The 57,671-nt window shown below is 40.7% G+C and carries 53 protein-coding genes (1 of these 53 running past the window's edge); 46 read left to right on the top strand and 7 right to left on the bottom strand.

Annotated features, from left to right (window positions below; translation table 11 throughout):
- The 3 genes from BAZO_RS19240 to BAZO_RS19230 form a co-directional block, all read left to right on the top strand.
- Positions 1-1,167: the 3' portion of an HD domain-containing protein gene (locus tag BAZO_RS19240; RefSeq protein ID WP_003333137.1), read on the top strand. It extends 126 nt beyond the left edge of the window; only the last 1,167 of its 1,293 coding nucleotides appear in the window; the start codon falls outside the window, past its left edge; the stop codon is at positions 1,165-1,167.
- Between the two features lie 11 nt (positions 1,168-1,178).
- A complete protein-coding gene (locus tag BAZO_RS19235; protein WP_003333136.1) occupies positions 1,179-1,700 on the top strand; it encodes a YwgA family protein in 522 nt (173 codons plus the stop codon).
- 135 nt (positions 1,701-1,835) lie between these two features.
- The gene (locus BAZO_RS19230) at positions 1,836-2,369 is read left to right on the top strand and encodes an undecaprenyl-diphosphatase (protein WP_003333134.1); all 534 of its coding nucleotides are present in this window, start codon (positions 1,836-1,838) and stop codon (positions 2,367-2,369) included.
- Positions 2,370-2,407: 38 nt separating this feature from the next.
- Here the strand turns inward: BAZO_RS19230 and BAZO_RS19225 are convergent, their stop codons facing one another.
- On the bottom strand, positions 2,408-2,701 hold the full coding sequence (locus tag BAZO_RS19225) for a hypothetical protein (RefSeq protein WP_003333133.1): 294 nt from the start codon (positions 2,699-2,701) through the stop codon (positions 2,408-2,410).
- Between the two features lie 126 nt (positions 2,702-2,827).
- Complete coding sequence (locus BAZO_RS19220) at positions 2,828-3,010, bottom strand: 2-hydroxymuconate tautomerase (protein WP_003333132.1); 183 nt, start codon at positions 3,008-3,010, stop codon at positions 2,828-2,830.
- A gap of 199 nt (positions 3,011-3,209) precedes the next feature.
- Here BAZO_RS19220 and BAZO_RS19215 point away from each other — a divergent pair, with 199 nt between their 5' ends.
- Positions 3,210-3,722 (top strand): YwhD family protein, encoded by a 513-nt coding sequence (locus tag BAZO_RS19215; protein ID WP_003333131.1) that lies wholly within the window; start codon positions 3,210-3,212, stop codon positions 3,720-3,722.
- 377 nt (positions 3,723-4,099) lie between these two features.
- Here the strand turns inward: BAZO_RS19215 and BAZO_RS19210 are convergent, their stop codons facing one another.
- Positions 4,100-6,178 (bottom strand): transglycosylase domain-containing protein, encoded by a 2,079-nt coding sequence (locus tag BAZO_RS19210; RefSeq protein WP_003333130.1) that lies wholly within the window; start codon positions 6,176-6,178, stop codon positions 4,100-4,102.
- A gap of 311 nt (positions 6,179-6,489) precedes the next feature.
- Here BAZO_RS19210 and speE point away from each other — a divergent pair, with 311 nt between their 5' ends.
- Together speE and speB are read left to right on the top strand one after the other, a co-directional pair.
- A complete protein-coding gene (speE, locus tag BAZO_RS19205; RefSeq protein WP_003333129.1) occupies positions 6,490-7,317 on the top strand; it encodes a spermidine synthase in 828 nt (275 codons plus the stop codon).
- A gap of 86 nt (positions 7,318-7,403) precedes the next feature.
- Complete coding sequence (speB, locus tag BAZO_RS19200) at positions 7,404-8,282, top strand: agmatinase (protein WP_003333128.1); 879 nt, start codon at positions 7,404-7,406, stop codon at positions 8,280-8,282.
- Positions 8,283-8,397: 115 nt separating this feature from the next.
- Here the strand turns inward: speB and BAZO_RS19195 are convergent, their stop codons facing one another.
- Positions 8,398-8,919, bottom strand: a complete 522-nt coding sequence (locus BAZO_RS19195) for a DoxX family protein (RefSeq protein WP_003333127.1) — start codon at positions 8,917-8,919, stop codon at positions 8,398-8,400.
- 265 nt (positions 8,920-9,184) lie between these two features.
- Positions 9,185-10,867, bottom strand: coding sequence for an ABC1 kinase family protein (locus BAZO_RS19190; RefSeq protein WP_326153918.1), 1,683 nt, complete (start codon positions 10,865-10,867; stop codon positions 9,185-9,187).
- A 188-nt stretch (positions 10,868-11,055) separates the two neighbouring features.
- On the opposite strand from BAZO_RS19190, the gene BAZO_RS19185 reads away from it, so the two are divergent.
- From BAZO_RS19185 to BAZO_RS19150, 8 genes are all read left to right on the top strand, one after another.
- On the top strand, positions 11,056-11,754 hold the full coding sequence (locus BAZO_RS19185) for a GNAT family N-acetyltransferase (RefSeq protein ID WP_003333124.1): 699 nt from the start codon (positions 11,056-11,058) through the stop codon (positions 11,752-11,754).
- 262 nt (positions 11,755-12,016) lie between these two features.
- Positions 12,017-12,403 carry a GntR family transcriptional regulator gene (locus BAZO_RS19180; RefSeq protein WP_003333123.1) on the top strand — a complete coding sequence of 129 codons (387 nt, stop codon included), beginning with the start codon at positions 12,017-12,019 and terminating at the stop codon, positions 12,401-12,403.
- Positions 12,400-13,302: an ABC transporter ATP-binding protein gene (locus BAZO_RS19175; protein ID WP_003333122.1), complete on the top strand. Its 903-nt coding sequence runs from the start codon at positions 12,400-12,402 to the stop codon at positions 13,300-13,302. Before BAZO_RS19180 ends, BAZO_RS19175 begins: the two co-directional genes overlap by 4 nt.
- Positions 13,277-15,301 (top strand): DUF6449 domain-containing protein, encoded by a 2,025-nt coding sequence (locus BAZO_RS19170; RefSeq protein ID WP_003333121.1) that lies wholly within the window; start codon positions 13,277-13,279, stop codon positions 15,299-15,301. The genes BAZO_RS19175 and BAZO_RS19170 overlap by 26 nt, the downstream gene beginning before the upstream one ends.
- A gap of 164 nt (positions 15,302-15,465) precedes the next feature.
- Positions 15,466-15,891 carry a universal stress protein gene (locus BAZO_RS19165; protein ID WP_003333120.1) on the top strand — a complete coding sequence of 142 codons (426 nt, stop codon included), beginning with the start codon at positions 15,466-15,468 and terminating at the stop codon, positions 15,889-15,891.
- Positions 15,892-16,083: 192 nt separating this feature from the next.
- On the top strand, positions 16,084-16,530 hold the full coding sequence (locus BAZO_RS19160; RefSeq protein ID WP_003333119.1) for a YwiB family protein: 447 nt from the start codon (positions 16,084-16,086) through the stop codon (positions 16,528-16,530).
- An 87-nt stretch (positions 16,531-16,617) separates the two neighbouring features.
- A complete protein-coding gene (gene argS / locus BAZO_RS19155) occupies positions 16,618-18,288 on the top strand; it encodes an arginine--tRNA ligase (RefSeq protein WP_003333118.1) in 1,671 nt (556 codons plus the stop codon).
- Positions 18,289-18,395: 107 nt separating this feature from the next.
- Positions 18,396-18,761: a DUF488 domain-containing protein gene (locus tag BAZO_RS19150; protein WP_003333117.1), complete on the top strand. Its 366-nt coding sequence runs from the start codon at positions 18,396-18,398 to the stop codon at positions 18,759-18,761.
- A 131-nt stretch (positions 18,762-18,892) separates the two neighbouring features.
- Here the strand turns inward: BAZO_RS19150 and cls are convergent, their stop codons facing one another.
- Positions 18,893-20,089, bottom strand: coding sequence for a cardiolipin synthase (gene cls / locus BAZO_RS19145; protein WP_003333116.1), 1,197 nt, complete (start codon positions 20,087-20,089; stop codon positions 18,893-18,895).
- A gap of 315 nt (positions 20,090-20,404) precedes the next feature.
- Here cls and BAZO_RS19140 point away from each other — a divergent pair, with 315 nt between their 5' ends.
- The 29 genes from BAZO_RS19140 (at position 20,405) to BAZO_RS18995 (ending at position 53,409) form a co-directional block, all read left to right on the top strand.
- Positions 20,405-22,510: a (Fe-S)-binding protein gene (locus BAZO_RS19140; protein WP_003333114.1), complete on the top strand. Its 2,106-nt coding sequence runs from the start codon at positions 20,405-20,407 to the stop codon at positions 22,508-22,510.
- 150 nt (positions 22,511-22,660) lie between these two features.
- Positions 22,661-23,851 (top strand): acetyl-CoA C-acetyltransferase, encoded by a 1,191-nt coding sequence (locus BAZO_RS19135; protein ID WP_003333113.1) that lies wholly within the window; start codon positions 22,661-22,663, stop codon positions 23,849-23,851.
- Positions 23,852-23,895: 44 nt separating this feature from the next.
- Positions 23,896-24,747, top strand: a complete 852-nt coding sequence (locus BAZO_RS19130) for a 3-hydroxybutyryl-CoA dehydrogenase (RefSeq protein WP_003333112.1) — start codon at positions 23,896-23,898, stop codon at positions 24,745-24,747.
- Between the two features lie 197 nt (positions 24,748-24,944).
- Positions 24,945-26,087 carry an acyl-CoA dehydrogenase gene (locus BAZO_RS19125; protein ID WP_003333111.1) on the top strand — a complete coding sequence of 381 codons (1,143 nt, stop codon included), beginning with the start codon at positions 24,945-24,947 and terminating at the stop codon, positions 26,085-26,087.
- 193 nt (positions 26,088-26,280) lie between these two features.
- Positions 26,281-27,423 carry an acyl-CoA dehydrogenase gene (locus BAZO_RS19120; RefSeq protein ID WP_003333110.1) on the top strand — a complete coding sequence of 381 codons (1,143 nt, stop codon included), beginning with the start codon at positions 26,281-26,283 and terminating at the stop codon, positions 27,421-27,423.
- Between the two features lie 303 nt (positions 27,424-27,726).
- Entirely contained in the window at positions 27,727-28,356 is a 630-nt protein-coding gene (locus BAZO_RS19115) for a TetR/AcrR family transcriptional regulator (protein WP_003333109.1), read from the top strand.
- 67 nt (positions 28,357-28,423) lie between these two features.
- Positions 28,424-31,690, top strand: a complete 3,267-nt coding sequence (icmF, locus tag BAZO_RS19110; RefSeq protein ID WP_003333108.1) for a fused isobutyryl-CoA mutase/GTPase IcmF — start codon at positions 28,424-28,426, stop codon at positions 31,688-31,690.
- Positions 31,691-31,918: 228 nt separating this feature from the next.
- Complete coding sequence (rpoE, locus tag BAZO_RS19105) at positions 31,919-32,548, top strand: DNA-directed RNA polymerase subunit delta (protein ID WP_003333107.1); 630 nt, start codon at positions 31,919-31,921, stop codon at positions 32,546-32,548.
- 321 nt (positions 32,549-32,869) lie between these two features.
- Positions 32,870-34,471 carry a CTP synthase gene (locus tag BAZO_RS19100; RefSeq protein ID WP_003333106.1) on the top strand — a complete coding sequence of 534 codons (1,602 nt, stop codon included), beginning with the start codon at positions 32,870-32,872 and terminating at the stop codon, positions 34,469-34,471.
- A gap of 245 nt (positions 34,472-34,716) precedes the next feature.
- Positions 34,717-35,085: a response regulator gene (locus BAZO_RS19095; RefSeq protein ID WP_003333105.1), complete on the top strand. Its 369-nt coding sequence runs from the start codon at positions 34,717-34,719 to the stop codon at positions 35,083-35,085.
- 328 nt (positions 35,086-35,413) lie between these two features.
- On the top strand, positions 35,414-36,277 hold the full coding sequence (fba, locus tag BAZO_RS19090; protein WP_003333103.1) for a class II fructose-1,6-bisphosphate aldolase: 864 nt from the start codon (positions 35,414-35,416) through the stop codon (positions 36,275-36,277).
- Between the two features lie 225 nt (positions 36,278-36,502).
- Positions 36,503-37,147 (top strand): fructose-6-phosphate aldolase, encoded by a 645-nt coding sequence (gene fsa, locus BAZO_RS19085; RefSeq protein WP_003333102.1) that lies wholly within the window; start codon positions 36,503-36,505, stop codon positions 37,145-37,147.
- A 123-nt stretch (positions 37,148-37,270) separates the two neighbouring features.
- Positions 37,271-38,557, top strand: coding sequence for a UDP-N-acetylglucosamine 1-carboxyvinyltransferase (locus BAZO_RS19080; RefSeq protein WP_003333101.1), 1,287 nt, complete (start codon positions 37,271-37,273; stop codon positions 38,555-38,557).
- Between the two features lie 248 nt (positions 38,558-38,805).
- On the top strand, positions 38,806-39,774 hold the full coding sequence (glpX, locus tag BAZO_RS19075) for a class II fructose-bisphosphatase (RefSeq protein WP_003333100.1): 969 nt from the start codon (positions 38,806-38,808) through the stop codon (positions 39,772-39,774).
- Positions 39,775-40,060: 286 nt separating this feature from the next.
- Positions 40,061-41,329: a transcription termination factor Rho gene (gene rho, locus BAZO_RS19070; protein WP_003333099.1), complete on the top strand. Its 1,269-nt coding sequence runs from the start codon at positions 40,061-40,063 to the stop codon at positions 41,327-41,329.
- Between the two features lie 184 nt (positions 41,330-41,513).
- Positions 41,514-41,714, top strand: a complete 201-nt coding sequence (gene rpmE / locus BAZO_RS19065; protein ID WP_003333098.1) for a 50S ribosomal protein L31 — start codon at positions 41,514-41,516, stop codon at positions 41,712-41,714.
- Positions 41,715-41,938: 224 nt separating this feature from the next.
- Positions 41,939-42,553 (top strand): thymidine kinase, encoded by a 615-nt coding sequence (locus tag BAZO_RS19060; RefSeq protein ID WP_039957790.1) that lies wholly within the window; start codon positions 41,939-41,941, stop codon positions 42,551-42,553.
- Between the two features lie 167 nt (positions 42,554-42,720).
- Positions 42,721-43,179: a hypothetical protein gene (locus tag BAZO_RS19055; protein WP_003333096.1), complete on the top strand. Its 459-nt coding sequence runs from the start codon at positions 42,721-42,723 to the stop codon at positions 43,177-43,179.
- Between the two features lie 212 nt (positions 43,180-43,391).
- A complete protein-coding gene (prfA, locus tag BAZO_RS19050; RefSeq protein WP_003333095.1) occupies positions 43,392-44,459 on the top strand; it encodes a peptide chain release factor 1 in 1,068 nt (355 codons plus the stop codon).
- Positions 44,459-45,340, top strand: a complete 882-nt coding sequence (gene prmC / locus BAZO_RS19045; protein ID WP_003333094.1) for a peptide chain release factor N(5)-glutamine methyltransferase — start codon at positions 44,459-44,461, stop codon at positions 45,338-45,340. Before prfA ends, prmC begins: the two co-directional genes overlap by 1 nt.
- A 224-nt stretch (positions 45,341-45,564) precedes the next feature.
- Positions 45,565-46,179 carry a stage II sporulation protein R gene (spoIIR, locus tag BAZO_RS19035; RefSeq protein WP_003333091.1) on the top strand — a complete coding sequence of 205 codons (615 nt, stop codon included), beginning with the start codon at positions 45,565-45,567 and terminating at the stop codon, positions 46,177-46,179.
- Between the two features lie 211 nt (positions 46,180-46,390).
- Entirely contained in the window at positions 46,391-46,849 is a 459-nt protein-coding gene (locus BAZO_RS19030; protein ID WP_003333090.1) for a GNAT family N-acetyltransferase, read from the top strand.
- 174 nt (positions 46,850-47,023) lie between these two features.
- Complete coding sequence (locus BAZO_RS19025; RefSeq protein ID WP_003333089.1) at positions 47,024-48,073, top strand: L-threonylcarbamoyladenylate synthase; 1,050 nt, start codon at positions 47,024-47,026, stop codon at positions 48,071-48,073.
- A 117-nt stretch (positions 48,074-48,190) separates the two neighbouring features.
- On the top strand, positions 48,191-48,751 hold the full coding sequence (locus BAZO_RS19020; RefSeq protein ID WP_003333088.1) for a manganese efflux pump MntP: 561 nt from the start codon (positions 48,191-48,193) through the stop codon (positions 48,749-48,751).
- A gap of 222 nt (positions 48,752-48,973) precedes the next feature.
- On the top strand, positions 48,974-49,432 hold the full coding sequence (locus BAZO_RS19015; protein WP_003333087.1) for a low molecular weight protein arginine phosphatase: 459 nt from the start codon (positions 48,974-48,976) through the stop codon (positions 49,430-49,432).
- Positions 49,433-49,527: 95 nt separating this feature from the next.
- Complete coding sequence (locus BAZO_RS19010; protein ID WP_003333086.1) at positions 49,528-50,826, top strand: methyl-accepting chemotaxis protein; 1,299 nt, start codon at positions 49,528-49,530, stop codon at positions 50,824-50,826.
- A gap of 1 nt (position 50,827) precedes the next feature.
- Positions 50,828-51,268 carry a ribose 5-phosphate isomerase B gene (gene rpiB / locus BAZO_RS19005; RefSeq protein ID WP_003333085.1) on the top strand — a complete coding sequence of 147 codons (441 nt, stop codon included), beginning with the start codon at positions 50,828-50,830 and terminating at the stop codon, positions 51,266-51,268.
- Between the two features lie 217 nt (positions 51,269-51,485).
- Complete coding sequence (locus BAZO_RS19000) at positions 51,486-52,064, top strand: TIGR01440 family protein (protein ID WP_003333084.1); 579 nt, start codon at positions 51,486-51,488, stop codon at positions 52,062-52,064.
- Positions 52,065-52,167: 103 nt separating this feature from the next.
- Positions 52,168-53,409: a serine hydroxymethyltransferase gene (locus tag BAZO_RS18995; RefSeq protein WP_003333083.1), complete on the top strand. Its 1,242-nt coding sequence runs from the start codon at positions 52,168-52,170 to the stop codon at positions 53,407-53,409.
- Between the two features lie 116 nt (positions 53,410-53,525).
- Here BAZO_RS18995 and BAZO_RS18990 read toward each other — a convergent pair whose 3' ends face one another.
- Complete coding sequence (locus tag BAZO_RS18990; protein WP_003333082.1) at positions 53,526-53,945, bottom strand: hypothetical protein; 420 nt, start codon at positions 53,943-53,945, stop codon at positions 53,526-53,528.
- Between the two features lie 153 nt (positions 53,946-54,098).
- Between BAZO_RS18990 and BAZO_RS18985 the strand changes: the two genes are divergently transcribed.
- The 3 genes from BAZO_RS18985 (at position 54,099) to wecB (ending at position 57,655) form a co-directional block, all read left to right on the top strand.
- Positions 54,099-55,304: a YbfB/YjiJ family MFS transporter gene (locus BAZO_RS18985; protein ID WP_003333081.1), complete on the top strand. Its 1,206-nt coding sequence runs from the start codon at positions 54,099-54,101 to the stop codon at positions 55,302-55,304.
- Positions 55,305-55,776: 472 nt separating this feature from the next.
- Complete coding sequence (gene upp / locus BAZO_RS18980; protein ID WP_003333080.1) at positions 55,777-56,406, top strand: uracil phosphoribosyltransferase; 630 nt, start codon at positions 55,777-55,779, stop codon at positions 56,404-56,406.
- A gap of 106 nt (positions 56,407-56,512) precedes the next feature.
- Positions 56,513-57,655, top strand: a complete 1,143-nt coding sequence (wecB, locus tag BAZO_RS18975) for a non-hydrolyzing UDP-N-acetylglucosamine 2-epimerase (RefSeq protein WP_003333079.1) — start codon at positions 56,513-56,515, stop codon at positions 57,653-57,655.
- Positions 57,656-57,671 lie beyond the last annotated feature (16 nt).

The following is a 57,671-nucleotide window of genomic DNA, read 5'->3' as shown; positions in this document are numbered from 1 at the left end:
AGAGTGCGCCAGCTTGGGACGACGTTTTTTACGTTTCATGGGGCTGAGCATAGCCGCTTCAACCATTCACTTGGTGTCTATGAAATTATAAGGAGAATCATTGATATTTTCCAAGGGCGCGAGCATTGGGATAATTCCGAACGGCTGTTATGTCTATCTGCCGGCTTATTGCATGATGTTGGACACGGTCCATTTTCACATTCGTTCGAAAAAGTGTTTCAGCTGGATCATGAAAAATGGACAAGAGCAATTATTACTGGTGACACGGAGATCAATAAAGTATTAAAAAGAGTCAGCGATGATTTTCCGAAAAAGGTTGCAGAGGTGATTGCCAAAACATATGAAAACAAGCTTGTTGTCAGCCTGATTTCAAGCCAAATTGATGCCGACCGTATGGATTATTTGCAGCGTGATGCTTTTTACACAGGGGTAAGCTACGGCCATTTCGATATGGAGCGAATTCTGCGTGTGATGCGTCCGACTGAGGACCAGGTCGTCATTAAAAAGAGCGGGATGCATGCTGTCGAAGACTATATTATGAGCCGCTACCAAATGTATTGGCAGGTCTATTTTCATCCTGTGACGCGGAGTGCGGAGGTTATTTTAACGAAAATTCTTCATCGTGCCAAAAAATTGTACCAGGAAGGCTATAGATTCTCAATGGAACCGACGCATTTTTATTCACTATTTAATGGGAATGTAAGTCTGAAAGATTACTTGGCATTGGATGAGTCGGTCATGCTGTTCTTTTTCCAAAATTGGATGCATGAAAATGACGCGATATTAAAGGATCTATGCACCCGTTTTATGAATCGTAATCTTTTTAAGTATATAGAGTTTAATCCAAACTCCGGCTACATGAAGTTGATGGAATTAATGAAGCTTTTTAATGAGGTTGGAATCGATACGAATTATTATTTAGAGGTTGATTCTTCTTCAGATTTACCATACGATTTTTACCGGCCGGGAGAAGAAGGGGAGCGAATCCCCATCTATTTATTAATGCCGAACGGTGAGCTGCGTGAACTTTCGCGTGAATCAGAGATCGTTGAATCGATTTCCGGCAAAAAACGAACAGACCACAAACTTTATTATCCCGTGGATTTTGTCGACAATCTTCCTGAGGGTGACGTAAAGAAAAGAATAAAAGAAATATTGCAAGGATAGGAGAGGGCCTGATGTTACAGGATCATGCGAAATTAATGAAGGTATTTTCATATGCGGGGGAAATCGTTGGTAGAAAAAAACTCCAAAAGATGGTTTACATCGCAAAAAAACTCCAATTTCCTTTTCATGAAAAATATAACTTTCACTTTTTCGGCCCCTATTCAGAGGAATTGACATTACGGGTCGAAGAGCTTGAAAACAACGGCTTTTTAAGCGAGCAAAAAGAAAAAAAGGGCGGCTACGTCCAATATCGCTATACATTATCTGAAGAAGGCGAGCAGTTCTTAAGCCACTTCGAAGTAGACATGCCACACCTAGAATCATGTGTGAAAAATATGAATGAACAGAGTTCCCGCTTCCTAGAGCTCGTCTCAACTGTACTTTACTTTGATGACCTTCCGAAAGATCAAGTAAAAGAAAAAGTATTCACCTTAAAAGCGAAACAACGCTACACAGACGAAGAAGTCGAGCAGGCCTATCAATATATCGACAGTCTGCGTGAACAAACAATAACAATGGCTAGGTCAGTATAGACCTAGCCATTGTTCGCTTCCAACAACATCAACGGTAATATTTGATTTAAAAAAACAGTCTGTTTCCGGATTTTTACATATATCTTGTTAAGGTGGGTAATTTAATACTTATCTACAAAATAAGGAGAGTATTATATGGACTACAAATTGTTTAAATCAATTAATCAACTTTCTGGTCGTTGTACTCCTATCGATTTTCTAATGATATTTTTATCGAAAAAAGTTCGTTATGTATTTGCATTTGTTATGATTTTTATGTGGTTTAGAAAGACTTCTGATAAAAAAGCAGTGTATTGTGCAGGGATTTCTTCAGGAATTACTTTGTTAATTAACAAAGTAATTAAATTGTTTTATTATAGACCACGTCCATTTATAAAACATCGTGTAGGCATTCTCATTCCTTCAAAAGTGGATTCCTCATTTCCGAGTAAACATACCCTTTTGGTATTTGCTATATCTACTTCTATTTTCCTTCAAGAACGTCTTCTTGGATCCATTATGTGGATTTTATCTTTGTTAACTGGTTTCTCCCGTATTTGGGTAGGTCATCATTATCTAACTGATATTATTAGTAGTGCATTAATTGGTAGCATTACCAGTGTTATGGTTAATAAAGCTTTTAGCTTTTGTAAATTATTTTCGATAAATTTTCAAAAATATATAAAATAACGCCCACTATTATGCGGGCGTTATTTTATTAATGAGATTTATTTATTTTTGTTAATATTTTGCTGAGGAATTAATTCCTCTGAAAATTCCGTTAAGTCAGCCATATTTGGCATCGGTCCTGCTGTACGTGATTGAACCCTATTCATTACATTCTGAATAGGTTGTAGGATATTAGTGTTTCGAGTATTTCGTAAACCATAAACGGCTGTACTAACCCCCAGCCCTAACAAGGAAGCCCAAATTATCCCTCTATTGTTTCTTCTATTACCAAACATATTTAAAATATTTAGTCCTCTCTTTGTCCTGAAGAGCGCAGATAACCAATTATTCAATTTGAAGCCACTTCCTTTATAGAGATTGAGAAGCAATTTTATTGCTTTCCATACTCTAATATGTGCTTTCTGTGATTGTTAATACTGTAATGATTTGGTTACTTTGTCTAAACTGGATAATGTTTTTTATTCGTTAGCCATTTTTCCGCCAACACTTAGGTTTGTTTTTGGCATGTCCTCGATCATAACGTGAACTCGGTCAGCAGGTGCTCCTGTTGTTTCAACAACGGCTGCTGTTATTTTTTCTGCTAAGGCCTTCTTTTGCGTGTCAGTACGTCCTTCTAACATTTTAACTGTTACATATGGCATAATATTCTCTCCTTTATCCTAGTTGTAGATTCTCTTTTAAGATTCGTTATAAAAACAAAAAAATCCTTCATTTTTCAACAAGTCGCCAAAGGTGAAGTTTCTGTGTTAGGATGCTAAAATAGGGATATTATGTTAATGATAATATTTTAACCAAAAAGTTAGTTTGTTATTTTCTAAAAGATAAGGGGTGCTTTCATAAATGAATAATAAAAGCCAAGGTACTGGTTTTAATATTATAAAGAATGATTCCACAGATGGGCATGGCGGCTATGGAGTAGGGGCTATTAGCCTGAATAATGTTTCGCCCGTTATGATTGATACTGAAACACGGGAAGCCTTTATCGATATGGGGGCCTTGCATGCAAGAAGCAAGATTGAAAAAGGAATAAAGATGCTGACGAACCGGGACGAGGTTCCAAACGGCAAAACCTATTGGGTTGTTTGGGTGACCGTTCACCGTAAGCAGGAAGGGCCATACTATCATGGCCTTGGGGCTTGTGAGCTCTTCATTGATAGTGAGGCAAGACGCGGCTATAAATCAATGCCGGAGCACGTGAACAACATGGATCGTTCACTAAAGGGAAGGGTCATTGTGAATAATATGGATGAGCAATCCAGACTGGTTTTAGGAGAATTTTTGAAAAACTTTAATCAAGAAATGTGGGACAATTCCGCAGAAGAGTTAAAAAACGCCTTGCTGCCTGAAAAATAACTGTTAAGGGGCAATCAAAGTCTCCTAACCTCAAAATTATTAATTATTATTTCAAAAAATTACAATAAAGTTACCGGAATTTTTGGACTATTTCTGAACATTCTGTGAACATCTTGAGGTTTTTCCTAAAAGAAAGTAAACTAATAATTAGTCTAATTTCACACATAGACTAGGACAGAAAGAAACCAAGGCGCCCATTTTTGGGGAACCTTGGTTTCTTTTCTTTTCTGTCCAGCTCCAGCACCCAGCAACTAGTAAACTTCACCCACCTCCCTACGATAAGTCAACATCGGCTCACAAAGTTCGCCGTGTTTCCTTTATCTCAGTCGATGTGCTCCAGTTTATACGTTGCTAAACGGGTGCTTCCGCTTTTCTCTCTACCACCACTTAAATATCCTCTCAAACCAGCCTTTGTCCGGCTGTTCTTCTAAACCTTCTTTTTCTTCGTGTTTTTCTTCACCATTCGGTAAGTGCACTGAACAATACTCTGTCGGCTCTGTGCCTTCAACGAAGTAGGTTAAGCGAGCATTTTTGCAATCACTTGTAGCTAATAAGCCGTTCGCCGGGTCGACATAAGCGGGAACGACACCTTTTGGTGGTTTAAACCCTACAAATGGTTTATCCTGCAAAGCTTCCTCCATATATTTCGCCCAAATTCTTTTTGCGTAGGCTCGTTCAGCAACAATATCGATTGTTTCATCCCGGTCATAGCCAATCCAAACCCCAGTTACGAGCTGTGGGGTAAAGCCGATCATCCAGCTATCTGTTTTTGTTGTACCAGATTTGCCGGCATATAGACGCGTCAGCCCATTGGCGATTGATTGACCAGTCACGGATGTATAGGAATTTAATTTTTTATCAAACATTCCGGTCATTAAATGGGCTGTGACAAAAGCAAGGGCCGGATCCAAAACTTGTTCTTTTTCCCGTTTGCTCCGATAAATGACTTCGCCTTTATGGTTGACGACCTTTTCGATAAAAATAGGTGTGACTGAAATTCCGCCGTTAGCAATCATCCCGTAAGCTTTCACCATATCCATCATTTTGACAGAGGATGTACCAAGTGCTAGGGAAGGGACCGCGGTTAGGTCACTTGTAATGCCGAGCTGCTTAGCCGTTTCTACGAGCTTATTGACGCCTAAAAACATATGGGTCTTCACAGCGTAAATATTGTCAGATAAGGCTAGAGCTTGGGCCATCGTTATAAAATCATTGGCATAGTAATTATTATAATTGTCAGGGCGGTAAACGGCCCGGCCCTCGTCATACGGAAAATTCATCGGTTCGCTACGCATTTTCGTCGAAGGTGTAAAGCCATTTTCTAAGGCTGCGTAAAAAAGAAACGGCTTAAACGTCGAACCTGGCATCCGTTCAGCCTGAGTTACCCTATTAAAAGGACTTTTTATATAGTCACGACCGCCAACCAATGCCCGCACTTTTCCGGTCTTCGGCTCCATCGACATCAGGGCAACTTGAATTTCCGACTTCGGATTGATGATATTGGCAATATTGGTTTCAGCGATTTCTTGCGCCGTCGGGTCCAATGTTGTATAGATGCGGAGGCCGCCTAATTCTATTGTCCGCTCATCTAGCTTTACGACATCCTTTAAAGCAAGCTTAACAGCATCTTGGAAGTAGGGAGCTATTTGCTTATGGGTAATGTCATGATCCGTATTGAATTGTAGTGGTGTTTCGAACGCTTTGTTTACCTCGGCTTCTGTGATCAAATTGTTATTTTCCATCGACTGTAAAACTATTTTTTGTCTAGTTTTTGCTTTTTGTTCATCATTAAAAGGTGAATAATAGCTTGGTGCTTTCGGAATCCCCGCCAGCATCGCGGCCTCCTCTAATGTTAGGTCTTTTGCATGTTTGTTAAAATAATAGTTAGCGGCCGCTTCAATTCCATAGGCACCGTGTCCATAGTAAATCGTATTTAAGTAGCCCTCCAAAATTTCATCCTTATTATAGTTCGTTTCAAGCCGAACCGTATAAAGAGCCTCATCAAATTTCCGCTTCCACGTTTTATCATGCTCTAAGAATAGGTTACGGGCATACTGCTGTGAAATCGTGCTTGCTCCTTGAACTTTGGCCATCGCTTTAATATCGGCAATGATCGCCCCGACAATCCGCTTCACATCGAAACCATAATGATTATAAAACTTCCGATCCTCAATCGAAATCGTCGCCTCAATAACCTCTTGCGAAATTTCACTCAAAGGCATCCAATAACGGTTCTCTCCGTTATGAATGCTTTCGCCAATAATCGTTTTCCCATCCTGCGCGTAAAAAATCGTCGTTTGCGGGACTGCCAGAGGCGGCGGCCCCTTCGCCTTCCCATAAGTTATTAAGCCGGCAATGAAAATAATAAATAAGATTAATAGGATCATTCCAATTACTAAAATAGCACGCAGCCATCTTCGCGTTTTATCAAGGTTTTCCTGAGTAATAAGCTCCAATAAAATCCCCCCTTTTTTGTGGAGAGCCATGGGGTCGGGATCTGTGTCCCAATTCGGGCCACAGATCCCGACCCTCTGTCCCAATTTCTACGAGATTTTATTAACTAGTATTGGAGGTTTTTATAGAAAATAAACATAACAAGGAACGGTTAGAAAAAATTTCTTGCATTTTTGCAGTAATAATCTATACTTTTATCTTGGACTTTCGGATTTTTCCAGATCTTCATGATTTTTACCGAGGACATAGGGAACATTAAAAGGTAGATTATGTTAGGCATTATTGAACTTTTTAAGAAAGGAATGAAGAAACGATGGAATTGTGGTTTACTGAAAAACAGACCGAAAGCTTTGGAATTACGGCAAAAATTAAACAGACTTTACATACAGAACAAACTGAATTTCAAAAATTAGATATGGTGGAAACAGAGGAATTTGGCAATATGTTGATTTTAGATGGAATGGTTATGACGACGAAGAAGGACGAGTTTGTCTACCATGAAATGGTTGCCCATGTTCCGTTATTTACGCACCCGAATCCGGAAAACGTGTTAGTAGTTGGTGGGGGCGATGGCGGTGTTATTCGTGAGGTTTTAAAACACCCGAGTGTGAAGAAGGCGACGTTGGTTGAAATTGACGGCAAAGTGATTGAGTACTCGAAGAAGTTTCTTCCGGAGATCGCCGGTGAGCTTGAAAATCCTCGTGTGGAAGTCATTGTTGGCGATGGTTTCATGCATATTGCCAAGGCAGAAAATGTGTATGACGTCATTATGGTCGATTCAACGGAACCGGTTGGACCTGCGGTTAATCTTTTTACAAAAGGCTTTTATGCAGGTATTGCAAAAGCATTGAAAGAGGATGGCATCTTTGTTGCCCAAACTGACAACCCGTGGTTCAAAGCCGATTTAATCCGTGACGTGCAACGCGATGTCAAAGAAATTTTTCCGATCGTAAAGCTTTATATAGCCAATGTCCCAACCTATCCAAGCGGGCTATGGACGTTTACGGTCGGTTCGAAAAAGCACGACCCGTTAGCGGTGGAAGAAAGTCGTTTCCATGATATTGAAACAAAATACTATACAAAAGAACTTCATAAAGCGGCATTTGTGCTGCCGCGCTTTGTAGAAGATTTAACAAAATGAACGGAACTGGGACACAGTTCCTGGCCCTGTGTCCCAGGGACGCGGAACCCGACCCTCTGTCCCACAATTTGAGGAGGAAAAATTAGATGAGATTTGATGAAGCCTATCAAGGTAATGTTTTTATAAAAAGTCACCAGAACTTTGAAGAGAGTGAAGCCGTATTATATGGCATGCCAATGGATTGGACCGTAAGCTTTCGCCCAGGTTCTCGCTTCGGCCCGGCACGTATTCGTGAGGTTTCCGTTGGGTTGGAGGAATATAGCGCGTATTTGGACCGCGAGCTTGAAGAAGTGAAATATTATGATGCTGGTGATATTCCGCTTCCTTTTGGAAATGCTCAACGGAGCCTTGATATGATTGAAGATTTTGTTGGCCAAATTTTAGCAGCAGACAAATTCCCGCTTGGAATGGGTGGCGAGCACTTAGTTACTTGGCCGGTTATTAGAGCAATGTACAAAAAGTATCCGGACCTTGCGATCATTCATATGGATGCTCATACGGATCTTCGTGAAAATTATGAAGGGGAGCCGCTTTCCCATTCAACGCCAATCCGTAAGGCAGCTGAACTAATCGGACCGCAAAACGTTTTCTCTTTCGGTATTCGTTCTGGTATGAAGGAAGAATTCCAATGGGCAAAAGAAGTAGGAATGTATATTGCAAAATTTGAGGTGCTAGAGCCACTCAAAGAAATTTTGCCAAAACTAGCAGGACGCCCGGTTTATGTCACAATTGATATTGATGTACTAGACCCAGCACATGCACCTGGTACAGGAACAGTTGACGCCGGCGGAATCACGTCCCGTGAACTTCTCGCCTCCATTCACGAAATTGCTAAGTCTGACATAAAAGTTGTCGGTGCTGACTTAGTGGAAGTTGCGCCAATCTATGACCCGTCAGAGCAAACTGCAAATACAGCAAGTAAGCTGTTACGCGAAATGATTTTAGGCTGGGTTCAAAAAAAATAATCCAAAATTAGAAGGACACGACTTTCTTATACTGATATCCGACAAAAGTTATTCTTTCTTATCAGTACAAAAAAAGCAAACCATCGAGTCCTAAAATGGTTTGCTTTTTTCATTATTAAGCTGAATGAGGGGCTGTATGTTTTTCTGCTTTGTGACCTTCTTTGTTAAACATTTTGCGTAAGAAAGGTAATACAAAGCGGTCTAAACCAAATTTACCAGCATTATAGCCAGCTGCGGCGATGATTACGCCCATTAAAATATCAGTAGGGTTGTGAGAAACTGTTCCAGCTAATAGGAATGAGAAGTTCATCAACATTCCGAAGAAGGCAGCGGCAGTTGTTAAGCATCCAAGCATAAGACCTAAACCAACTAATGTTTCGCCCCAAGGAACTAGAACGTTAAATAATCCAATGTTGGGTAATGCTACACCTTCTAAGAATGAATTATACCAACCATAAACGACTTCACCGTGAGTTGCAACCGGATTCGCAATTGCTCCTTTTAAGAAACCACTTGCATCAAAGCCTCCAGTTAATTTGCCAAGACCTGCTGTAAAGAAAGCGTAGCCCCAATATAAACGAATAATTGTTAAAATACCAGCGGATATATTACTTTCTCTTAACCATTTGTTAATCATGATGATTACTTCCTTTCAGAATATAAAATGATGATTTCTATGTGTTAAGATTACCACCGTTAATAATATTGCAACAGTACCTTGTGAATCTATTCACAAAGTGTTAATAAAGTTATGGCGGAATATTGAAATCTATGTATAAACACTAGTAACTTTCGTAAAGAAAGAGGAAGCAATCTTGCAAGTTTAAAAAATAAGCAGGAAATCCAACAATGTGAATTTCCTGCCTACTATTATTTTTATAAAAATAAAGACCCTTAGACCTTTACAGCCGCCCCGATTTATAAATTGAAAAAACAATAAACAAAAACATCAGGGTGGCAACAACCGAACCGATTTCAATCACTGGTATTTGCCATAAAAGATTGGCTTGGTCAGCAATTGCTGATCCAATAATGAGGCCGACCATTAAAATGCTAAAGGCTAAAAGAATAATACTAAAAGCAAGCCGGTTGCTTATCTTATCTAGCCTTTGTAAAAAAAGCTGAAGCTCTGGGACGCTGATTTTAAAATGTAAATCTCCGTTTTGAATCGTTTTAGAAAGATCTTTTAAATTTTTGGGAACTTGTGATAAAAATTGAGCATTTTCGACCCATTGTTTCCATGACTTTTTTAAAATAGTAGTTGGTTCGTAGCGGTGGAGAAACAGCTTTTCACCAAATGGCTCGGCTGCTTTCATGATGCTGAACTCCGGGTCAAGATTTTCGATAATCGCCTCAAGTACAATTAGTGTTTTCGCCAAAACTGTTAGATCTGAAGGGATTTGGATCCGGTGATGATAAATAACGGTCAACAAATCATTGATTGCTTCGCTGAGCTGAAGTTTGCTAAAAGAAACATCGTAATATTTCATCACTAGTTGATCAATTTCATTATAAAAGGAAGTCATATCTGTTTCTTTCGAAAGCATGCCCATTGATGAAATAGCCTTAATAAGCCCGTCTGTGTTGCCGCGCTGCAAATGGATGATCATCGATGCAAAGTGAAATTTTGTATCATCATTCAGTCGACCCACCATCCCAAAATCTAAATAGGCAATCCGATTTTCAGGCAATACGTAAATGTTGCCTGGATGCGGGTCCCCATGAAAAAAGCCTTCGATAAAAATTTGTTGAAGCATCGATTGTGTAATTCGATCAGCAATCAGCCTGCGATCATAGCCTTCAGCCTCCAGCTTTGCGATGTTGCTAACCTTGATGCCCTGCACAAAATCCATCGTTAATACTTTCTTTGTTGTATACTTCCAATGAACATGGGGAATCTCAATTTCAGGCTGATAAGAAAACTGCTTGGCAATTCGTTCACAATTTCTGCCTTCAATATAATAATCAAGCTCAGCCCGCAATGTTTTCGCAAATGTGTTGATCATTTTGCGAATTTCATAGGTTTTGGCCCAGGCTATTTTTGACTCCATCCCCCTTGCTAAATCATCAAGGATTTCCAAATCGGTTTCGACAATCGGTACGATATCTGGACGTTGAATTTTTACAGCAACTTGTTCTCCTGTGTTGAGATGGGCACTATGAACTTGACCGATTGACGCCGTCGCAAGCGGTGTCTCACTAAAATCTTGAAAAAGATTTTCTAACGTATCCCCCAGTTCTCCCTCGATAATTTCCCGGACCTGCTCAAAAGGGAACGATACAACGTTATCTTGAAGCTGCTCGAGCTCTCGAGTGATTTCCTCAGGAATGAGATCGCGGCGGGTGCTGGCAATTTGTCCAAGCTTAATAAAAGTTGGTCCTAGTCCTTGAAGAATATTACGAAGCTTCATGCCAACCGTTTGCTTATTCATAAGTTTTTCCGATTCCTGCTGTTTTTTTGATGAAATTTGATTAGACAGGCCAAGCCGATATACAAAGTAACTAAAGCCGTTACGCAAAAAAGCATTTACAATTTCTTGATATCGCCCGGCATGTTTGATCTTTTTTCCAAGCAATATAGGCACCTCCTAGTGATGCAATTCTTCTTTTATCATACAACATTTGGCAATTCAGGTTGGGTTGAATTTTGTAGATTTGTGAACAGATTTTGGGGAGGTGGGCGGAAATGGGGACCTGGATCACTTTTGTTTCTTTTTAAAATAAGATTATGTAAAATTGAATTGTGAATTATTTAGAGAAAAGGTGTTGTGCTGTGACAGCAGAAATTAACTGGACTGAAATTACGAATGATAATCAAATGAATTTAGAAAGTGTTTTAAAACTATACGATCAATCCTTTCCGATTGATGTAAGGGAATCACATGATGTTTTTCGAAAAGGGCTAAAATATGCAACTAGCAGCTTTCCGAATAGCTTTCGCTTTTTAGTAGGTATGGAGGGAGATACGGTTGCTTCTTTTGCAACAGGGCATTATTTAGCTGATGTAAATACTGGTTTCATCGTCTATATCGTAACAAATCCGCTTGTTCGGGGGAATGGATTGGGGTCCACAACATTATTAAAAATGGAAGAACTGTTGAAAAAGGATGCAATATCAGCGGGGCATAGCGCACTGCGCTTTTCAATTTTGGAAACGGAAATGGAAGAACTTGTTCATACAGAGGCTGAAAAAGAAGATTGTATTAAAAGGGAACGCTTCTATGAAAAAAATAATTATAGAAGCCACGAAAGTATAAATTACCTTCAACCACCATTACACGGTGATACAAATGGTATACCATTAAATCTATTGTTCAAAAGCTTTCAAGGAAGTCAAACGATAACGCAGATCGAAATAAGCGATATTATTCAAGCTATGTATCGGGAAAAATATTATGAGGTGAATCGAATCGATAAAGCGATTTTGAGCAAATGCCTGAACAAAATGGGGATAGACCATACATCTTTTTAAAAATAAATACAAAGCACGTTCAAACACTTGGGGAGATTACTTCAAGTGTTTTTTTTCATAGATACCTTTCCAGTGGTGCCTGTCCCCACGCATCAGTTGCTACGCCAGTAGTGCATTCAGCAGTGCCTGTCTCCGCATCGAACCCCGCACCGCACTTCACCCCATCAATTTTCCTATTGACATAACTGTATTATGATATATAATACGGTTAGAACACATAATACGACTAACACAACAAGATGAGAGGAGGCCTAAAGCTAATATGTTCCAATTAGATATGCGCAGTCGGGTACCCATCTATGAACAGCTCGTTGAAAAGTTGAAAGATTTAATTATTAATGAAGTGCTGAAAGCGGATGAACAATTGCCGTCCGTTCGCCAGCTGGCCAAGGACTTAACGATTAATCCAAATACAATTCAAAAAGCTTACCGAGAATTAGAACATCAAGGCTATATTTACTCAGTGCCAGGGAAAGGCAGTTTTGTCACACCGCCGTCAGAGATCAACAAGGGGGAAAAGGTGAAGAAGATGAAACAAGAATTAATGAAGTTAATTTCAGAGGCGATTTTTCTAGGAGTCAAAAAAGAAGAAATCGTCACGCTCATTGAAGAGGCTGAGCAGTCCGTCAAAGGGGGCGAGAAACAATGATCAACATAAAAAATATCCGCAAATCCTTTGAAGACATGGAGGCAGTCAAAAATGTGAGCTTACATATAAACAAAGGTTCCATCTACGGTTTGCTAGGGTCAAATGGTGCGGGTAAAACTACTCTTTTAAAAATATTAGCAGGTATTTACCGTCAGGACAGTGGCGAAGTTCAAATTGACAATCAATCGGTGTTTGAAAATGTCCAAATTAAACAGAAAATCATCTTTTTACCAGACACGCTGTTCTTTTTCTCACAATATACGATCAAACAAATGGCTGACTATTATAGAAGTCTATTTCCGTCATGGAATGAGGAACGGTACCAAAGGCTGGGTGAGGTTTTTCCAATTGATCAAAATAAAAAAGTTCACCGCCTCTCAAAAGGGATGCAGCGTCAAGTTGCTTTTTGGCTAACACTTTCCACAATGCCGGAAGTGCTGATTTTAGATGAACCGCTTGATGGCTTGGATGCAGTTATGCGTCAAAAGGTGAAAAATCTGCTTGTCCAGGATGTGGCGGAACGTGAAATGACCGTTCTCATTTCTTCACACAACCTCCGGGAAGTGGAAGATATTTGCGATCATGTCGGCATTTTGCATCATGGCGAAATTATGATTGAAAGGGATCTAGATGATCTAAAATCAGATATTCATAAAATTCAAGTGGCCTTTAAAGCGGGCGAAACACCGGCCGGGTTTTTACAAGACCTCGATGTTCTTTATCAGGAATCACGTGGAAGTGTCCTCCTTTGTATTGTTAGAGGAAAGGAAGAGGACGTCAAAGATAAGGTGCAATCGTTCCATCCGGTTCTGTTTGACATATTGCCACTAACACTTGAGGAAATCTTTATTTACGAAATGGGGGATGTCGGCTATGCAATCGAAAGTATCATGGTTTAAACGCGGGATTGTTACGCAGGATTTACGAAATGTCGGTTGGATCGGCATCATCTACCAAATTGCATTGCTATTTACTGTGCCATTACAAATCTTTATGATGCACCAGGCGGGGCATTTACCATACAACTATGATAACGGTCATTATCTTTTTTCAATTTTAGATGGCCTTCAAGTATTGTTAATGTTCTCAGTCCCAGTGATTCTATCCATTATTTTATTCCGTTATTTGCAGGTGAAGGTGCCGGCCGATTTCATTCACAGCCTTCCGATTAAAAGAACGACACTGTTTCACCATCATGCGCTCATTGGAATTTTTCTATTAGTTGTACCTGTCGTTATTACAGCTATTTTTATAGCGATCGCCCATGGGACGCTTGGTTTAGAAGGTTATTTTTCAGCTTTGGATATTACAAAATGGGCAGGTCTGACAATCGTCATGAATGTGTTCGTGTTTGCACTGACAACGTTAATTGGCGCTGTTACGGGGATTTCAGCGGTATCGATTGTGCTGGCTTATATTTTTCTAGTATTTCCAGCTGGGATTATGATTTTACTCTATCATAATTTAAAATATTTTATCTACGGATTTGCTTATGATTATTATTTTGATCAAAACATAGAATTTCTAACTCCGATTGCTCAAATGATTGAAATTGGACATCGAAGCATGACAGCCAAAGCAGTCTTGATTTACATTGCTCTATCGGTGATTTTCTACCTATTAGGGATTTTTGCTTATAAAAAAAGACAAATTGAAGGCGCGACGCAAGCCATTGCTTTCCGCTATTTAAAGCCAATTTTTAAATATGGAGTTACGTTTTGCTTCATGCTGCTCAGCGGGATGTATTTTGGTGAAACACAGCAAGGTGAAATGGGCTGGATATTATTTGGATATATTTTTGGATCCGTTTTTGGCTATATCGTTGCCGAAATGGTGTTGCAAAAAACGTGGCGGATTTTCCGGAAAATGAAAGGCTATCTAGTTTATGCAGTTGCAGTTGCAGTGCTTGGACTCCTTTTGAGTTTAGACATGACTGGGTATGAAAAAAAGCTGCCGGATGCAGCTGAAATTGAGCGCGCTTATTTCGGATATAATGCTCATTGGTTAAAAAATGAGTACCCAGAAACGCCCGAATACGCGATGCCGGTGACTGAATACTCAGAGGTAATTCAGGTAAATGCCTTAAATGAATCGAATCGTTACTTTTTTAAGGATCCGGAAAATATCAATTCGATTATGAAGCTTCATCAGCAGTTGATCGAAGATGGGGACCAAGTAACGAGTCGAAAATCTTATCAAAATATTGTGGTTGCCTATGAGTTGAAAAATGGCTCAAAATTAGTCCGCCAGTATGAAATTCCAGAAGCTGGCTACGACGAACAGTTGAAGCCAATTTATGAATCACAGGAATATAGATACTCAAATAATGAATTATTAAAATTAAAAGAAGAGATACAGGTAGATAAGATTTCGCTTAATACAAATTATCTTAGTTATAAAAAGTTTAATACGGTCGATCCGAAGCAAATTGAGGAAATCATCAATGCCCTTAAATCAGATATGCTCCAGGAACCGTATGAAGACATCGTAACAGAGCGCGAAACATGGGGAGAAATTGAATTACTATTAGAAAATAACCAACGTTTGTATGTTCCGTGGAAAAAGTCCTATCATCAATTTGACAATTGGTTAAAGGAAAATAATTTACTCGAGCAGGCAAGAGTCGTGCCGGAGGACTTAATGTTTGTGGCTGTAATCAAAGCTGAGAACGCAGAGGAAGCCCTATCAAGGCCCGGCGTATCTTTGGAAACCTTGTTTAAAAACAATGAGAAACCTTTAATCATCGAAGACCCAAGTCAGCTGGAAGAGTGCTTGTATGAAGCATCATGGCGTTGGGACAAGGAATATTTAATCGCCATCTATTATAAAAATAGCAAAGAGCCATCCTACCACGGCTTGGAAAATGTTCCATCCTTTGTTGCCGAGCATTTTAAATAGGGTTTGTTCGACCAGCATAGTTACTGTCGCTATGCTGGTTTTTCTATTTAGGGTGCCTGTCCCCATACTGGGGCTTATGATGCAGGAGAAACTATTGCCATTGTCGAATTATGAATAATTAGGAATACAAAATTGAATTTTGATTAAGTTGGAGGTAAGACCCTATGGAAAACACAATATTAGTCCCTGTTGATGGTTCAGACCATTCAAGAAGAGCATTGAAATTCGCTGTTCATATCGCAAAAGGCCTTCAAGCAAAAATAATCGTGTTAAATGTCCAATTAAGCCTTAATACACGCAATGTTAAAAGGTTCATAAGCCAAGAGGAATTACATGAATACCAAGAAGGCGAAGCACAAGAAGCGATTGATAAAGTGCTAGATATTGTGCAAGACCAAGGTTTAGAGGTCGTGACTAAATCGAGAATCGGATTACCTGATTTAGAAATTTGCAAAGAAGCAGAAGAAGAACAAGTAACGATGATCGTCATGGGTACAAGAGGCTTAGGTGCATTTAAGAGAAATATACTAGGCAGCGTCAGCTACAGTGTGCTCCATGAAGCACCTGTGCCGGTAACGGTGGTGCCTTAAATAAAGAAAATATAGTAAAAGAAATTGTAGGGATCTCTAATTAGTAGGGATTCCTTTTTTTATATATAAACAAAGCCACAGGGTCTGACCCTGCGACCCACAAGATATTCACCAACTCACGTCTTCCTCTTGCGAACATTGGATACAATTAATATAATAGAAAGGTTAAAGAGACTAAGAGGACGTGTCTTCATGGCAGAAAATGAATCAGCAAAAATACCAATTCGATTAAAGCTTGTTACAGAAATTCGCGATGGTGCAGGCCGTAAAGAATTGCTAACGATTGAGGAAGAAGGTACTTTATATTCGAAAGAGGATGCAACTTTCCTTGCCTATAAGGAAATGATGGAGAATGTGGGGCAGATTTCGAATGTGATAAAAGTCAAAGGTGATGAAGTTTTGATCATGCGCTCCGGTGGGGTTTCCATGCGCCAGACTTATAAAAAGGGTGCTACAACATTCGGGTCCTACCAAAGCCCATATGGAATGATGGAAATGGTTGCAAAAACTGAAAATATTGATTTTACAAATCGTATCGACTCTCGTAAAGCAAAGTTAATACTCTCTTATCAGTTGCAAATGCAAGGTGAATGGGTTGGCCGCCACCGGCTGACTTTTATGATAGAAAAAATAGAATAAACGCAGGTAAAAACATAGTAAAAACGCAAAAATCCATACATACATAAAACATTTAACTGAATAAGAAAAAATGAAGGAGGAACTCCGATGAATATCGTTGAACAAGTGAAAGAACGATTAAAGGAAGAAATTAAAGCAGCTGTCATGAAAGCTGAACTAGCAAGTGAAGCTGAAATCCCTGAAGTGATTTTAGAAATACCAAAAGAAAAAGCGCATGGTGATTACGCAACCAATATGGCGATGCAGCTTGCCCGTGTGGCTAAAAAAGCGCCACGTATGATTGCAGAGCAGCTTGTTGAAAATTTTGATAAAACAAAAGCATCTATTGAAAAAATTGAAATCGCGGGTCCAGGCTTTATCAATTTTTACATGAATAATAGCTATCTTACAGACTTAATCCCAACGATTCTTGAAGCTGGCTCCGGATATGGACAGACAAACACTGGCAAGGGCCAAAAAGTTCAAGTTGAGTTTGTATCTGCAAACCCTACTGGGGACCTTCATTTAGGACATGCTCGTGGTGCAGCGGTGGGTGATACGTTATGTAATGTTTTAGCAAAAGCAGGTTATGATGTTCAACGTGAATATTATATTAATGATGCGGGGAATCAAATCCATAATTTGGCTCTTTCAGTTGAAGCACGCTACAGACAGGCGTTAGGTCAAGATGTGGCAATGCCGGAGGACGGCTATCATGGTGCTGACGTTATTGGAATTGGTCAAAAGCTTGCGGAGGAAGAGGGCGACAGTCTTTTACAAAAAGATGAACAAGAGCGCTACAAGTACTTCCGTGATTATGGTTTAAAGTTCGAGTTAGCGAAACTTCGTGAGGACCTTAAGCAATTCCGCGTTGAATTCGATAACTGGTTTTCAGAGACCTCTTTATATGAAAATGGCAAAATTGATGTGGCGTTGGATGCGTTGCGAGAAAAAGGAGAACTCTATGAAGAGGATGGGGCAACCTGGTTTCGTTCCACAACATATGGCGATGACAAAGACCGCGTATTAATTAAAAATGATGGCAGCTATACGTACTTAACTCCAGATATTGCTTACCATCAAGATAAATTAAAGCGTGGCTTTGAAAAGCTGATCAACATTTGGGGAGCAGACCATCATGGCTACATCCCAAGAATGAAAGCGGCGATTCAAGCGCTTGGCTACAATGCAGATACATTAGAAGTAGAAATTATTCAAATGGTTAACCTTTTCCAAAACGGTGAAAAGATGAAAATGAGCAAGCGTACAGGTAAAGCAGTCACGCTTCGTGAGTTAATGGAAGAAGTGGGCATTGATGCAATGCGTTATTTCTTCGCAATGCGCAGTGCGGACAGCCATTTAGATTTTGATATGGATTTAGCTGTATCAAAATCAAATGAAAACCCGGTTTATTATGCACAATATGCACATGCCCGTATTTGCAGTATGCTGCGCCAAGGTGAAGAGCAAAACCTTATCTTTGAAGGTGCGCTTGACCTTTCACAAATCCAAGCTGAAAAAGAAATCGATCTATTGAAAAAGCTTGGCGAATTCCCAGAAGCCGTAGCAGAAGCAGCAGAAAAAAGAATGCCACACCGCATAACTAACTATATCTATGATTTAGCTTCTGCATTACACAGCTTCTACAATGCTGAAAAAGTCATCAACCCTGAAGAACTTGAAAAATCTAGAGCACGCCTTGCCCTAGTAAAAGCTGTTCAAATCACATTAAAAAATGCCTTAGACCTAGTTGGAGTATCTGCACCAGAGAAAATGTAGTATATGTATGTTTGAACCCTCGGATCACGGATCATTCATGGCCTGAGGGTTTTTTGCAAAAATAAAGTGGGGAGTAAAAACAAACAAGTAAGGAGTAATTGCTTATTTTGAAACAAAATTTTAAAATGAAAAGAATTTACGAAACACCTGATTCAGACGATGGATTTCGGGTGCTAATTGACAGGCTATGGCCAAGGGGCATCAAAAAGGAAGTGGCAAAAGTTGATTTATGGATGAAGGAAATTGCTCCAAGTCCAGAGCTGCGAAAATGGTTTTGCCATGATCCCGAGCTTTTTCCACAATTCCGGAAAAATTACCTGAAAGAATTGAAGGAAGACCCACTACATAAAGAGCAGGTCGACATTTTAAAACAAAAGGTAATGGAAGAGCCGGTTACTTTGTTGTATGCTGCGAAGGATCAGCTTCATAATCATGCGATTGTGCTATATGAATTTTTGCTTGAAAAAAATTAAAGCTCATATTATTTTGTGCATCGTTGTCCAGCTCCAGCACCTAGCGACTAGAAAAACTTCACCCGCCTCCCTACGATAAGTCGACGAGCTCCAGTTTTTTCGTCGCTAAACGGGTGCTTCCGCTTTTCTAATTACAACAAATCCGAAATCAATGATGAAAAAAACTCCTTGCCTCGCTGTAAAAACGGGCGTTTTTCATATTTCTTAGTCGTCAATTTTTCAGAACGATGGAAGACGTCTATCAAAAATTCACTTCGTATTTTTTCAATAAAGGCCGGGTCACGAATGAAGCAATTTAGTTCATCATTAATAAAAAAGCTGCGCTTATCAAAGTTGGCAGTACCAAAATCACAAAGCTCATTATCAATCAAAATAATTTTTCCGTGATAAAAGCCATTCGTGTAGCGATAAATTTGACAGCCGGCTTTCAACATTACCTTAAAATAGGGGAATGCTGCTTCTTTTACAAAAGGATGATCCGCCTTATAAGGCACAAGTATTTTTACATTAACCCCACGCTTTCTTGCCGCCAATATTACTTGCAGCATTTCATACCCGGGGATGAAATAAGGGGTGCCAATTAAGATTTCAGACTTTGAATTTTTTATCAGATCAATTAATAAATCTTTAATAAAGGCGCCGTCTGTTGGGAGGAACCGCAATGGCAAAGGGCCTTGCTCCAATTTCGGGAAATATACAGATTCACCGTGTAAGTGTTCATTCGTTGCTTTTCCCCAATCCGACATAAACTCGGATTGAAGATCTTGAACACCGTCACCGTGTATTTTCAAATGGAAATCCTGCCAATATCCAAGGTACGGGTCATGTCCTAAATATTCCTTTCCAATATTAAAGCCGCCAAAATAACCGATATTTCCGTCAATGACCGTGATTTTACGATGATTGCGATAGTTTAAAGTATAAAAAATGAAAGGAAACCTCGGCTTATTACTAAATGAAAAATGTACGCCGCTTTCCCGTAATTGGCGAACCTCTTTCCTTGAAATTCTATAGGAGCCAACCCGGTCCAATAGAAGGCGAACTTTGACTCCTTCCTCCGCTTTCTTTTTTAATAAATTCAAAAAGTCATTGCTGATCAAATCATTTTTAACGATATAAAATAAAATATGAACGTGGTGCTTTGCATTTGAAATATCCTCAAACAAATGATTATAAAGTTCTTGTCCATCAGTGAACAATTGCCAATGGGCATGCCTGAGCGGGTAGTTTCGTTTTGAAACGGAATTAAGATGCTTCAAACGGCCGAAGAAAAAGTCAATGGCAAGCCAAGCTATAAAAATTAACAATAAAATTAATATTACAGTCATTAATTTGGACTCCTCAATCATATTAATTTCTATTAGGTAGTATGTACAACTTAACATATAGTTAAGAAAAAATTTTTTTAAAAAAATGTCGACTGAACGCTCGCTCAATTTACAATATTTATGATATAATGAATTCAGAAAATTTATATCCTTTGAAAAATTAAAGCGGGACAAGGAGTGAGACAGAGGGTCGGGTTCTGCGGCACAAAAAGCGAGCAACTGATTTGCTGGGGTTGGACCATGGGGTCTGACCCCATGTCCCACACTACGACCTTAATTCAACCCACAATTTATCACAAAAGGAGAGACTATTTTATGCTGTTAGTCAACTGGATTGCATTTCTGTTAGTATCTGCATACGGCATTTATCTATTTTCTTACCTCCTGAAAACAAGACATGAATACATCAAACTGGGTAAAAAAGTAGAGTTTGACCGTAAGTATAAAGAGCGCTTTGACAAGATTTGGGTTATGGTGTTCGGACAAAAGAAGCTTATGAAGGATAAGAAAAGTGGAATTATGCATGTCATGATGTTTTACGGCTTCTTGCTTGTCCAATTTGGTGCGATTGATTTTATTTGGAAGGGGCTAGTGCCTGGGTCGCATCTGCCATTTGGACCGTTGTATCCGGCATTTACTTTTTTTCAAGAAATTGTAACGCTGATGATTTTGGTGGCTGTTCTTTTTGCTTTTTATCGCCGCTATATTGAGAAGCTCGCTCGTCTTAAGCGGGGGCTCAAAGCGGGTTTGGTTCTTATTTTTATTGGTTCTTTAATGCTTTCGGTTTTACTTGGTAATGGAATGGGCCTCATTTGGCACGGTCATGATCCGTCGTTGAGCGAACCGGTGGCAGGTGCGATCGCTACAATTTTTGCTGGCTTAAGTAAACCGGTTGCAGTGACGATTTTTTATATCGCTTGGTGGATTCATTTATTAGTGCTATTAACTTTCCTTGTTTACGTTCCACAGTCTAAGCATGCCCACTTGATTGCTGGGCCGCTCAACGTCTTTTTCAATAGATTAGACGCTCCCGGTAAGCTTAGACCAATTAATTTTGAAGATGAAACACAAGAGTCCTTTGGGGTTGGAAAAATAGAGGACTTCACGCAGCACCAGATGATTGACTTTTACGCATGTGTAGAGTGTGGTCGTTGTACAAGCATGTGTCCGGCAACGGCAACAGGAAAGTTGCTGTCGCCAATGGATTTGATTGTTAAAATGCGTGATCACCTTACAGAAAAAGGAGCAGCGATCACGTCAAGGGCTCCATGGGTACCGACCTTTGCCTTTTCCAATACGGTTGGAAACCAGTTGGCCATGCAGGCTTCCGGTCAAGGAGCAAGCGAATCTGCTGCAGCCCTAGCTACTTATGATAAAAGTTTAATCGGTGATGTGATCATGGAAGAGGAGATTTGGGCCTGTACAACATGCCGTAACTGTGAGGACCAATGTCCGGTTATGAATGAACATGTTGAAAAAATTATCGACCTGCGCCGTTACCTTGTTTTAACAGAAGGTAAAGTGAATCCTGACGCGCAAAGGGCTATGCAAAATATTGAACGTCAAGGCAACCCTTGGGGGATCAACCGTAAAGAGCGTGAAAACTGGCGTGATCTTCGTGACGATGTTGTGATAAAGACTGTAAAAGAAATGCAAAAAGCCGGCGAAGAGTTTGAATATTTATTCTGGGTTGGCTCCATGGGTTCCTATGATAACCGCAGCCAAAAAATTGCTTTATCATTTGCAAAATTAATGAATGAAGCAGGCGTTTCGTTCGCGATTTTGGGAAATAAAGAAAAGAACTCTGGGGATACACCGCGCCGCCTTGGAAATGAGTTTTTATTCCAAGAACTAGCGGGCGGAAACATTGCTGAAATTGAAAAGAGCGGTGCGAAAAAAATCGTAACGATCGATCCGCATGCATACAATACATTGAAAAATGAATACATTGACTTTGGACTCGAAGTCGAAGTTTATCACCATACCGAGGTGTTGGCGCAGCTGTTGAAGGAAGGTCGTCTGCAGCCTAAATATGAATTGGATGAAACGATCACGTTCCATGATTCCTGCTATCTTGGCCGTTACAACGAAATTTATGATCAACCTCGTGAAATTTTAAAAGCGATTCCTGGTGTCAACCTTATTGAAATGGAACGCAGCCGTGATACTGCGATGTGCTGTGGTGCGGGCGGTGGATTAATGTGGATGGAAGAACATGTTGGCGACCGCATTAACGTAACACGCACAGAGCAAGCGCTTGAAGTGAATCCATCGGTCATTTCAAGTGGCTGTCCATATTGTTTAACGATGCTAAGTGATGGCACGAAAGCGAAGGAAGTGGAAGACAAAGTTAAAACATACGATGTGGCTGAATTACTAGAGATGGCAGTTTATCGGAAGGAAGAGGCGATAGTGCAATAGAGGTGGTCCACGGGGTCGGGAACTCTGTCCCAGTTGAGTCGCGTGGGAGCCAGGGGTCAGACCCTCTGGTCCCTCAAGTGATGCAGAATGACTGCTTGAAAAACTCTTGGTGCGAATACGCCAAACCGGATTTTAAAAGGGGGAAGACAAATGACAAGGACAGTGATTGTAAGCGGTGCAAGAACACCATTTGGGCGGTTTGGAGGCGGATTAAGCTCTCTGTCAGCTGCACAGCTAGGCGGTATTGCCATTAAGGAAGCGTTAGAGCGTGCTGGTATTGATGGATCACAGGTTGGGGAAGTCATTATGGGAACTGTTCTGCAGGGGGGCCAAGGACAAATTCCTTCACGCCAAGCAGCCCGCGAGGCTGGCATCCCTTGGGAGGTCCAGACGGAAACGATTAATAAAGTTTGTGCATCAGGACTTAGAAGCGTAACTCTAGCAGATCAAATTATTCGTGTTGGCGACCAAGAGGTAATTGTTGCCGGCGGGATGGAATCAATGAGCAACGCCCCTTACTTCATGCCTTCAGCCCGTTTTGGAGCACGGATGGGAGATGCCAAAATTATTGATCTAATGGTTCATGATGGTTTAACCTGCTCCTTTAAAAAAGTGCACATGGGTACATATGGAAACAGCACGGCAGAGGAATTCGGGTTGACCCGCCAGCAGCAGGACGAATGGTCATTCCGCAGTCACGAACGGGCAATCGCTGCGATTGAGGCTGGCAAATTCAAAGATGAAATCGTAGCCGTTGAGGTGCCGCAAAGAAAGGGTGACCCAATGGTTATTGATACAGATGAAGGTCCGCGTAAGGACACATCCCTTGAAAAACTAAGCAAACTGCCACCTGCGTTTGGGCCTGAAGGTACGATAACGGCAGGGAATGCACCAGGTGTTAACGACGGTGCCGGCGCCCTCATTCTGATGTCTGAAGAACGGGCACTTAAAGATGGAAAGCCAATCATGGCAACGATTGTCGGTCATGCCGCAATTGCTGTTGAAGCACATCGTTTCCCTGAAACGCCAGGGCTTGTCATCAATGAACTTTTACAAAAAACAGGGAAGTCACTGGAGGAAATCGCACTATTTGAAATTAACGAAGCCTTTGCCGCCGTTGCTTTAACAAGCGGAAAAATTGCTGGCCTTGATCCAGAAAAGGTAAATGTAAACGGCGGTGCTGTAGCCCTTGGACATCCAATCGGCGCAAGCGGCACAAGAATTATTCTAACATTAATTCATGAATTAAAACGCCGCGGAGGCGGGCTGGGTATCGCAGCGATTTGCAGCGGAGGCGGCCAAGGCGACGCCATTATGGTTGAAGTGGGGTATCAAAACTAGTTTCGGCAGTATAAAAAGTAAATTAAAACTGGGGGAATCAAATCATGAGCATTCAAAAAGTGATGGTAATTGGGGCAGGACAAATGGGGTCTGGGATTGCACAAGTATGTGCGATGGCGGGCTTCGATGTAATATTACAAGATTTAAAACAAGAATTCTTAGATCGAGGCATGGGGATAATTGATAAAAACCTGCAGCGTCAGGTTGACAAAGACCGTATGACTTCCGACGAAAAAGCTGCAATCATTGCTCGCCTGCAACCATCAACAGACATCCAATCAGCTAGTGAAGTGGACATCATTATTGAAGCAGCGGTTGAAAATATGGAAATCAAAAGCAATATCTTCAAACAGCTTGATGAGATTGCACCAGCTCATACAATTTTGGCAACTAATACCTCTTCACTGCCTATTACCGAGATTGCGGCCGTGACAAAGCGTCCAGAAAAAGTAATCGGCATGCATTTTATGAATCCGGTTCCTGTGATGAAGCTCGTTGAAATCATTCGTGGCCTTGCAACGGCGGATGAAGTATATCAGGCAATCGAAGATATGACGAAAAAGTTGAATAAAGTGCCGGTTGAAGTAAATGATTTCCCAGGCTTCGTTTCCAACCGCGTGTTAATGCCGATGATCAACGAGGCGATTTACACTGTTTATGAAGGGGTCGCAACTCCTGAAGCAGTTGACGAAGTGATGAAGCTTGGCATGAACCACCCAATGGGGCCGTTAACATTGGCTGACTTCATCGGACTTGATACTTGCTTGTATATTATGGAAGTCCTTCACACAGGATTCGGCGATGACAAATATCGTCCATGTCCGTTACTACGAAAATATGTAAAAGCAGGCTGGTTAGGTAAAAAATCAGGTCGCGGCTTTTATAAATATGAATAACATAAATTAAAAAGACTTTTGGGCGCTTTTGCGCAAAATGATCTTACAAGCACGATTAGGGTAAAAAAAGGCGGGGGAAGCGCACTTTGAAGAAGACTCCTCCCCTTTTCCACATAGTTAAAATGAGCGCACACTCATCTCAAACTAATGCTTGTTCATTCATTTTCATCAGAAAAGGCGCCAAGGAGGACAATACGATGGATCTAAAATTTACTGAAGAACAAGAAATGATGCAAAAAATGGTCCGAGATTTTGCCCAAACTGAAATTGCTCCATTTATTGAAAGAATGGAAGAGCATGATGAGTTTCCAGCAGAAATACTGAATAAGATGGCCGAGCTTGGTTTGATGGGGATCACGATTCCAGAAGAGTACGGTGGCGCCGGGATGGATTATACATCCTACGTCATCGCCATCAACGAAATTTCAAAAGTAAGTGCAACAATTGGTGTCATTTTGTCTGTTCATACATCGGTTGGAACAAATCCGATTCTTTATTTTGGAACGGAGGCGCAAAAGCAAAAGTATGTTACGAAGCTTGCTAGTGGTGAGTTTTTAGGGGCCTTTGCCTTGACAGAACCTAATGCCGGTTCAGATGCGGCGAGCCTTAAAACACGTGCTGTAAAAGATGGGGATTTTTACGTATTAAACGGTTCAAAAATTTTCATCACAAACGGTGGTGAGGCAGACACGTATATTGTTTTTGCCATTACGGATGCTGAAAAAGGCACAAAAGGCATTTCTACTTTTATAGTAGAAAAGAATACACCGGGTTTAATTATTGGTAAAAATGAACATAAAATGGGCCTTCACGGTTCCAGAACGGTACAGTTAACGTTTGAGGATTGTAAGGTGCCGGCTGAAAATCTCCTTGGCGCTGAAGGGGAAGGCTTTAAAATTGCAATGAGCAATCTCGAATATGGGCGCATCGGCATTGCGGCTCAAGCGCTTGGAATTGCTGAAGCAGCCTTAGAAGCGGCAGTCAACTATGCCAAAGATCGTAAGCAATTTGGCAAACCAATTGCCCTTCAGCAAGGAATCGGTTTTAAGCTTGCCGATATGGCAACAGCGGTTGAAGCTACGAGACTATTAGTCTATCGCGCCGCTTATTTAAAAGCGCAAGGGATTCCGTGTGGGCAGGAAGCATCGATGGCGAAACTTTTTGCATCAAGAACGGCGATGGAAGTTGCAACAGAGGCAATTCAAGTATTTGGAGGCTACGGCTATACGAAGGAATATCCTGTTGAGCGCTATTTCCGCGATGCGAAGATTTGCGAGATTTACGAAGGTACAAGCGAGATTCAGCGAATTGTGATTAATCGAAAATTAATTGCAGATTAACTTAGTTTTTCGAGCATAAGATCAAAGACTACAAATAGGGGTTATTTGCAAAATGAATATTTTTACATTAATTCAGCACATTAATCGACTGAGCCCTCAGTCGAAATTCGATGCGCATCTCTGATTTATTTTTTCAAAAAAATCACTATCAACTATTTAATTCCAATAAAAAATTGTCTAGGGGGACGTAAAAATGAATTTCCAATTATCAGAAGAACATGAAATGCTCCGCAAAATGATTCGTGAATTTGCAAATGAGGTGGTCGCTCCAACAGCGGCTGAGCGCGACGAGGAAGCACGTTTTGATCGCGAAATCTTCGACCAAATGGCGGAATTAGGTCTTACAGGGATTCCATGGCCGGAGGAGTATGGCGGCAGCGGCTTCGATTATTTAGCCTATGTAATTGCGGTTGAAGAGCTTTCCCGCGTTTGTGCATCAACAGGGGTAACGTTGTCAGCACATGTTTCATTAGCAGGCTGGCCGATTTTCAAATTCGGTTCAGAAGAGCAAAAACAAAAATATTTGCGCCCAATGGCGGAAGGCAAGAAAATCGGTGCCTACGGTTTAACCGAACCAGGTGCGGGCTCTGATGCAGGCGGCATGAAAACAACTGCGAAGCTCGTGGGCGATGAGTATATTTTAAATGGATCGAAAATCTTCATTACCAATGGCGGGGTCGCTGACACATATGTTGTGTTCGCGGTAACAGATCCGGAACAAAAAACAAAAGGCGTCAGTGCGTTTATTGTTGAAAAAGACTTCCCAGGCTTCTCTGTAGGTAAAAAAGAAAATAAACTGGGTATTCGTTCCTCACCTACAACTGAAATTATTTTCGAAGACTGCCGTGTTCCAATGGAAAATCTTCTTGGAAAAGAAGGCGACGGCTTTAAAATTGCCATGATGACTTTAGACGGCGGCCGCAATGGAATCGCAGCTCAAGCTGTTGGAATCGCGCAAGGGGCCTTAGATGCAGCAGTTGCGTATGCAAAAGACCGCAAGCAGTTCGGCAAGCCAATCGCCCTGCAGCAAGGAATCGGCTTTAAACTAGCAGATATGGCAACAGCGATTGAAGCTTCAAGACTATTAACCTATCAAGCAGCATGGAAAGAGTCAGAAGGCCTACCATACGGTCAAGCATCGGCAATGGCGAAGTTAATGGCGGGTGACACGGCAATGAAAGTGACAACTGATGCTGTTCAAGTGTTCGGAGGCTACGGCTATACAAAGGAATATCCGGTAGAACGCTTTATGCGTGACGCCAAAATTACGCAAATTTATGAAGGAACACAAGAAATTCAACGTCTAGTAATCTCAAGAATGTTGATTGCAGACTAATTTTTGTGGCGAAATATTTGTGCTTTGACACAAACTAATCCTTTTAGTGAAAATAATCGCTTTTCCCGGCTAAAGGTGGTAAATTTTTGATTACAATAGAAGAATAAAATACAAAATTAGCATAAATATTGTCGGGAAACGATTAGTTATTGTCTGGTACTGGGGTTTATTGTCCGAAAATCATACTTTTGGTCTGCAACCTGAAATATATTTATCAGAATTGGAAGTTATATTATCCGGATTTAATTCAGCAACAAAACCCAGTACCACTTGCATTTCTTTTCCCAAGAAGGAGGGAATGTTTTGACAAAACGAGAAGTACTTGCTTCTGTCAAAGACGAGAAGCTGATTCAAAAAAGACGGGACCAAATGATTAAAGGTGCTGTAAAGCTTTTTATTAAAAAAGGCTTTCACCGGAGCACAACGAGGGAGATTGCCAAAGCGGCTGGATTTAGCATCGGTACGCTTTATGAGTATATACGCACGAAAGAAGATGTTCTCTATTTAGTCTGTGACTCCATTTATGACCAGGTACAACAAAGGATGCAGCAGGTTATCGACACGGATCGCGGCAATCTTGAAAGTCTCCGCGATGCTGTAACTGCGTATTTTAAGGTTATGGACGAGATGCAGGACGAGGTGTTGGTTATGTACCAGGAGGCCAAATCGTTAACAAAGGATGCCCTTCCTTATGTATTAAAAAAAGAGTTCGAGATGGTGGGGATGTTTCAAACCGTTATCAAGGGGTGTGTTCACAATAAGGAGCTATCCTTAAGTGAACGTGAGATCGAGTTCATCGCTCATAATATTTTTGTACAAGGACAAATGTGGGCATTCCGCCGCTGGTTTTTTCAAAAAATGTATACACTTGAGGAGTATACAGAGCTGCAAATCAAGCAGTTGATTTTTGGGGTAAAGGGCAAAGAAATGTGATCAATTTAATTTCCGGGTGGTATCCGGATAGTGAGTTGATAATTAGCATAAAGGGGGAGTTGAAACGATGAGTACCGAAAAAGTGTACCGTCCGAAAAATCATGTTCGGTTTGTGACCGCATCAAGTCTTTTTGATGGTCATGATGCATCCATTAATATAATGAGAAGAATTATTCAAGGTAGTGGGGCTGAGGTGATTCACCTTGGGCATAATCGCTCTGTTGAAGAAATTGTGAACGCTGCCATTCAGGAAGATGTCCAAGGGATTGCCGTTTCTTCTTATCAAGGCGGACATGTTGAATATTTTAAATATATGTATGATCTGTTAAAAGAACGAGGGGCCTCAAATATTCGCATTTATGGCGGCGGTGGCGGTGTCATTATTCCTAGGGAAATGAAAGAGCTCCATGATTATGGGATTGCTCGAATTTTTTCACCGGATGATGGCCGCGAATTAGGCTTGCAGGGCATGATTAATGAAATGGTGGAGGAATGTGATTTTCCGACGGTTACCCAGCTTTCTGAAGAAGAGCTTGAGAAGCTTCAGGCAGGCGATCACCAGGCAATCGCTAAATGCATTACATTTGCAGAAAATGCGATAACAACAACGGATGAGGCAGCGGCTACAGCCCAAACCGTCCTTTCTAAGGTAAAAGAACTGGAGAAAAACATACCGGTTGTCGGCATTACCGGAACAGGGGGAGCAGGGAAATCCTCATTGACAGATGAATTAATCCGCCGCTTTATCCATGAGATCCCGGAGAAAAAAGTCGCAATTCTGTCCATTGACCCAACAAAACAAAAAACAGGCGGGGCCCTTCTTGGGGACCGCATTCGCATGAATTCGATTTTCAACCCGCGTATCTATATGCGAAGTCTGGCAACACGTGGTTCGAGAACGGAGCTATCCGCTGCGATTAAAGAAGCGATTCAAGTTGTAAAAGCGGCCGGCTTTGATCTGATCATCGTTGAAACAAGCGGAATCGGCCAAGGGGATGCCGGCATCACCGATGTTACGGACATTTCCATGTACGTGATGACGAGTGAATTTGGGGCGCCATCTCAGCTTGAAAAAATCGATATGATTGATTACGCTGACTTAATTGTTATAAATAAATTTGAGCGCCAAGGCTCCGAGGATGCTCTTACGCAAGTGCGCAAACAATATCAGCGCAGCCATAATCTTTTCGATAAAGAGCCAGAGGAACTGCCGGTTTATGGAACGATTGCGAGCCAATTTAATGATGAAGGCACAAACACGCTATTTGTTGCATTCCTTGAAAAAATTCAGGAAAAATTCGGTGGCGATTGGTCGACAAAGCTTCAAAAAACAGACAAAGTCGTGAAGCAAAATATTATTATTCCGAACAGTCGTCGCCATTATCTTCGAGAAATTGCTGACACTGTCCGCAACTATCATAAACAAGCGGAAGAGCAAGTGAAAATTGCCCGTCAGTTATTCCAAGTGACTGGTACACTGGAAGTTTTAAAAACAAAAGAGACGAATAATGAGGTGATCGCGTCACTTGAGGCATTGAAGGTTTCAATCGAAGAAAGGCTGACGCCGGAATCTAAGAAAATTTTACAAGAATGGCCGAGCCGTTTGAAACAATATAGTGGAAAACAATTTGTGACAAAGGTTCGCGATAAAGAAATCATTACGGAGCTGACGACCAAAAGTCTGTCTGGGCTTGATATTCCAAAGGTCAAGTTGCCTCATTACGAGGACTGGGGCGAAATTTTACGTTGGGTGTATAAAGAAAATACACCTGGATATTTCCCTTATACAGCGGGTGTGTTCCCATTCAAGCGTGAAGGAGAGGATCCGAAGCGTCAGTTTGCTGGGGAAGGTACGCCTGAACGTACAAACCGCCGTTTTCACTATCTTTCAAAGGATGATGATGCAAAACGTCTAAGTACAGCTTTTGATTCCGTTACTCTTTATGGGGAAGATCCGGATTATCGTCCTGATATTTTTGGAAAAGTCGGCGAGAGCGGCGTCAGCATTTGTACGTTAGAGGATATGAAGAAGCTCTATGCTGGCTTTGATCTTTGTGCGCCATCTACATCTGTATCAATGACAATCAATGGACCGGCACCTATCATTCTTGCCTTTTTCATGAATACAGCGATTGATCAGCAAGTTCGTAAATTTGAAGAGGAGCAGGGACGTATTCCTACTGTTGAGGAATTTGTAAAAATTAAAGAGTGGACGCTGCAAACCGTTCGTGGAACTGTTCAAGCTGATATTTTAAAAGAAGACCAAGGTCAAAATACGTGTATCTTCTCTACAGAATTTGCGCTGCGGATGATGGGGGACATCCAGCAATACTTTATCGACCATAAAGTTCGCAACTATTATTCTGTGTCCATCTCCGGCTATCATATTGCTGAAGCGGGGGCAAACCCGATTTCCCAGCTTGCGTTCACATTATCGAACGGCTTCACGTACGTCGAGTACTATCTGAGCCGCGGTATGGATATTGATGAGTTTGCACCAAACCTATCATTCTTTTTCTCAAATGGACTTGACCCTGAATACACAGTGTTAGGTCGCGTTGCCAGAAGAATTTGGTCAATAACGATGAAAAATAAATATGGGGCCAATGAGCGCAGCCAAAAGTTAAAGTACCATACCCAAACATCAGGTCGTTCATTGCATGCTCAGGAAATTGACTTCAATGATATTCGTACAACTCTGCAAGCGTTAATTGCCTTAATGGATAACTGTAATTCACTTCATACAAATGCGTATGACGAAGCGATTACAACACCGACAGAGGAATCCGTACGCCGCGCGATGGCAATTCAAATGATCATTACGAAGGAATTTGGCCTAACGAAAAATGAAAATCCATTGCAAGGCTCATTTATTGTTGAAGAACTGACAGACATTGTCGAGGAAGCGGTTCTTCAGGAATTTGAACGATTAAATGACCGCGGTGGTGTCTTAGGTGCGATGGAAACCCAATACCAGCGCAGCAAGATTCAAGAAGAGTCGATGTACTATGAACATAAAAAACATAGCGGCGAGCTGCCGATTATTGGTGTTAACACTTATTTGAATCCAAACCCGCCATCAGAAGAAGACATGAACAGCATCGAGCTAGCCCGTGCATCGTACGAAGAAAAGGAAAGCCAAATCTTGAATTTGCGCAAATTCCAAGAAGACAATGCCAGTGCATCGGAAGTAGCTTTGGCTAAATTGAAGGAAGTTGCCGTTAGCGGCGGTAATATTTTTGCAGAATTAATGGAAACCGTAAAAGTAGCCAGCCTAGGTCAAATCACAAACGCCCTATACGAAGTAGGCGGTCAGTATCGTAGAAATATGTAAGTAGGCCACAGTTCCCGACCCCGCGTCCCAACACCATATAAGGAGGAAAAACCATGGGTAAGCGGGTTTTTCCTTCTTTTTTTGCAAAAAACTCTTGATTACTCTAGCATATTATATGTAGATTTGTTTATAATGAATGGTATGATTTTCTATATAGATGGAAACCAGATGAAATCATTACATACATTTTATCCAATATCCAATTAGTAGTAGAGAGGGGTTGCCTTAATGAGTATTTCACAGTTAACAAATGATGAAATTCAAGAGCTATCAATGATGGAGCTTGCCCTAATGCTTTTGGAAGAAGAAAAGCAGGCCATTGATTTCTATGATTTATTTAATAAAGTTGCAGGAATAAAAGGTTTATCTCAGGAAGAAAAGGACGATCGCATTGCTCAGTTTTATACTGATATGAACGTGGACGGTCGCTTTTTATGCATCGGTGAAAATCGTTGGGGGCTGCGAAGCTGGTACCCATATGATCAAGTTGATGAAGAGGTTACTGTGCCGGCTAAGGCTAAGAAGAAAAAAGGCAAGAAGAAGGTTGCCAAGGATGATGACTTCGATGACTATGATGAAGAGGAAGATTACGAGGAAGAAGACGAAGATTATCTTGATGATGACGATGAACTAGAAGAAGACGATCTGCTTGATGATGAGGATGACTTCGACGATGAAGAAGAAGAAGAGGATTTAGATGAGTTCGATGACATCGATGAAGCAGAAGACGAAGAAGAGGACGAAGACCTCTTAGATGAAGATGAATTTGATCTGGACGAAGATTTTGATGATGCCGATCTAGATGATGAAGAGGAAGAAGACGAAGATTTTGACGATGAGGAAGAAGACAAAGATTAATTTATGAATAGCAGACTAGGTGGATCTCCTTTGAAGGGCCACCCTTTTCCATCTTTCCAGCAATTATGACAATCTTTTTTCCTACTTGACTTTAAAAGTCGAAATCGGTAGAATCTTTCTTGGGCTCTCATAAAACAATTTTGTTTGTTTACATTAAATGCAAAAGTGCTCCCTTCTTAAGGGCTGCACTTTTTTTGTTTTTTCCCCTTAATTAATCATTTTTGTAAAACATCACATACTAATATAGATGTTTCTTTTTATTTCAAGGTTTTCATTTTTCATTCATCAATTTTATTAAGTTTTTAGAAAGAGGGGAAAGGAATGACGAAATATATTTTCGTTACTGGAGGCGTTGTGTCTTCACTTGGTAAAGGGATCACCGCCGCTTCATTAGGTCGTTTATTAAAAAATCGCGGAGTGAATGTGACAATTCAAAAATTTGATCCATATATAAATGTGGACCCGGGAACAATGAGTCCATATCAGCACGGTGAGGTTTTTGTAACAGATGATGGCGCTGAAACGGATTTGGATTTAGGTCACTATGAGCGTTTTATCGACATCAATTTAAGTAAATACAACAATGTGACGACAGGAAAGATTTATTCTACGGTTATAAAAAAAGAGCGCCGTGGCGATTATTTAGGCGGTACTGTACAGGTTATCCCGCACATCACAAATGAAATTAAAGATCGCGTATTCCGCGCTGGTCGTGAAACAAACGCGGATGTCGTTATTACGGAAATTGGCGGTACGGTTGGGGATATCGAATCATTGCCTTTCCTAGAAGCAATTCGCCAAATTAAAAGCGATATTGGCAGCGAAAATGTTATGTACATTCACTGTACATTGATTCCATATATTAAAGCAGCTGGTGAGATGAAAACTAAGCCAACGCAGCACAGTGTTAAAGAACTGCGCAGTCTTGGTATTCAGCCAAATGTGATTGTTACTCGTAATGAAATGCCAGTCACACAAGATATGAAGGATAAAATTGCGCTTTTCTGTGATATTGATGCAAAATCAGTTATCGAATGTCGTGATGCAAAAAATCTTTACGAAATTCCATTAGCACTTCAACAACAAGGCTTTGATCAAATTGTTGTCAATCATTTAAAGCTAAATGCAAAAGATGCCGATATGGTGGAGTGGGAAGCTTTAGTTGAAAAAGTAGCGAACCTTTCTAAAGAAGTTACGATCGGATTAGTAGGAAAATACGTGGAGCTTCAAGATGCATATATTTCAGTAGTAGAAGCGATGCGCCATGCCGGCTATAACTATGATGCCGATATTAAAGTGAAATGGATTAACGCAGAACATGTAACGGCAGAAAATGTTGGCGAGCTACTTGGCGATGTTGACGGTATCCTTGTTCCAGGCGGATTTGGTGATCGTGGAATTGAAGGGAAAATCGAAGCAACACGCTTTGCTCGTGAAAATAAAGTGCCATTCCTTGGCATTTGCTTAGGAATGCAGCTTGCTACAGTTGAATTTGCACGTAACGTACTAGGCTATACTGATGCAAACTCATCAGAAATTAATTCGGATACACCATACCCAATCATTGATTTATTACCGGAGCAAAAAGATGTGGAGGATTTAGGCGGAACATTGCGCTTAGGCCTATATCCATGCGTGCTAAAGGAAGGTACAACAGCTTTTTCGGCATACGACGACGAGTTAGTATATGAGCGTCACCGTCATCGTTATGAATTCAATAATCAATATCGTCAAGCATTTGAAGACGCTGGCCTTGTATTCTCAGGAACAAGCCCTGACGGCCGTTTAGTCGAAGTTATCGAAGTAAAAGATCACCCATGGTTCGTGGCATGTCAATTCCACCCAGAATTCAGATCAAGGCCAACAAGACCACAACCACTATTCAGAGAATTTATTCATGCATCACTGAATCATAAAGAGTAGGTAAAAATAAAGGGAGGCACAGTCGCATTGGTCATTACATTGCGGCTGTGCCTTCCTTTATTTGATAAATTCACTATTATACACATAAAAGATTCACAAAACACCTGTATTGTTGCGCTATAGGAACCATTGAAAAAAACTGTCGATATTTTCTCGCTACTTTATGCAGGAATTAGATGAAAACTAGAGAATAAGTATACTATATTTTAATTTGGAACAATATGTGAACTAGACGGGGTGATATCTTGAGTAAAAAACTATTAATTGTGGATGATCAGTACGGAATTAGAATATTATTAAATGAAGTTTTTCAAAAAGAAGGATATCAAACGTTCCAAGCATCAAATGGAATGCAAGCATTACAAATTGTGGAACAAGACCGACCTGATCTTGTTTTGCTTGATATGAAAATTCCTGGAATGGATGGTATTGAAATTTTAAAAAGATTAAAAGAGATGGATCAATCGATTGAGGTCTTTATTATGACTGCTTATGGTGAGTTAGATATGATCCAGCAAGCGAAAGATTTAGGTGCACGCACTCATTTCGCTAAACCATTTGATATAGATGAAATTCGTGCAGCTGTAAAGGCACAGGCTCCTCTTGAGGCGTAGAAAAAAGAAGCATTATCAACTTAAAAAAATTTTATAATCTAAAACTTTGGGCATCCTAAATTATAGTAGGAAACATGCCCACATGCGTTCGCTTGCACATAAACTTATACAAGCCGTGTATATCAAACACATACAATAACTTTAAAGTGACAATAATTGGGCATTCAGGCATATTCATTTTAACTTTATTCTAGGGAATAAAGCTAAAGCTTCCGGTGGATGTCATAGATAAAATCTGGGCACAAATACGCCAAGGAGCATTTGATTGTGCTATACTAAATCTGTTGTACATAATAATTTTTTTGATGATTAGGGAGGACATGAAACAATGCCTTTAGTGTCAATGACTGAAATGTTGAACAAAGCGAAAAATGAAGGATATGCTGTAGGTCAGTTTAACATCAACAATCTAGAGTATACTCAAGCAATTTTACAAGCTGCTCAAGCAGAAAATTCTCCGGTAATTCTTGGTGTTTCTGAAGGTGCCGCTAAATATATGGGCGGATTTAAGACCGTTGTAGCAATGGTGAAAGGGCTTATGGAATATTATGAAATGACTGTTCCGGTTGCAATTCATCTTGACCATGGTTCTAGCTTTGAAAAATGTGTAGAAGCTATGTATGCGGGTTTTACATCTGTAATGATTGACGGCTCTCATTATCCGTTAGAAGAGAACATCGAATTAACAAAACGAGTTGTTGATGTTGCACATACAATCGGGATTTCAGTTGAGGCTGAATTAGGCCGCATCGGTGGTCAAGAAGACGATTTAGTCGTTGATGATGCTGAAGCTATGTATGCGATTCCGGCTGAGTGTGATCGATTAGTACGTGAAACAGGCGTAGATTGCTTTGCACCTGCTTTAGGTTCTGTTCATGGACCATACAAAGGCGAGCCGAAACTTGGCTTTGATCGCATGAAGGAAGTTATGGAATTAACAGGCGTGCCATTAGTATTACACGGTGGTACTGGAATTCCAACGAAAGATATTCAAAAAGCTATTTCTTTAGGAACTGCAAAAATTAACGTAAATACAGAAAACCAAATTACTTCCACAAAAACAGTTCGTAAAGTTTTAGAGGAAAAACCAGAGCTTTACGATACACGTAAATTTATGGGCCCAGCTCGCGATACAATTAAGGAAACAGTTATTGGAAAAATTCGCGAATTTGGTTCATCTAACAAAGCTTAATTTTTCCTACCCATATTTATAAAAAAATAGAAAGACATGACTTGCCGCCAATAACGGCGGTCCTCGATGTCCTTTCTTATACTATAATTCATAAAATTGTATACTTTATAGTACAAGGAAACCGCCCGGTAAAAAGGCGGTTTCAGTTTTGGCATGCATATCTGTCTGCATTTTCTTTTATATTTTTTTACCTAATAAAGTCATAAAAAAATTGGAGGGACCAAAATGAAATTTTTCATAGATACTGCTAATATTGATGAAATTCGTGAGGCGAATGCGTTAGGTGTTTTGGATGGTGTGACAACGAATCCTAGTCTAGTAGCTAAAGAGAATGTATCATTCCATGATCGTTTGAAGGAAATTGCGGCTGAGGTTACTCAAGGTTCAATCAGTGCTGAAGTCCTGTCCTTAAAAGCGGAAGAGATGATTGAAGAAGGCAAAGAGCTTGCGGCGATCGCTCCTAATATTACTATTAAGGTACCGATGACGCCGGACGGATTAAAAGCAGTAGCAGCTTTTAAAAAGCTTGGAATTAAAACAAATGTGACGCTTATTTTCTCAGCTAATCAAGCACTTTTAGCAGCAAGAGCAGGGGCTGCTTATGTTTCTCCATTTCTAGGACGTTTAGATGATATTGGTCATGATGGCTTAGCGTTAATTGAGCAAATTGCTGATATTTTTGCGATCCATGATATCGGAACGGAAGTTATTGCGGCTTCCATCCGCCATCCAATGCATATTACGGAAGCGGCATTGAAAGGCGCTCATATTGCAACGGTTCCTTTTAAGGTCATCATGCAGTTGTTTAACCATCCATTGACTGAAGCGGGGATTGAAAAATTTTTAGCTGATTGGAATAAAAATAAATAAAAAGCCGATAATTATATGACGGGTTCCCCTGTATGATCCCAAAAATAATACACATACAAAATGTTTTTTGGTGTAAACTAATAGGTAAAAGAAAAATTGTAAAGGGGGCGCAGATTGGCGAAAATGGAAAAGTTAAAAGTTGAAGGCGGTCATCGTTTAAGAGGGACTGTCCGCATAAGTGGAGCCAAAAATAGTGCTGTTGCCTTAATACCTGCTGCTATTTTAGCAGATTCAACTGTAACAATAGAAGGTTTGCCTAATATTTCTGATGTACATACATTATGTGGACTGTTGGAAGAAATAGGTGGAACGGTTTCTTTAGATGAAGATACGGTTACGATCGATCCCTCCAAGATGGTTTCAATGCCATTGCCGAACGGGAAGGTTAAAAAGCTTCGAGCTTCCTATTATTTAATGGGAGCGATGCTTGGCCGTTTTAAGCAGGCTGTGATCGGGCTGCCGGGTGGCTGTCATCTTGGTCCTCGCCCGATTGATCAGCATATTAAAGGCTTTGAAGCGCTAGGTGCAACTGTTACGAATGAACAGGGTGCGATCTATTTGCGTGCCGATGAATTAGTAGGAGCACGAATTTATCTTGATGTCGTTAGTGTGGGCGCTACGATCAATATTATGCTTGCAGCGGTAAGAGCAAAGGGTCAGACGATCATTGAAAATGCAGCCAAAGAGCCTGAAATCATTGATGTTGCCACGATTCTTACTAGTATGGGAGCTAAGATAAAAGGTGCAGGTACAGACATCATTCGGATTGATGGTGTTGATCATTTGCACGGCTGCCGTCATACGATCATTCCCGACAGGATTGAAGCCGGAACGTATATGATTATGGCTGTTGCTCAGGGTGAAGAAGTTTTGATTGATAATGTGATTCCGCATCATCTGGAATCGTTGATTGCCAAACTTCGAGAAATGGGCGCCAATATTAAAATTATGGATGACCAAGTTCTTATTACAAGAGTACCGGAACTTAAAATGGTTGATATTAAAACCCTCGTTTATCCGGGATTTCCGACGGATCTTCAACAGCCTTTTACTTCTTTATTAACAAATGCAATTGGAACGGGACTTGTAACGGATACGATTTATGGTGCCCGTTTTAAGCATATTGATGAGTTAAGAAGAATGAATGCCAATGTAAAAGTGGAAGGACGTTCTGCCATCATTACGGGCCCTGTTAGATTGCAAGGAGCAAAGGTGAAGGCTTCTGATTTAAGAGCCGGTGCAGCACTCGTTGCCGCTGGTCTTATGGCAGATGGAATTACGGAAATAACCGGGTTGGAGCATATTGACCGCGGTTACGAGGATTTAGTAGACAAGCTGACGAATTTGGGTGCCGTGATTTGGCGCGAAAATATGACGGAAACTGAAATAAATAACTTTCAAAATTCGTAGAAAAGCGTAGGCGACCGTTTAGCGACGAAAAAACTGGAGCGCATCGACTGAGATAAAGGAATCACGACGAACATAGAGAGTCGATGATGACTTATCGTAGGGAGGTGAGCGAAGTTTTACGAGTCGCTGGTCGCTGGAGCTGGACAAGTAGAAAAGCGGAAGCGCCCGTTTAGTGAAGTTTACTAGTCGCTGGGTGCTGGAGCTAGACAATAATGTGGAAATCTAAAACCATGGGAGAGGAATCGAATATGGAAAGAAGTTTAACAATGGAATTAGTGCGGGTAACAGAAGCAGCTGCCCTAGCATCAGCAAGATGGATGGGAAGAGGAAAAAAAGAAGCTGCAGACAACGCTGCAACTGAAGCAATGCGTAAAGTATTTGACACAATTCCAATGCAAGGAACTGTTGTGATCGGTGAAGGAGAAATGGACGAAGCACCAATGCTTTATATTGGTGAAGAGCTGGGCACTGGGCATGGTCCAGAAGTGGACGTAGCTGTTGACCCGCTTGAAGGTACAAATATTCTTGCAGCGGGAACTTGGGGAGCTTTTGCGGTCATTGCGATTGCTGACCGTGGCAATCTTTTACATGCACCGGATATGTATATGGATAAAATTGCTGTTGGTCCAGAATGTGCTGGCAAAATCGATATTAACGCACCAGTTATTGAAAATTTAAAGGCTGTTGCCAAAGCGAAAAATAAAGCGATCGAGGACGTTGTGGCGATTGTTTTAAACCGCCCGCGCCATGACCAAATTATTTCTGAAATTCGTGAAGCAGGTGCCCGCATTAAATTGATCACTGATGGTGACGTTGCGGCTGCATTGAATACTGCTTTTGACTTTACAGGCGTGGACATTATGTTTGGGATTGGTGGAGCTCCTGAGGGAGTTTTAGCTGCCGTTGGTTTGAAATGCTTAGGGGGAGAACTGCAAGGGAAACTTAAACCGCAAAACGATGAAGAGCTAAGACGCTGCCACGAAATGGGCATCGCAGATGTTGATAAAGTTTTAACAATGGACGACCTTGTAAAAGGCGACGACTGCATTTTCGCTGCTACTGGGATCACCGACGGAGAACTTTTGAAAGGCGTTCAGTTTAAAGAAGGAAGCATTGGCACAACCCAATCATTAGTTATGCGTGCAAAATCTGGAACTGTTCGCTTCATCGACGGCCGTCACAGCCTAAAAACAAAACCAAATCTAGTAATGAAATAAAAGTGAAGCATACAAACATCAGATGATTTTTAGGCCTCGGTTTCGGGGCCTAAGTTAAATTAAACAGAACAACTGTTTGACCAATCTGAATAGTGTATGGTATACTAATTCTAATAGTCTACCAAGATGCAATTTGTTTTATAATAGAGATAAAACTACAAAATTAACTTCACGACTATAGTTTCACCCTTCTCTCAAATTAACTTCCTTGCTTTTATTTTATTAATTCCTTATTTTGGTCTTTGAATATTTTTATTTTTCAAAAAATTAAAAGAGTGGTGTAAAAATGTCTGTATCTATTTCTCATTTAGAAAATATGAAATTAAAAGAATTGTACGAGCTTGCCCGTGAATTGAAAATTTCTTATTACAGTAAGCTGAACAAAAAAGAACTTATTTTTTCAATCTTAAAAGCAAGAGCAGAACAAGACGGTTTATTATTCATGGAAGGTGTTTTGGAAATCATCCAGTCGGAAGGTTTTGGCTTCCTGCGACCGATCAACTATTCACCAAGCTCTGAGGATATCTACATATCCGCTTCCCAAATTAGAAGATTTGACTTGCGAAATGGTGACAAAGTATCTGGTAAAGTTCGACCGCCGAAAGAAAATGAACGCTACTATGGGTTGCTCCATGTTGAAGCTGTTAATGGCGATGACCCTGAAACTGCAAAAGAAAGAGTGCACTTCCCAGCGTTAACACCTCTATATCCCGACCGCCATATGGTTCTTGAAACCGAATCCCATCATCTTTCTACAAGAATTATGGATTTATTAGCTCCAGTTGGTTTTGGTCAGCGTGGTTTAATCGTAGCACCTCCAAAGGCAGGAAAAACAGTTCTACTAAAAGAAATTGCAAATAGCATTACAACCAATCATCCCGAAGCTGAATTAATCGTATTATTAATCGACGAGCGCCCAGAGGAAGTAACCGATATTGAACGCTCTGTCGTTGGTGATGTTGTAAGTTCAACCTTTGATGAAGTGCCTGAAAATCACATCAAAGTAGCAGAACTTGTTTTAGAAAGAGCCATGCGTTTAGTTGAGCATAAAAAAGATGTTATTATTCTTATGGATAGTATTACTCGCCTTGCGAGAGCCTATAACCTAGTAATTCCACCAAGTGGAAGAACATTATCTGGAGGTATCGACCCTGCAGCTTTCCACCGTCCGAAGCGTTTCTTTGGGGCTGCCCGTAATATTGAAGAGGGTGGAAGCTTAACCATTTTAGCAACTGCGCTTGTCGATACAGGTTCAAGAATGGATGATGTTATTTACGAGGAATTTAAAGGAACAGGTAACATGGAGCTGCATCTTGACCGCAGTCTTGCAGAGCGCCGTATCTTCCCAGCCATTGACATTCGCCGTTCAGGAACACGGAAAGAAGAGTTGTTATTACCGAAGAATCATTTGGACAAACTATGGGCAATCCGTAAAACAATGACGGATACACCTGATTTTGTAGAACGCTTCTTAAAGCGCTTAAAAAATACAAAAACCAACGAGGAATTCTTCCAAAAGATGGACGAAGAAATGCGTGGAGTAACTAAAAGGTAATTAAAATAGGGACGCAAAATGCTGAAATTATATGGCATTTCTTGCCGATTAAGGGCCTTTTGTACAGGCTGATAAGGGTAGAAATGTATTCTTGCATTACGAATACATTCCTGTTATAATCTTTTCATGTGTGTTAAGTTAAACTCTGTTTCCTCAGGATTCAGGGCGGAAGGAGATGAAAATCATGAAACAAGGAATTCACCCTAACTATAAAACAGTAATGGTGACATGTGCTTGCGGAAATGAATTTGAGAGCGGATCAGTAAAGGATGCAGTAAAGGTAGAAATTTGTTCTGAATGCCATCCATTCTATACTGGACGTCAAAAGTTCGCTGATGCTGGCGGCCGTGTGGATCGCTTCAAGAAAAAATACAATCTTAAGTAATCATTTTTATTCAAAGATCAATGCATGCGCCTTAGCATGAGTACATTGATTTTGGATAATTAGAATAACTATGAGGGGCTGTTTCAAAGTGTCTATCTGCCATCCTTTATGGGTGTAGATAAATCCGCATATAGGTATGTGGTGTCGGGCACATTTGAGATAAGCCCTTTTTACTTTTAACCTGTTAATGGTAAAAACAACATGATTTACAAGGGGAGATCGTCGTGTACGTTATGAAGCAAAGCGGTTGGATCGAGGTCATTTGTGGAAGCATGTTTTCCGGAAAATCAGAGGAACTCATCAGACGCATTAGGCGGGCAGAGTACGCAAAGCTGACTGTTCAAGTTTTTAAGCCGATTATCGATAATCGGTATAGCAAATCCTCTGTTGTTTCCCATAATGGAACCTCTGTCATAGCAAAACCAGTTGAAAATTCAGCACGAATCATAGAATTAGTAAATCCTGAGACAGATGTTATCGGGATCGATGAAGTACAATTTTTTGATGATGAAATCGTTGAAGTAGCACAGCTTTTAGCAAATAAGGGCTACCGCATCATTTGCGCGGGACTTGACCAGGACTTCCGTGGGGAGCCATTTGGCTCCGTGCCAAAGTTAATGGCATTGGCAGAATCAGTCACAAAGCTTCAAGCCATTTGTGTTGTTTGTGGCTCACCAGCAAGTCGAACCCAACGATTAATCAACGGAAAACCAGCTTCTTATCATGACCCTGTTATCTTAGTTGGGGCATCAGAAGCATACGAATCACGTTGTCGCCATTGTCATCAAGTACCAGGGAAACCTGTGAGTAAAAAAACAAATATATCAGCAATTATATAGAAAAGTGTGCAATATGCAGAGGAAAAGTCCGTCTGCATTTTATTTTTGCCTTGATGGTTTTTCCTCAATGGTCTAGCTGACTTCTACGATTGAAACCGATTTTACTTATAATTACCTGTATTGATCGCTTTGTTTTTTGGCAACCTATTTTTTAGGAGGTGTAGTCAATGAATAAGGCGTTTGTTTTTTTATTGATGCTTATACTTACCGTACTTACTGCATGTGGAACAATGAACAATGGTAATCAATTTGGCTTTCAGTCTGAAACCAGTGACACATTGAGAGATAACGAAGAATCAGGGCGGAAGGATGTTTCCTATGTAGAAGGGGAAATAACGGATATTGCTGATCGAAACCCGAACTTTCTAGACCTGAACACCGAAAATGAAGCTCATAATAACCATGGGGCCTACCAACAAAAGCTACGTGAAATCGTTGAAAGCACCAATGCCTTCAACGCAGGCATGATCTATATCAATGGTCACAAAGCAATCGTTAACGTGACGCCAAAGCGCAATCTATCTAGAGACGACCTTCACTGGCGAACGGATGACCTTCAAAGAAAACTAGCCAACGCCGTCCCACGCTACAAAATCGACTTACGAGTAAACAATAATAATGCATAATAATCCTCGCAAAGTGTCTGGTACTCCTTCCCAAACAAAAGTACTGGACACTTTTCTTGACTTTGGGCACAGGCACCACTGACGTGCCAACTAATGTCCCATCCGCTGCCCCATCTTCTTTACCACAAATATAATTTCACTATAATTTTGACTAGCAATATCACTTATACTATAATTGAAATGTTATGGACTAATTAATGAGGTGACTATGTGTGTTAGACCGTTTACAAGCGATTGAAAACCGATATGAGAAATTAAATGAACTACTAAGTGACCCAGATGTCATTAGTGATACAAATAAATTACGTGAGTATTCAAAAGAACAGTCAGGAATTGAGGAGACTGTTCAGGTTTACCGTGAATATAAAGAGGTACTTGAGCAATTGAAGGATGCAAAAGCAATGCTTGAGGAAAAATTAGATGCTGAAATGCGCGAAATGGTGAAGGAAGAGGTATCGGAGCTTTCTGAACAGGAAGAACAACTTTCGGAACGGATGCGAATTTTACTTTTACCAAAAGATCCGAACGATGACAAAAACGTTATCGTTGAAATTCGTGGTGCTGCCGGTGGAGACGAAGCGGCATTGTTTGCCGGTGACCTGTTCCGTATGTACAGCCGTTATGCTGAAGCGCAAGGCTGGAAGCCGGAAGTTATTGAAGCGAACTCAACCGGAATTGGTGGCTACAAGGAAATTATTTTCATGATTAACGGTAACGGCGCTTATTCTAAAATGAAGTTTGAAAATGGCGCTCACCGCGTACAACGTGTGCCGGAAACCGAATCTGGCGGTCGCATCCATACATCGACTGCAACAGTTGCTGTACTTGCTGAAGCGGAAGAGGTTGAGGTAGAAGTTCATGAGAAAGACATCCGTGTAGACACATTTGCGTCAAGCGGACCCGGTGGACAAAGTGTTAACACAACGATGTCTGCTGTACGTTTGACCCACATCCCGACTGGTATCGTCGTTTCATGTCAAGATGAAAAGTCGCAAATCAAGAACAAAGAAAAAGCAATGAAGGTATTACGTGCCCGTATTTATGATAAATTCCAGCAGGAAGCACAGGCTGAATACGATCAAAACCGTAAATCAGCCGTTGGAACAGGAGACCGTTCTGAACGTATCCGTACGTACAACTTTCCGCAAAACCGTGTAACAGACCACCGCATTGGTTTAACAATTCAAAAGCTTGATCAAATTTTACAAGGAAAACTTGATGAAATTATTGATGCGTTAATTTTGGATGACCAAGCGAAAAAAATGGAGCAAGCTGAGTAATGAAACCAACATTTACAAAAATACACGAAGCCCTCAATTGGGCTTCTTCTTTTTTAGAAAAACAAAATAGAGAACCATTTGCGGCTGAACTTTTACTAAGACATCACCTTCAAATGTCACGGGCACAGCTCTACGCATCAATAAGAGATCAATGGATGGACGAAAAGACTAAGGAAGCTTTTATCGAAGATGTCTATCAATATGCTGGTGGCACACCTGTCCAATACTTAATGGGATATGAATTTTTTTACGGAAGAAAGTTTGAAGTGAACGAGGAAGTGTTGATCCCACGCCCGGAAACGGAAGAATTAATAGAAGGTGTTTTAAAAAGAAAAAAAGAGCACTTTAGCGGTCGTTCGGAAAAACTCAACGTTGTTGATATTGGAACAGGAAGCGGCATCATCGCGATTACATTGGCGCTTGAGGATCCAGCGCTTCGAGTAACCGCAACAGATATCGCGGAGGAATCGCTTGAAGTGGCCCATAAAAATGCACAAAATCTTGAGGCACCATCAATCTGCTTTATTCAAGGGGATTTATTGACGCCATTCTTGGAGCGTGGTGAAAAGTTCGACATAATCGTCTCCAACCCTCCCTATATTCCGGAAGGGGACATTGAGAATTTGTCCGACATTGTCAAAGACCATGAACCTATCCGAGCGCTGGTTGGCGGTACAGACGGCCTTGACCTATACCGACGCTTTATGGATCAATTGCCGCATGTTGTAGAAGACCATGCTTTGATTGCCTTCGAAATTGGGGTAGGCCAAGGAGAAAACGTTGCTGATATGCTCCAGAAAACTTTTCAGCACAAAGGCATTCATGTTGAAATCGTCCATGATATCAACGGAAAAGACAGGATGGTATTTGGGAGGTTCTGATCGGGTAGCTATTCCGAGTAAAGCATTTATATTTACGGGTAAAGCCTTGGGATTTCCGGCTGAGCTCTTGATGATCCGTGTCAACAGCCGGATTTCCGCAAGCATGCCCGCCCCGGCAGCCCAATCTACAAATCTATTAAATTATTTTTATAAAAATTTAATTCTGCTAGTTTAAGATGTTTTGTTTTTGTCCACACTGTCTTAGTAAGGACGGTGGAGATAAAATGAAAAAACAAACACAAGCAATCATATTCATGCTTTTAATTTTAATAGGTGCAAATTTAATTCAAATTTTTGATAGAGCAATCGTAGAGGCGAAGGGGCCAGTTGTAATTCCGGATGAAGCCATTAGATTACGAATTCTTGCAAATAGTGATTCAAACGAAGACCAAGCATTAAAAAGAAAAGTTCGTGATGCGGTAAACGCTGAAATCACGAAATGGGTTGAGGATTTAACTTCCATTGAGGCAGCTAGAACTTTAATTGACAACCGCGTTCCGGAAATTGAAAAAATCACTTATCAAGTATTAGAACAGGAAGGCAGCAACCAAAAGGTTCATGTTGATTTTGACAATGTAAATTTCCCAACAAAAATTTATGGCAACTTTATTTACCCGGCTGGCCAATATGAAGCAATTTTAATTTCACTTGGTAATGCTGAAGGTGCAAATTGGTGGTGCGTACTGTTCCCACCGCTATGCTTCCTAGATTTTTCAAATGGTGATGCAGTAAAGCAAGCAGATGAAGAATCTAAACCAGCTACAGCAGATTCACAGGAAAAAGTAGTAGTAAAATCATTTATCGTAGAATTAATTGAAAAATTACTAGGTGCATTCTAATGAGAATGTTAATCATAAATAAAAAATTAATAGAATTAATAGTCATGAGATCTACTTTTCGATCATAGCTTTTAGTAAATGGGTTAGGGGGCGGTGTGAGCCGCGGGGTCTGGGCCATGGGGTCGGGAACTGTGTCCCAGAAATCTGTGTCCCACTCCGCAAATCGCGTAAATACACCGCTAAAAATGAAAAGTAGGGAGTGACATTTAACATGCAAATTATTCGTAAAGCAAAACACGATGATATTAATAGAATTGAACAACTAGTAGGGCAGGCGGGCCTACAAACGCATGGAATTGAACAAAATGTGGATAACTTTTTAATTATGGAAAAAGAAACACACAGCCTGTCCACAAATGGGGATGATCAGTCTCTTGTTGCTGTGGTCGGATTTGAATTTCAGCAACAAAATGGGCTATTGAGATCTTTTGTTATCAATGAAAAGTCGGATCAACTTAGTATTTTAGAAATCATGAGGGCGGTTATTGATTATTCGAAAAAAAATAGTCTGCGGAAGCTGTTTTTATGCACAAGACATCAACGATCTGTTAAACTTTTTCACATGCTAGGGTTCCAGTTGGCTGATGAAACACCTGTGGAAATGTTAGATTTTGAGCACTATCAAAACATAAATAATGAACAACCTGTGATTATGTATTATACTTTTTAGTGATTGAAAGAGGTTCAAAACAATTTTCTATACAAAAATATTGGAATAACTAACAAAATCCACAAAGTTATCCACTTTTTTAAGAGAATTATCCACATTATGTGGATAATTTTGTTTATACCGATTAATATAAAATACAGAAAATAGCGATATAGCAAGAGAAGGGACTAAAATATGAATAATTTAGAAACACATCATTGGATTGTGGACAAAAATTCATCGGAACTCACAAGTAATCCACAAATTAAAAACGCTGCCATGTGGATAAGTAGGGGAGAAGTGGTCGCCTTTCCAACAGAAACGGTGTATGGGTTAGGGGCCAATGCCTTGTCAGATCAAGCGATTTCGAAGATTTATGAAGCAAAAGGACGCCCAAGTGATAATCCGCTAATTGTCCACATATCCAATATTAATCAATTAAATAAGTTAGTTAAAAATATTCCAGCTGTGTCTCAAAAATTAATGGATTCATTTTGGCCAGGCCCATTAACGATTATTTTTGAAAGCAATTCGGTTGTTTCTCCAAAAGTGACAGCCGGTTTACAAACAGTGGCGATTCGAATGCCTGACCATCCGGTAGCCCTCGCTTTAATAGAGGCTGCGGATGTACCAGTGGCTGCACCGAGTGCCAATCTATCTGGAAAACCGAGTCCGACCAATGCGGACCATGTTTTGCACGATTTGAACGGAAGAATTGCTGGTGTGGTGGATGGTGGTGCAACCGGTGTCGGCGTAGAATCCACAGTCATTGATTGTACATGCACTCCGCCAATAATTTTGCGCCCAGGTGGAGTAACTAGAGAAGAAATAGAAGCAGTGATTGGATCTGTAGCTGTGGATAAGGCCCTTTTGGAAAAAGACGAAGCTCCCAAATCACCGGGCATGAAATATACGCATTATGCACCAAAAGCACCGTTGTATATCGTAGACGGCCCCCGTGATTTTATCCAAAAGCTCATTGATGAAGAGCACCAAAACGGTAAAAAAGTGGGAATGTTGACAACTGAAGAAAATAAACAGAACTATAATGCGGATATCGTAATAACCTGTGGATATCGTGAAGATTTAAAAACCGTTGCCCACCATTTGTATGACAGCCTTCGCGCTTTCGACGAAGAAAAAATCGATATTATATTCAGCGAAAGCTTTCCGCAAACCGGCGTAGGCGAGGCCGTAATGAATCGCCTATCCAAAGCTGCCGGAGGAAACATAATAAAAGAATAAAATGTGGACAAGTACCACCGGTGTCACAACTGATGCCCCAATATAATTTTTTCTCAATAATTCTAAAACTCCATGGACGTGCATATGTTATACAAGCACGTCTGAGGGGGAAAGACGATGGGAATAACAGAACTAATTGGGGAGATCATAACGCTCTCCATCATGGCAATAGCTCTTGGAATGGACGCCTTTTCGTTAGGCTTGGGAATGGGTATGATTCGACTCCGTTTAAAGCAAGTGTTCTACATAGGAATCACAATCGGAATTTTTCATGTAATAATGCCGCTCTTGGGGATTGGCCTCGGGCGCATGATTTCTGTTCATTTCAGTGGCATTGCTTCCTATATTGGCGGTGCACTTTTATTAATTTTGGGTCTACAGATGGTCGTATCATCTTTTAAATCGGGGCAGCAAACTCTTGTTACACCAATTGGATTTGGTTTAATTATTTTCGCGCTAAGTGTCAGCCTGGATAGTTTTTCGGTTGGTTTAAGCCTCGGGATATTTGGTGCACGGACAGCTGTAGCCATTTTTCTTTTTGGATTTTTCAGTATGGTCCTAACATGGGTGGGCTTGCTGCTCGGCAGAAAGGTTCAGACTTGGCTTGGGTCGTATGGCGAAGCCCTTGGTGGCAGTATCCTCCTCGCATTCGGGTTGAAGCTATTATTGCCATTTTGAAATTTACATGCTTTTTTTAAAAAAATAATGCACAAGGGATTTTAGCATGGAATCCTTTGTGCGTTTTTAATTGCTTTAGGTCATGCCAATTGATGAAGCTCAACCCTAGTCCTTATTTTGAACTTTTTTCGATTATTTTAATTAAATGATATTAGAAGTGGCCGGTTTGCTTTATAATATATAAATATATGGTAAAACTTTATGAGTGAAGGAGGGAGCTGCTTGCATAAAATTCTATTTATTTGTACGGGGAATACATGCAGGAGCCCGATGGCCGAGGCTATTTTTAAGCATAAAACGAATAATCGTTTTGAAGTAAGATCAGCTGGCATTTTTGCGCACGATGGGAGTTCAGCTTCCGCTCATTCAATTGAAATTTTAAAAAATCAATCTATACCAATTGATCATAAGTCGAAGCAGCTTACAACAGAGCTTGTTGCCTGGTCAGATTTAATTTTGACAATGGGAAATAGTCACAAGCAATTGATCCAGCAGCGCTATCCGAAGGCGACCGAAAAGGTTTTTAGTTTAAAAGAGTACGCCCTGAATAGGAAAGCTGATATTGCTGACCCATATGGTGGCTCATTGAATGACTACGAAAAAACTTTCAATGAAATTGAAGAGGCTATTCTTAAGCTTATTGAAAAATTGGACAATCAGGGTGAAGCAGATCAACATTAGACTTCCCACCAAGCCCAGATTTTTTTCTTATATAAAAATAATGTTTTGTGGAGATTAAAGGAGAAACAGTTCTGTACGAATATCGGGAGGCCATAATGCAGAGAAAATACAAGTTTAGCTTACGCATGAAAGTAGTAGTTTTCATCACCATTGTTTCAATTATAACCTATTCAACAAGTGCATTTTTCATATACTTCTTATATGATTATGCGAAAGATTTTATCTCAATTAGCGAAGAGATGTTTACAATTATTACCTTGTTGTTAGGAATTATTTGGTCGGGAATTCTTGCCTATTTTGCTGCTGGTTTTATCGTCAAACCGCTGCAAATTCTTGAAGCAGCCGTCTATAAGGCCGCTGGCGGTGATATTTCTGAGGATGCGAAGGTGTCAAAATCGGACGATGAAATTCGTTCTTTAGGACTTGCTTTTAATAACATGTTAAAATCATTAAGAACAATGGTTATCAATATTGAGCAAAACTTCCAAAGTACGAACCAAAATGTGGATCGTATTTCTGAAGCGTCAAAAACAGCAGCTATTCAAGCTGAGGCTATTTCGTCAACGCTCGAGGATATTGCAAACGGTGCGGAGCGCTCAGCCAGCGCGATCACATCAACGGTTGAATCGATTAATACGGTTACGGAAATTTCTCAGGAAGTATTAAAACATGCAACTGATTCTCAAGCGGTTTCCGCAAATATGGTTGTTTCTTTGGAAAATAGTAAAAAAGTCATTCGTTCGCTAGTCCAAGAAATTGAACTACTTGCAAAAGAAAATCAAGCATCGTTGGCGGTAGTTCAACGACTGGAGAAAAATGCGAAGGAAATTGAAAATATCATTTCATTAGTCGGAGATATCGCTGAGCAGACAAATCTCTTGGCGCTCAATGCTTCGATTGAGGCTGCACGTGCGGGCGAGCATGGCAAAGGTTTTGCCGTTGTAGCCGAAGAAGTTCGTAAATTAGCTGATGAAAGTAGACAAGCTGTTCATGGAATTTCCGACTTAGTTGGGAATATTCAAGTAGAAGTTAAAAATGTCGTTACCCAGATTCTTGAGCAAGTTGACACTGCTAATAAAGGTGCCGATAAGGGTATTGAAACGAATGAAGCGATTGAACAAATGACAGTGTCTGTTCATCAAATGGAGGAAGCTGTTCAACAAATTGCTGTTTTTGCCCAAAAACAAATGAGCTATATTCAAGATACATCGGCTCAATCAGAGGAAGTGGCAGCTATTGCCGAGGAAACTTCTGCGGGGTCTCAGGAAATTTCTGCAACGACGACTGAGCAGGCAGCGATGATTGAAGATATTGCAATTATTGCAGGTCAATTATCAGACCAAGCACAAACATTGAAGCAAACAATTAACCAATTTCAATTAGGAGGCAAATAAAATGAAAGTAGCAATCGCATCAGATCATGGTGGGATCCATATTAGAGCGGAGATTATAGCCCTAATGCAAGAAATGGGGATTGAGTATGAGGATTTCGGCTGTGAATGCAGCAACTCCGTAGATTATCCCGACTATGCAATTCCGGTCGCGGAAAAAGTCGCAAGCGGGGAGTTCGACCGCGGCATTTTGATTTGCGGAACAGGAATCGGTATGTCCATTTCAGCAAATAAGGTAAGAGGCATCCGTTGTGCGCTCGTTCATGACGTATTCAGTGCAAAAGCAACACGTGAGCACAATGATAGCAACATCCTCGCAATGGGTGAACGCGTAATTGGTCCAGGCTTGGCTAGAGAAATTGCAAAAACATGGCTCACAACCGACTTCGAAGGCGGCCGTCATTTAAATCGAATTACAAAAATTACAGATTACGAAAAAAAATAACAATGTAGTAGGATGGGGACCGTCTCGTCGACGACTTCCTCTCCCTCGAACGAAACATTCAATCAGGTTAGCAGGTGTATGCAAAATACCTGCTATTTTTGTATGCGAGCTGTGCCGCGGGGGGCGGGTTCTCCGTCCCAGATTGTGTGAGGTGGACGAGCCATGGGGTCGGTCCCCGCGTCCCAGCACATATCATCCAAGAAAGGAGCCCTTAAAAGTGGAAATAGATTTAAAACTTATAAAAATACAGCTTGAAACCGTGCTCGCAGACCTTCAGGCAGTGGCAAACCTTACATCAGACCACATCCTGGTCATTGGGTGCAGCACAAGTGAAGTCATCGGCAAACGAATTGGAACATCCGGAATGGACGAAGTTGCGAAAACAATTTTCTCAGTATTTCAAAATTTTAAGCAAAAAACAGGTGTACAGCTAGCATTCCAATGCTGTGAGCATTTAAACCGTGCCCTAGTCGTTGAAAAAGAAACCGCACAGCAAAAGCGGTTCGAGCCAGTATCTGTCATTCCGGTCAAAACAGCGGGAGGGGCAATGGCAACATACGCCTATAGACATTTTCAAAACCCGCAAATGGTAGAATTCATAAAAGCTGATGCCGGCATTGATATTGGTGACACATTTATTGGAATGCATATTAAGCACGTAGCGGTTCCAGTTCGTGGTAAAATAACAGAAATTGGACAAGCTCACGTTACGATGGTTCGGACAAGACCGAAGCTTATCGGTGGAGAGCGAGCAGTTTATTCGGATATAGAAGCGAACATTTCCTGCGAAAGCTAAAATTTTTTGGGTTTTTTATTAAAAATAAATATGTTACAATGGTTTACGAACATTAATATTCGGATTTTATCAAAAATTAATATATATATCTTAGGAGGAAAACATGGAACATTTAAAATCGCAAGACCAAGAGTTATATCAAGCAATCCAAGACGAACTTGGTCGTCAACGCAATAAAATTGAATTAATTGCGTCAGAAAATTTCGTAAGTGAAGCAGTAATGGAGGCACAAGGTTCAGTTTTAACAAACAAATATGCAGAAGGCTATCCTGGTAAACGTTACTATGGCGGCTGTGAGTATGTGGACGTAGCAGAAGATATCGCAAGAAATCGTGCGAAGCAAATCTTTGGAGCAGAGCATGTCAATGTTCAGCCACACTCAGGTGCACAAGCGAACATGGCGGTTTACTTCACAATTTTACAAACAGGGGATACAGTTCTAGGAATGAACTTATCACACGGAGGACATTTAACACACGGAAGTCCTGTTAACTTCAGTGGAATTCAATACAACTTTGTTGAGTATGGAGTCGACAAAGAAACACAACAAATCGATTATGAAGATGTTTTAGCAAAAGCTAAAGAACATAAGCCGAAATTGATCGTAGCAGGCGCAAGTGCATATCCTCGTGAAATTGACTTTGCGAAATTCCGCGAAATTGCTGATGAAGTGGGAGCTTACTTAATGGTCGATATGGCTCACATCGCTGGTCTTGTGGCAGCCGGCCTGCACATGAATCCTGTACCATACGCTGATTTCGTAACAACAACTACACATAAAACATTACGTGGACCACGTGGCGGTATGATTTTATGTAAACAAGAATTTGCTCAAAAAATTGATAAAGCAATCTTCCCTGGAATCCAAGGCGGTCCATTAATGCACGTAATCGCAGCAAAAGCTGTTGCATTCGGTGAAGCACTACAAGACAGCTTTAAAGAATATGCCGGGAATATTAAAGACAACGCAAAACGTCTTGGAGAAGGCCTGCAAAAAGAAGGCTTAACACTAGTATCAGGCGGTACAGACAACCACTTATTATTAATCGATGTAAGTAAATTAGGATTAACAGGAAAAGTAGCTGAAAAAGCATTAGATGATGTCGGCATCACTGTTAACAAAAATACCATTCCATTCGACCAAGAAAGCCCATTTGTAACAAGCGGTATCCGTATTGGTACAGCTGCAGTTACAAGCCGCGGTTTTGGTCTAGAAGAAATGGACGAAATTGCATCAATCATTGGCTTAACATTAAAAAATGTAGATAACGAAGAAAAATTGGCTGAAGCGGCGAAGCGTGTAGAAGATTTAACTTCAAAATTCCAATTATATCCGAATCTATAATTAATAAGAGCCATGGGGTCGGGATCTATGTCCCGAATGAGGTCAGAGGGTCGGGACCCTCTGGCTCACCGCCCCATTGACCCACCGTCAAGGTAGCCTGACGCCCCATCAACCCTTCACTGCTTCCGAAAGACAATCATCCCGATAATCATAGGAATAATCATAAGCAGCCCCGTTGTTAAAGAGGGGATTGGTATCTTCGTAGCATAAATTGAGCCGAATTCACCTAAAAATCCGCTTATTATAAAAGGAATCGCCGTTTTTGTTTTATTTGCTCCCACCTTTGCATAAAACCAAGAATCCCATACCGCATAGACATAGAAACCCGGATAAAATAACAAACCATCGTAAATAACTGCCTCCAGTGCTTGTTGATGAAACCCGTTAAAATCAAGGTGAATGGCCTTGTTTATATTGGCAGACGCATTAACGTAATGTTCTAGTATTACAAAGAAAATCCCTTTTATAAATTGCCGATTATATATTTGGCCAAACCCTGGCATAAGCATTGAAAATAGAGCTGAAATAACCCTCATTAGCAAAGTTCCTTTATTCATTACTTCTAATTTATTATTTACAAGTAATTTACAGTTTATTCCAAGCAGTTGCAATACAGTGTAAAGGAATTTTAAACTATAAGTAAAAAACTGTGATAAAATTATAAAAATCAGGGGTCCGGGGGTGAGTATTTGAAAAAGCAGCCTTTTCTTTTTTTAATTGGAGGTATTTTTTCTTTAATGATTGCAATGGGAATCGGGAGATTTACATATACGCCAGTACTACCGTTGATGCAAAATGCGATTGGCTTCTCTGACGCCATGGCTGGGTACCTGGCAACAAGCAATTACGCTGGATATTTGGTCGGGGCATTCATTACAAGTGTCGTACCATTGAACAACAATCGGACGTTCCTTCTAAGACTAAGTCTAATTATTAGTATCTCAACAACTGCCATTATGGGTTTATCACATTCTTTTATATTCTGGTTTATCCTTCGTTTTCTATCGGGTGTGGCAAGCGCTTTTGTATTCGTGTTGGCCTCCAGTATTGTTTTAGACAAACTGGCTGCCAGAAACAAAACAAATTGGTCTGGTTTTTTTTACAGTGGTGTAGGGTTTGGAATTTTCACTACAGGATTGTTCACGCCAGCTCTAAACCGCTTTTTCCAGTGGGAAGGTGTATGGGTTGGGCTCGGAATTGTAGCAGCTATTCTAACACTCTTTGTTTGGATTCTGCTCGTAGATTATCCTAATTCGATTGAAAAAACAAATAATCAAGTAGTCAGAAACCAGGTGCCACCCGCTAAATGGCTTCCATGGTTAGTTGCGGCTTACGGTTTAGAGGGCTTGGGCTATATTGTAACAGGAACATTTATCGTTTCTTTTGCTGAAAAAATGTTGCCAACCAGCAGCGCTGCAACCTTTATCTGGATGATCGTAGGCTTGGCTGCCATCCCGTCATGTGCAATTTGGTCATTGATTGGAAAAAGGTGGGGACTTATAAAATCCTTGATTTTTGCGATGGTATTACAATCTCTCGGCATCGCACTACCGGTGATGTGGATGTCGGCAACTAGCTTAATGATCAGTGCCGCACTATTTGGTGCAACATTTATGGGTATCACCACCCTGGCAACAACTATCGCGCGTCAAATGAATCTATCCAATACGAGCCGACTTATTGGCTATATGACGGCCATTTATGCAATCGGCCAAATGATCGGACCAACAATTGCAGGTCTTTTATCATCGGTCACACATAGCTTCAACTCGGCATTAATAGGGGCGGCAGCGGTTGTATTCCTCGGAGCATGCCTAATTATGAATGGAATTAAATTTGAGAAAAAAACGGCTCAAGAAGTTGAGTGGGAGAACGTACAATCCAACAGCAACTAAAAATTTTTATATAATCAAAATTACTCCAAAGTCGATTTCTAAGTAAATCGGCTTTTATATTTTTGTTTTTGTACCAGCCCGCTACGCAGTTGCAGCGTCAGTTTTATTTTTTCGAACTATCCCAATTTTCTTTTATATCTATTTTAGCCGATGACTTTTCCCAATTCACTTGTCTCTATTACTATTTTCTTATACAATTTACTAGATAGACACAATTTGACCAAAGTAGGCAAATTTTTTAACCTTATTCGGCAATTTTTTTTATGCGACGAGTAATCGCAGGAGCAGAATTCTCTTAATTCCATAACTGGTGGCGGGATGTGCTTTTTTCGGCCATCATAGAATCCACATAATTTGTCCAAATATGTCAACTGTGCTGCCCTCATTCTTTTTTGAAATAAAAGCAATATCTTTCAAAAATATAAAAATGGGCAAAATACATAATGTGAAAATGAGAAAAGGAGACGGTAAGATGGGAAAAATTCATGTTTTTGATCATCCGTTAATTCAACATAAGCTTACAATGATTCGTGACAAAAATACGGGTACAAAAGAATTTCGCGAGCTGGTAGACGAAATTGCTAGTTTAATGGCTTTCGAAGCAACACGTGACCTTCCACTTAAGGAAGTAACCGTTGAAACACCAGTAGCAACGGCTAAAGCAAATGTGCTTGCAGGTAAAAAGCTGGGTCTAATTCCAATTTTACGTGCAGGTCTTGGAATGGTAGACGGTATTTTAAAGCTGATTCCGGCTGCAAAGGTTGGTCATGTTGGTCTATACCGTGACCCTAAAACGCTAATGCCTGTCGAATACTATGTGAAGCTTCCATCTGACATCGAAGAGCGCGAGTTCATCGTTTTAGATCCAATGCTTGCTACAGGAGGCTCAGCTGCTGCTGCGATTACTTCTTTAAAAACACGCGGTGCCACTCATATTCGTTTAATGTGTGTCATTGCTGCTCCTGAAGGTGTTGAAGTGGTTCAAAAAGAACATCCTGATGTTGATATTTATATTGCTGGATTAGATGAAAAATTGAATGACCACGGCTATATTGTTCCAGGTTTAGGAGATGCGGGAGACCGTCTTTTCGGAACAAAATAATCGCCGTTTACTATGCACATGCCACTCAATAGTAGTGGCAAGTTGCTTATTTAGCCCAAAATACCTTGGTCGCTTTGTTCGGAACAATTAATTGGAGTGAATAAAAATGTCAAAACGAATTAAAGTTTTAACGACTTTTGGAACTAGACCGGAAGCGATTAAAATGTGCCCGCTTGTGCTGGAACTGGAAAAACGCCCGGAACAGTTTGAATCCATTGTTGCGGTAACAGCTCAGCATCGCCAAATGCTCGATCAGGTTTTAGAAATTTTTAATGTAAAACCTGATTACGATCTAAACATCATGAAGGACCGCCAAACACTTATCGATGTGACAACTAGAGGGCTTGAAGGTTTGGATGCTGTTATCAAAGAGGTCAAACCGGACATCGTGCTTGTTCATGGCGATACGACAACAACGTTTATCGCGAGCCTTGCTGCGTATTATAATCAGGTTGCGGTGGGGCATGTTGAAGCCGGCTTACGGACTTGGAATAAATATTCGCCATTTCCGGAGGAGATGAACCGCCAATTAACAGGCGTGATCGCTGACCTTCATTTTTCACCGACGGAAAAAGCCTTCGAAAACCTTACGAATGAAAATAAAAAGCAAGAGGCAATCTTTATCACCGGAAATACAGCGATTGATGCTTTAAAAACTACGGTAAAAGAAGATTATACAAATGAGGTTCTTGAAAAAGTAAGCGGGGGCAGACTTGTACTTGTGACAGCACACCGTCGCGAAAACCTTGGGGAGCCGATGCGCAATATGTTCCGTGCGATTCGCCGCATCGTAGATGAGTTCACTGATGTTCAGGTCATTTACCCTGTCCATATGAATCCTGCTGTACGTGAAATTGCTGGTGAAATTTTGGGCGGACATGATCGCATTCAATTAATTGAACCGCTTGATGTGATTGACTTCCATAACTTTGCCGCTCGTGCTCATTTAATTTTGACCGATTCCGGCGGCGTTCAGGAGGAGGCGCCATCGCTTGGAGTTCCAGTTCTCGTATTACGCGACACGACGGAGCGCCCGGAAGGAATCGAAGCCGGCACATTGAAGTTGGCCGGAACAGATGAGGATACAGTCTATCGTTTAGCATCCGACTTGCTTACAGATCAGGCTGAATATGAAAAAATGGCAAAAGCTTCGAACCCATACGGAGATGGAAAAGCCAGCGAACGCATTGCTGAAGCCATCCGCTACCATTTTGGTCAAATCGAACAACGCCCAGAAGCATTTTTATAATAGAAAAGCGGAAGCG

Source organism: Schinkia azotoformans LMG 9581 (genome assembly GCF_000307855.1).
Classification (GTDB): domain Bacteria; phylum Bacillota; class Bacilli; order Bacillales; family Bacillaceae_J; genus Schinkia; species Schinkia azotoformans.
Note: the sequence above shows the minus strand (reverse complement) of the source record. Positions and strands in the feature narration are given on the sequence as shown.

What these genes read in the sequence shown, in the direction of transcription:
- BAZO_RS19175 (WP_003333122.1), top strand. Translation starts at nt 12,400, where the DNA reads ATGATCAACATAAAAAATATCCGCAAATCCTTTGAAGACATGGAGGCA.
- prmC (WP_003333094.1), top strand. Translation starts at nt 44,459, where the DNA reads ATGAAACCAACATTTACAAAAATACACGAAGCCCTCAATTGGGCTTCT.
- upp (WP_003333080.1), top strand. Translation starts at nt 55,777, where the DNA reads ATGGGAAAAATTCATGTTTTTGATCATCCGTTAATTCAACATAAGCTT.
- BAZO_RS18990 (WP_003333082.1), bottom strand. Translation starts at nt 53,945, where the DNA reads ATGAGGGTTATTTCAGCTCTATTTTCAATGCTTATGCCAGGGTTTGGC.
- BAZO_RS19120 (WP_003333110.1), top strand. Translation starts at nt 26,281, where the DNA reads ATGAATTTCCAATTATCAGAAGAACATGAAATGCTCCGCAAAATGATT.
- BAZO_RS19025 (WP_003333089.1), top strand. Translation starts at nt 47,024, where the DNA reads ATGAATAATTTAGAAACACATCATTGGATTGTGGACAAAAATTCATCG.
- BAZO_RS19010 (WP_003333086.1), top strand. Translation starts at nt 49,528, where the DNA reads ATGCAGAGAAAATACAAGTTTAGCTTACGCATGAAAGTAGTAGTTTTC.
- BAZO_RS19230 (WP_003333134.1), top strand. Translation starts at nt 1,836, where the DNA reads ATGGACTACAAATTGTTTAAATCAATTAATCAACTTTCTGGTCGTTGT.
- argS (WP_003333118.1), top strand. Translation starts at nt 16,618, where the DNA reads ATGAATATCGTTGAACAAGTGAAAGAACGATTAAAGGAAGAAATTAAA.
- BAZO_RS19235 (WP_003333136.1), top strand. Translation starts at nt 1,179, where the DNA reads ATGTTACAGGATCATGCGAAATTAATGAAGGTATTTTCATATGCGGGG.
- BAZO_RS19130 (WP_003333112.1), top strand. Translation starts at nt 23,896, where the DNA reads ATGAGCATTCAAAAAGTGATGGTAATTGGGGCAGGACAAATGGGGTCT.
- glpX (WP_003333100.1), top strand. Translation starts at nt 38,806, where the DNA reads ATGGAAAGAAGTTTAACAATGGAATTAGTGCGGGTAACAGAAGCAGCT.
- BAZO_RS19160 (WP_003333119.1), top strand. Translation starts at nt 16,084, where the DNA reads ATGGCAGAAAATGAATCAGCAAAAATACCAATTCGATTAAAGCTTGTT.
- rpiB (WP_003333085.1), top strand. Translation starts at nt 50,828, where the DNA reads ATGAAAGTAGCAATCGCATCAGATCATGGTGGGATCCATATTAGAGCG.
- fsa (WP_003333102.1), top strand. Translation starts at nt 36,503, where the DNA reads ATGAAATTTTTCATAGATACTGCTAATATTGATGAAATTCGTGAGGCG.
- BAZO_RS19125 (WP_003333111.1), top strand. Translation starts at nt 24,945, where the DNA reads ATGGATCTAAAATTTACTGAAGAACAAGAAATGATGCAAAAAATGGTC.
- BAZO_RS19195 (WP_003333127.1), bottom strand. Translation starts at nt 8,919, where the DNA reads ATGATTAACAAATGGTTAAGAGAAAGTAATATATCCGCTGGTATTTTA.
- BAZO_RS19030 (WP_003333090.1), top strand. Translation starts at nt 46,391, where the DNA reads ATGCAAATTATTCGTAAAGCAAAACACGATGATATTAATAGAATTGAA.
- BAZO_RS19080 (WP_003333101.1), top strand. Translation starts at nt 37,271, where the DNA reads ATGGAAAAGTTAAAAGTTGAAGGCGGTCATCGTTTAAGAGGGACTGTC.
- spoIIR (WP_003333091.1), top strand. Translation starts at nt 45,565, where the DNA reads ATGAAAAAACAAACACAAGCAATCATATTCATGCTTTTAATTTTAATA.
- BAZO_RS19055 (WP_003333096.1), top strand. Translation starts at nt 42,721, where the DNA reads ATGAATAAGGCGTTTGTTTTTTTATTGATGCTTATACTTACCGTACTT.
- BAZO_RS19165 (WP_003333120.1), top strand. Translation starts at nt 15,466, where the DNA reads ATGGAAAACACAATATTAGTCCCTGTTGATGGTTCAGACCATTCAAGA.
- speE (WP_003333129.1), top strand. Translation starts at nt 6,490, where the DNA reads ATGGAATTGTGGTTTACTGAAAAACAGACCGAAAGCTTTGGAATTACG.
- icmF (WP_003333108.1), top strand. Translation starts at nt 28,424, where the DNA reads ATGAGTACCGAAAAAGTGTACCGTCCGAAAAATCATGTTCGGTTTGTG.
- speB (WP_003333128.1), top strand. Translation starts at nt 7,404, where the DNA reads ATGAGATTTGATGAAGCCTATCAAGGTAATGTTTTTATAAAAAGTCAC.
- rho (WP_003333099.1), top strand. Translation starts at nt 40,061, where the DNA reads ATGTCTGTATCTATTTCTCATTTAGAAAATATGAAATTAAAAGAATTG.
- BAZO_RS19215 (WP_003333131.1), top strand. Translation starts at nt 3,210, where the DNA reads ATGAATAATAAAAGCCAAGGTACTGGTTTTAATATTATAAAGAATGAT.
- BAZO_RS19180 (WP_003333123.1), top strand. Translation starts at nt 12,017, where the DNA reads ATGTTCCAATTAGATATGCGCAGTCGGGTACCCATCTATGAACAGCTC.
- fba (WP_003333103.1), top strand. Translation starts at nt 35,414, where the DNA reads ATGCCTTTAGTGTCAATGACTGAAATGTTGAACAAAGCGAAAAATGAA.
- wecB (WP_003333079.1), top strand. Translation starts at nt 56,513, where the DNA reads ATGTCAAAACGAATTAAAGTTTTAACGACTTTTGGAACTAGACCGGAA.
- BAZO_RS19020 (WP_003333088.1), top strand. Translation starts at nt 48,191, where the DNA reads ATGGGAATAACAGAACTAATTGGGGAGATCATAACGCTCTCCATCATG.
- rpmE (WP_003333098.1), top strand. Translation starts at nt 41,514, where the DNA reads ATGAAACAAGGAATTCACCCTAACTATAAAACAGTAATGGTGACATGT.
- BAZO_RS19135 (WP_003333113.1), top strand. Translation starts at nt 22,661, where the DNA reads ATGACAAGGACAGTGATTGTAAGCGGTGCAAGAACACCATTTGGGCGG.
- rpoE (WP_003333107.1), top strand. Translation starts at nt 31,919, where the DNA reads ATGAGTATTTCACAGTTAACAAATGATGAAATTCAAGAGCTATCAATG.
- BAZO_RS19170 (WP_003333121.1), top strand. Translation starts at nt 13,277, where the DNA reads ATGCAATCGAAAGTATCATGGTTTAAACGCGGGATTGTTACGCAGGAT.
- BAZO_RS18995 (WP_003333083.1), top strand. Translation starts at nt 52,168, where the DNA reads ATGGAACATTTAAAATCGCAAGACCAAGAGTTATATCAAGCAATCCAA.
- BAZO_RS19220 (WP_003333132.1), bottom strand. Translation starts at nt 3,010, where the DNA reads ATGCCATATGTAACAGTTAAAATGTTAGAAGGACGTACTGACACGCAA.
- cls (WP_003333116.1), bottom strand. Translation starts at nt 20,089, where the DNA reads ATGACTGTAATATTAATTTTATTGTTAATTTTTATAGCTTGGCTTGCC.
- BAZO_RS19100 (WP_003333106.1), top strand. Translation starts at nt 32,870, where the DNA reads ATGACGAAATATATTTTCGTTACTGGAGGCGTTGTGTCTTCACTTGGT.
- BAZO_RS19140 (WP_003333114.1), top strand. Translation starts at nt 20,405, where the DNA reads ATGCTGTTAGTCAACTGGATTGCATTTCTGTTAGTATCTGCATACGGC.